Genomic DNA, 57,671 nt, shown 5'->3' with positions numbered 1-57,671 from the left:
CCTGTTATCTCACGCAGCGAACTGTTGCAGTTCCGTGCCATGGTGGGCAATGTTGTTGTAGACAAGTCATTGCTGCAATATATCGTACAGATTGTACGGCAGACGCGTACGTCGCGTGCCGTATTCCTCGGAGCGTCGCCGCGCGCATCCGTCTCAATGCTCCGCGCATCGAAGGCATACGCCCTTCTTCAGGGACGCGACTTCGTTACGCCCGAAGACATAAAGACTGTTGCGCCGCCGATATTAAGCCACCGCCTTTTACTTACGGCAGAGGCGGAGATGGAAGGATACTCTCCGGTGAAGGTCGTGCAAAGGCTGATGGACAAGGTTGAGGTTCCCAAATAACGTATACGAGGCTTTATAACATTATAATATAAGATGTATCTCACGCAAAGGTTCTATCTCATATCCGCTGTCATAATACTGATAATTGCCGGAGGATATTTCCTGCCGCCGCTTTATGCCGTCGGCAAGTGGCTTCTTGTGCTTTTCTGCATAGCCGTTGCCGTGGAGACCGCCATGCTGTGGAGCCGAAAGGGCATAGATGCGTGGCGCAGCTGTTCCGCAAGGTTTTCCAACGGCGATGACAATGAGGTGAGTCTGCGTGTGGAAAGCACGTATCCGTTCGGAATAAAACTGAGCATTACCGATGAGATACCTTTTGTTTTCCAGCGGCGCGACATAGATTTCCGCTTTACGTTGAAGGCGCGCGAGGGCAAGACCGTGTCGTATATGCTGCGCCCTACGCGGCGCGGCGTCTACGGCTTCGGGCATATACGCGTCTTTGCATCTACGTCTGTCGGGTGCGTCCGGCGTCGGTTCACATGCGGCAAGCCCGAAGATGTCAAGGTATATCCGTCGTTTCTCATGCTTCACCGCTATGAGCTGCTTGCCATAAGCAACCGTCTCAGCGACATGGGTGTGAAGAAGATACGCCGTGCGGGGCACAATACCGAGTTCGAACAGATACGCGACTATGTCGAGGGCGATGACTACCGCACGATAAACTGGCGTGCCACGGCACGCCGCAGCCACCTTATGGTAAACGTCTATCAGGATGAACGTTCGCAACAGGTGTTTTCCGTGATAGACAAGGGGCGTGTAATGCAGCATGCCTTTCGTGGAATGACGCTTCTCGACTATGCCATAAACGCGTCGCTTGTCCTCTCTTATGTGGCGATACGCAAGCAGGACAAGGCGGGACTGATTACTTTCAACGACAAGTTCGACACCTGCCTTCCCGCCTCGGCGCGCTCGGGACAGATGCAGAAGATACTTGACAGCCTCTATAACCAGGAGACAACCTTTGGAGAAACCGACTATTCGGCGCTTGTTGCAAACATCAACATGAACGTCAGCAAGCGTTCGCTGCTTATCCTTTACACAAATTTCAGCGGAAAGACATCCATGGAACGGCGGTTGCCTTATCTCAGACAGCTCAACAGCCGTCATCGCCTTCTCGTAGTGTTCTTCGAAGACAGGGATTTGAAGGACTATATCTCCTCAAAACCCTCGGATACCGAAGAGTATTACCGTCATGTCATTGCCGAAAAGTTTGCCGGTGAGCAACGCCTCATTGTCTCTTTGCTGAGGCAGAACGGCATATTGAGCCTGCTTACAACGCCCGAAAACCTGTCGGTGGATATAATAAACAAATATCTTGAGATGAAATCAAGACATGCGGTTTGGTAAATCCGTGTCTTTCTTGTCCGAAAATCGTAAGCAAACAGGTGTGATCCGCTTGCGATTTTTTATATATGTCCAAATTCTGAATAACAAACCGTTGTATTTTTAACCGTAAAACTTACGGATCAAAAAGCTATGCTTTAGCACTCTTAAAGATGCCCTTTTAGGGGCTTAAATGCCACCTTTTGGAGTGCGAAATGCCGTCTTTTGGAAACCGGAATGTCATCTTTTGCAATTCCGTGTATATGTTGGCACGTATTTTGTTTACAATGTATAAGGCGGAATATATCCGTTAACGGTGCGGCACTCATTCCGTATCGGCATGTTACATCAAGAAAAGAAAGGAAACGATATACAATGACAAGTCAATTTTCACCTAAAGTATCGCAGATACTTGCCTTCAGCAGGGAAGAGGCGGCGCGGCTTGCAAGCAAGTCCGTCGGTCCGGAGCATCTTCTGTTGGGCATCTTGCGCGACAAGGGAGGACCGGTTCATGACCTTTTGTTGCAGCTTGACATAGACTTCAGGACAATAAAGGGCGAGCTTGAGACAAGGGTGCGCGAGGATGAGGCGGAGCGTCCGTTCAACACACACGAGCTTGTGCTGAACGACAAGGCGAGCCGCATATTGAAGATGTCGGTGCTTGAGGCACGTGTACAGTCGCGGCAGATGGTGGACGAGAGCCACCTGCTGCTCGCCATATTGCATGACTCTACGAGCAACGGGGCAAAAGAAATATTGGAAATGAATAATATGAACTACGACGATACGCTGGCTTTTTTCCAGCAAAAGGCAAGCCACATACAGGACGGGCTTGACATTCCCGATGAGGAAGACGATGACAACGGAGGCTTTGAGTCGGCAGGCGGCAGCCGTAATACACAACGGCAGTCTACGGCAACGCGTCCGCAGGGCAAACAGGGAAGCACCCCGGTGCTCGACAAGTTCGGCACAGACCTTACCAAGGCTGCTGCCGAAGGCAAGCTCGACCCTATCGTGGGGCGTGATAAAGAGATGCTCCGTGTCACGGAGATACTGTGCCGCAGAAAGAAGAACAATCCCGTTCTCATTGGCGAACCGGGTGTGGGAAAGAGCGCCATTGTCGAGGGACTGGCACAGCTCATAGCCCAAAACCGTACATCGCCCATACTTTTCGGCAAGCGTGTCATAAGCCTTGACATGACAGCCATTGTGGCAGGCACGAAATACAGGGGGCAGTTTGAAGAGCGTGTAAGGGCGTTGATACAGGAAATAGAGAAAAATCCCAATGTCATAGTCTTCATCGACGAGATACACACTCTTATAGGTGCAGGTTCCACACCGGGCTCCATGGATGCCGCAAACATAATGAAACCGGCGCTTGCACGCGGTGTGATACAGTGTATCGGTGCCACAACGCTTGACGAGTATCGCAAGTCTATTGAAAAGGACGGCGCCCTTGAGCGGCGTTTCCAGAAGGTTATCGTGGAGCCGACAACGAAAGAAGAGACCCTCACGATACTTCATAACATAAAAGACCGCTACGAAAGTCATCATCATGTGACATATACGGAGGAGGCGTTGGCGGCATGTGTCAAATTGACAGACCGTTTTGTCACTGACAGGTTCTTCCCTGACAAGGCGATAGATGCCATGGACGAGACCGGTGCGCATGTGCATCTCAAACATGTACAGGTACCACCGGAGATAAGGGAAAAGGAAAAAGAGATTGCTTATGTAAAAGAACAGAAGCAGGCGGCCGTACACAATCAGAACTTCGAGCTTGCGGCAAGCTATCGTGACAAGCAGTGCGAGCTGGAGGCGGAGCTTGAAAAGCTGAAGGAAGACTATGCCAATGGCGACAATGACGTGCGTGAAAGCATAGGTGCGGACGATGTGGCGGATGTCGTGTCACGTATGACCGGCGTTCCTGCCCGGCAGATGGAAGAGACGGAAGGCATACGTTTCAAGGGCATGGGAGACGAGCTTCGCGGTGCGGTGATAGGGCAGGACGGTGCCATAGAAAAGATAGTAAAGGCAATACAGCGCAGCCGTCTGGGACTGCGTAATCCCAACCGCCCTATCGGAGCGTTCATGTTTCTCGGTCCTACCGGTACCGGAAAGACATATCTGGCAAAGAAACTGGCAGAGTTTATGTTCGGTTCGCCGGATGCCATCATACGTGTTGACATGAGCGAATACAGCGAGAGCTTCAACACATCGCGCCTTGTCGGCGCTCCTCCCGGATATGTGGGCTATGAGGAAGGCGGACAACTTACGGAGAAAGTGCGCCGTCATCCTTATTCCGTCGTGCTGCTCGATGAGATAGAGAAAGCCCATGGCAATGTGTTCAACATGCTGTTGCAGGTGCTTGACGAGGGACGTCTCACCGACGGATATGGCAGATTGGTCGACTTCCGTAACACAGTTGTCATCATGACAAGCAATGTCGGCACACGACAGTTGAAGGACTTCGGGCACGGAATAGGCTTCGGAACGGCATCTTCCGCCCTTTCCGGCGATGACATGCACAATGAGTATGCACGCTCGATAATACAGAAAAGCCTCAACAAACAGTTCAGTCCCGAGTTCCTGAACCGTCTGGACGAGATAATAACGTTCGACCAGTTGGGACAGGAGGCAATAAAGAAGATTATCGGCATAGAACTGTCCGAACTGTTCGGACGTATCTCCGAAATGGGATATGGCATAACAATCACGGACAAGGCGAAAGATTTTCTGGCAGAGAAAGGCTACGACAGGCAGTATGGTGCACGTCCGTTGAAAAGGGCAATACAGAACTATGTCGAAGACAGTGTATGCGATATCATGCTGAACGGTGACATAAAACAGGGCGATACTATAAGTATTGACAAGAAAACGGACAAGGATGAACTTGTCGTTGAATTGTCAGCCGTGTGATATAATGTGTTGATAGGTTGGGCGGAACATGAACCGATGAGAGTTACGGTTCACTGTTCCGCCCATGTTTTTTGTTATCTACCGATTAATATATATACGTTTAATTTTAACCATCTACTTATCTAAACCGGTAACATGTCCTTTCAGGGCATGAAAAAGTCATCTCCGGAATAATGTATCGTATGATAATAATCAATTTCTGACATCCACTTATTTTTATATGTCAAATTAAATACGTATTTTTGCATATTATAATATACAGTAAGCAGAAATATGATTTCTTTTATAATAAGCCTTATCGCATTGATAGCCGGATATTTTGTATACGGCAGGGTCGTGGAAAAAGTGTTCGGACCTGACAACCGTGTCACTCCTGCCGTTGGTAAGGCTGACGGTGTGGACTATATTGTGCTTCCGCGTTGGAAGGTTTTCATGATACAGTTCCTTAATATAGCCGGCACAGGACCAATCTTCGGTGCCATAATGGGTGCCAAATTCGGTCCCTCGGCGTATCTGTGGATTGTAATAGGATGCATCTTTGCCGGGGCGGTTCACGACTATTTCAGCGGAATGTTGTCCATGAGACACGGTGGGGCGGGGCTTCCCGAGGTCATAGGACACTATCTCGGACAGAACACAAAGAAAGTGATGCTTGTCTTTTCGGTATTCCTTCTTATTATGGTGGGGGCTGTCTTCGTTTACAGTCCTGCGCTTATACTGGGCAATCTCACTGGCAACTCGGTTACGTGGGTGTATGTATGGTGTCTTATTATATTTGTCTATTATATCATTGCAACCATGTTGCCGATAGACAAAATTATAGGAAAGATATATCCGCTCTTTGCCGTTTCTATGCTTTTTATGGCTGTTGCACTTATGATAGTGCTGTTTTCCAAGTGGCCCGAGCTGCCTGAACTGACCGATGGACTTGCCAATATGAGTCCGTCGCAGGGCACTATCTTTCCCTGTCTTTTCATAACCATAGCATGTGGAGCTATCAGCGGATTTCATGCAACGCAAAGCCCTCTCATGGCAAGATGTATCAAAAACGAGAAAGACGGGCGCCCGTTGTTCTATGGAACGATGATAACCGAGGGGCTGGTTGCGCTGGTGTGGGCAACGATATCCTCTTACTTTTTCTATGGCGGAGCGGCAGGTGAACTCGGAGTTTCCGATGCGTTACAGGCTCCGGAGGTTGTTGTCGCCGTATCCGGGGGCTGGCTTGGGACTGTTGGAGGGATACTTGCGTTGCTCGGTGTCGTTGCGGCTCCGATAACGAGCGGTGACACTGCCCTGAGAAGTGCACGTCTTATAATTGCCGAATTTCTGAACATGGAGCAGCGGACCATAAGAAACCGTATATATATATGTATACCTCTGTTTGCTGTAACCATGGTGATGCTCTGTTTCAACATTGCCGATAAGGACGGTTTCAATGTGGTGTGGAGCTATTTCGGTTGGGCAAACCAGACACTTGCAGTGTTCACGTTGTGGGCGATAACCGTTTATCTGGTACGCAGCCGTAAACCCTATATCATAACACTGCTGCCTGCTCTGTTCATGACGGTTGTATGTTCTACGTTCATTGTTGTGTCCGGAAATGCCTTTAATATGTCTGTTACGGTTGGCTATGGTGTAGGCGGAAGCGTGCTTGTGGTGGCTGTCGCATGGTTTGTAGCGTGGTACAGGCGTGTGCGTAAATGATGTTTGAATTTTATTCACTTTAATATTAAATTTGTAATTATGAAGAAATTAGTAATGCTGTTTGTTGCCTTGACAATGACATTGTCGGGATTTGCCCAGTTTGAGCAGGGCAAGAAGTATGTGGGAGCATCTCTTACAGGACTTGATTTGAGCTATAGCGGTGTCGAGGACCTTAACCTTGGAATAGAGGCAAAGGCAGGTTATCTGTTTGCCGACAACCTTATGCTTACGGCACAGGCTGCTTATCAGCATAATGGAAACGACGATGTGGCTGACTATATCTCGGTTGGCGTAGGCGGTCGTTATTATATTATACAGAACGGGTTATACCTTGGTGTTAATGCAAAACTTCTGCATGCCAATCATAACTATAACGATGTTATGCCCGGAATAGAAGTTGGATATGCTTTCTTTGTAAGCAAGACGGTTACAATAGAGCCTGCCATATATTACGATCAGTCGTTCAAGAACCATTCGGATTATTCAAAGATAGGTCTGCGCGTAGGCTTCGGCATATATCTTTAATACATATATGCTGTCTGACAGATGCAAAGGGTCGGCTGCCATAGCTATATGGCAGTGCGGCTCTTTCAGCGTGTCGGCAGACGATATTTCACATATAGACTTTAATATAAAATAAAACAATAACAATGCTTACAGTAAACGAACTTGAAAACTTGCTGATAGACTTGTCTTTCAAAGAAGATATTGGAGACGGAGACCATACAACTCTTTGCTGCATACCCGACGATGCCATGGGAAAATCGCAGCTCCTCATAAAGGAGGACGGTGTATTGGCAGGTGTGGAAGTAGCCAAAAAGGTATTCAACCGTTTTGACCCGACAATGGTTGTGGAGGTGCTTATCAACGACGGAGCAGCCGTGAAGAAAGGTGATGTGGCGATGATTGTGACAGGTAAGGTACGTTCGCTCTTGCAGACGGAAAGGCTTATGCTCAATATAATGCAGCGTATGAGCGGTATTGCCACCATGACAAACAAGTATGTAAAGAAGTTGGAAGGAACTGGAACGCATGTCCTCGACACGCGCAAGACCACTCCCGGAATGCGCATGCTTGAAAAGCAGGCTGTTAAGATAGGTGGCGGAATGAACCATAGGATAGGGCTTTTCGACATGATTTTGCTTAAAGACAACCATGTGGACTTTGCAGGAGGCATCGCAAATGCCATAAACCGCTGTCATGATTACCTCAACGAGAAAGGGCTTGACCTTAAGATTGAGATTGAAGTGCGTAACATGGACGAGTTGAAGCAGGTTCTTGACCGTGGCGGCATTGACCGTATCATGCTGGACAACTTTACTGTAGAAGAGACAAAGAAGGCGGTTGAGGTTATCGCCGGCAGGTATGAGACTGAGTCGAGCGGCGGTATAACGTTCGATACGATACGCGACTATGCCGAATGCGGCGTGGATTTTGTATCCGTAGGGGCACTGACCCATTCCGTAAAGGGGCTTGACATGAGCTTTAAGGCATGCTGAACATAAAATGATGTGACATCGTGTTGAGTATTTTATCTGCCATAGTCATGGCATCGGCATTGAGTTTCGGCTCGCCGGTGAATTATCCTCTGAGCCTTGCCGGCAACTACGGGGAACCCCGTCCCAACCATTTCCACGGCGGAATAGATGTCCGTACGGGCAATGCCGTGGGCAAACCGGTGTTTTCTATTGCAGACGGATATGTGAGCAGGATAACCGTTGGTTTGTCCGGTTTCGGTAATGCCGTGTATGTAACGCATCTAGGAGGATACACAAGTGTTTACTGTCATCTTGACAAATTTGTTCCTCAGCTGTCTGCAATGGTAAGAAAATGGCAGTATAAGAACGAAAACTACATTGCCGATGTGCGGTTGAAACCTACCGACTTCCCTGTATCGCAGGGGCAGTTTATTGCCGTTAGCGGAAATACGGGTGCCAGTACGGCTCCCCATCTGCATCTTGAACTTCATGACACGCGGACGGGCGACATGCTCGATCCGCTGGATGTGCTAAAGCAATACGTAAAGGACACGACGCCTCCCATAGCCCATTCGTTCATGGCATATCCGCTTGAGGGCGAGGGAGTGTTTATGGGAGCGTCGCATAAGCAGACATACGGCTTCTCGTCGGCAAACCTTACACGCGAATTTACAGCGTGGGGAAAGGTGGGATTTGGCATCTGGGCGAATGATTACATGGAGGACAGCTTTGGCAGACTGGGTATAAGGCGGACGACACTTACGGTGGACGGCAAGGTGGTTTTCAGCAGTGATGTAGATCGTATACCCGTAAGACTTAACCGCTATGTAAACTCTTGGGGCGATTATAAGCACTTCTGTCGTACGGGAGTGTGGTTCATGAAGTCGTTTGCGGAGCCTGGAAACATGCTTCCAGTAATACATACTGACGGAAACAGGGGGTATGTGGATTTTAATGAAGAGCGTGTTTACCGTCTTGTATATACAATATCCGACATCTTCGGCAATACAAGGCAATATACGTTCAGTGTGCATGGAAAGAAACAGCCGATACAGGCAAGGCGCAAATCCGCGTCTCCGTACATCATGAAATATGATAAGGTGAATATCCTGCGCATTGATGGCGCACGCCTGATTTTGCTGCAAGACATGCTGGCAGATGACATAGAGCTTGTTCCGAAGCGCACATCCCGTCCCGGCAAAGTTTCGGATTCATACACCTTTTTCGGTTCTTCTTATCCACTTTTCGGATGGGCTGAGATAAGTATAAATCTCAACCGCGCCGTTAAAGAACCGTCAAAGCTTTACATATCCGGCAGTTACGGTTCTGTCGGTTTCAAGAAGTGTGTTTACGAAAACGGATGGGTTACGGGCAAAATGCGTGAGTTGGGAGCGTCGTATACTGTTGAGTATGACGACACTCCGCCTGTAATAAGTCCCGGAACCGTATCAGGTTCGTTGCTCCGTTTCTCTATATACGACACCGGAAGCGGAATAAAGTCGTTCAAAGGTTATGTGGACGGCGGTTTTGTGCTGTTTGAAAAGCTTGAAAAAAGCAACGTGATACAGTGTCGTCTGAGTGATGTTCCTGTTAAAAAGACCGGCGGTGAACATCGCCTGAAACTCGTTGTGACGGACAATTGCGGCAACAGCGCTGCTTATAATACAAATTTTAAATATTAAAGAATAAACGATAGACAATGAAAAAACTATTTATTCTTTTATCCATCTTAGTGGCTGGTACTGTTTATGTAGAGGCATGTACAAACCTTATTGTGGGTAAAAAAGCAAGTAAGGACGGCTCGGTGATGTGTTCTTACAGTGCCGATGATTATGGCATGTTTATAGGTTTATGTCATTTTCCGGCAGGAAAGCATTCGAAAGGAGAGATGAGAAAGGTCTACGACTGGGATACAAACGAGTATCACGGTGAAATACCCGAGGCGGAAGAGACCTACAATGTAATAGGAAATATCAACGAATATCAGGTGTCTATCGGTGAGACTACGTTCGGAGGACGTGAGGAAATGGTTGACACAACGGGTATCTTGGACTATGGTTCGTTGATATATATTGCCCTGCAGCGTTCGAAGACGGCACGCGAAGCTATAAAAGTAATGACCGGACTTGTGGAGACTTACGGCTATTGTTCGGAAGGAGAGACGTTTACGATTTGCGATCCGAACGAAGCATGGATAATGGAGATGATGGGAAAGGGTCCCGGAAGCAAGGGTGTTGTATGGGTTGCGCTGCGCGTACCCGATGATGCCATTTGTGCACATGCCAACCAAAGCAGGATAAGGACTTTCAATATTAAGGACAAGAAGAACGTGATGGTGTCTGACGACTGTATCGGTTATGCCCGCAGAATGGGCTGGTTTGACGGTGCCGACAAGGACTTCAGTTTCTGTGATGCCTATGCCAAGCCCGATTTCTCGGGCAGACGTATATGCGATGCGCGTGTATGGAGCTTTTTCAACCATTTCTCGGACGATATGAACCGTTACATTCCTTATGTTGAAGGGAAGCAGGCGGATACGGAACCGCTGCCTCTTTGGATTGTTCCTAATCGTAAAGTCAGTCTGCAAGACATGGAGGCATGTATGCGCGACCATTACGAGGGCACGCCTTTCTCGCTCGACAATGACCCGGGACGGGGAGTATGGGATATGCCTTACCGCCCGACACCTCTTACATATACGGTAGATGGAAAGAAGTATTTCAATGAGCGACCTATCTCGACACAGCAGTCGGCGTTTTCGTATGTGGCGCAGTTACGCTCATGGTTACCACGGCAGATTGGCGGTATATTGTGGTTTGGCAATGATGACGGCAACATGGTTGCCTTTACACCTGTGTATTGTGGGAATACAGTTCGTCCCGAATGCTATAATACCAAAGGCGCCGATGCCGTTACATTCAGCAATAAGAATGCCTTTTGGGTATGCAACTGGGTGAGCAATATGGTTTATCCGCGTTATTCGCTTATGTTCCCGTCGTTGAAGGAAGTACGTGACTCGTTGGACAACAGCTATTTTGTCAATCAGCCAGCGGTGGAAAAGAAAGCATTGTCTTTGTATGAGAACAGTCGGGAGGAAGCCGTGAAGTATCTGAATGATTACAGCAACACGGTGGCACAGCAGATGCTCGACCGTTGGAACGAGCTTGCCATATATCTTATCGTAAAATACAACGACATGGCAGTAAAGCCGGAGAAAGACGGAAAGTTCATGAGAACGAAGACCGGACTTGGTGCTAAAGTGGAGCGTCCGGGCTATCCCGAAAGTGTGGCAAGAGACATTGTCAGACAGAGTGGCTGCAGATATGCTGTTCCTGAATAGATCTTATATACGAAAACAAGTCGATGAAAAGAGCCATAGCGATACTCGTGTTCAATATCATGCTGTATGGAATATCGTCAGCCGGTATTCCAATGAAGTCTGATGTAAGGGATTTCAGACGGTTGTATAGTCCCAAGCATGAGGTAAGGGCTGTATGGCTCACAACACTTGGCGGTCTTGACTGGCCCGGAACATACGCACGCACTCCCGAGGGAGTGAAACGTCAGAAAGAAGAGCTTGTCCGCATTCTAGACAAGTTGAAAGACGCAAACATAAATACGGTCCTTTTTCAGGCGAGAATAAGAGGAACGGTTGTTTATCCGTCAAAATATGAGCCTTGGGACGGATGTATGTCCGGCATACCGGGCAAGTCTCCCGGTTACGATCCTCTTCTTTTTGCCGTTGAAGAATGTCACAAGCGCGGTATGGAGATACAGGCATGGGTAGTCACGGTGCCGGTAGGAAAGTGGAACGGATACGGTTGCAAGGCTTTGCGTGCAACGCATCCGTCCATGTTGATGAGGGAAAATGCCGACGGTTATCTTAACCCTGCCGATGCCCGGGCTGCAGGATATATCGCAGGCATCTGCCGTGAGATAACGGAACGGTATGATATAGACGGCATACATCTGGACTATATACGGTATCCGGAGAACATGAAGCTCAATATATCGCGGAGCAAAGCGCGTGAAAACATAACCCGCATTGTGCGTAGTGTGCACGATGCGGTGAAGAGTATAAAGCCCTGGGTGAAGATAAGCAGCTCGCCGATAGGTAAACTCAATGATTTGAGCCGCTATTCCAGTCGTGGTTGGAACGCTTTTAACAAAGGATGTCAGGATGTTGAGCTATGGATGAAGGAAGGACTTATGGACCAGATATATCCGATGATGTATTTCCGCGATAACAACTTCTTTCCCTTTGCCGACGACTGGTCGATGCGTAGCAGCGGTAAGACCGTTGTTCCGGGACTTGGTATATATTTCCTTTCTCCCAAAGAAGCCGACTGGAAATTGAGCGACATAACAAGGCAGATGTATACTCTTCGCCGTATGGGAATGGGCAATGCCTTCTTTCGCAGCCGGTTCTTTACGGATAATACCAAGGGACTGTATGACTTTGTGTCACGTCATTTCAATTTCTATCCGGCTCTTGTGCCTCCTGTTACATGGCACGGCATGGAACCGCCTCTCCCGCCTACGGAGATAACGGTGAAAAACGTTTCGGAATATGATGTTATAGAATGGAATGCGGGAACGGATCGCAGCCGTTCGCCATATCTTACTTACAATGTCTATGCAAGCAGCGATTATCCTGTCGACACGGATGATGCCGCGAATATAGTGGCATGCAGGCTGTACGACCTTCGTATGGCAGTAAAAAATGAAAAGTCACGTCCCCGTTATTATGCTGTTACGGCTGTTGACAGATATGGAAATGAAAGCGCTGCTTTGCAGACAGTCGTATCGCGCCCGTCTTCCTCTTCTACCGGATTGATAAAGAATGAGGGAAACTATCTGAGACTTCCTTCAAAAGGCAAAGTTCTCGACGCACCTTATATTATATTAGAGACACTTGAAGGACAGGCAGTCGCCACCATACCGTATCGAGGCAGCCGTGCCGACATCCGTAATATAGCCGACGGAATGTATGTTCTGCGCTCCCTTAACAGCAAAGGTATAACACACAGGCTCGGATATGTTTTGATAAAAAGATGAATAAAGATAATGTCTCTATTCATGTTATGATGTTATTATAATAGTGAATTTATATGTTCTGATCGAGAAATCGTGCAAAAATATACATAAATATTTGCTTATATATGCAAAAGTGTATAATTTTGCAATCAATATAGTATAAATATACTTGTTATGGGGATAAAGAACAGTAGGCTGGAAGCACTTAAGATGATAATCTCGAGTATGGAGATGGGAAGTCAGGAAGAGGTGCTGAGAGCATTGGAGAGAGAAGGTTTCAAACTTACGCAGGCAACGTTGAGTCGTGACTTGAAACAGTTGAAAGTGGCAAAGGCGGCAAGCATGAACGGGAAATATGTATATGTACTGCCGAACGAGACCATGTATAAACGTGTTTCCACACCCCGTTCGGCGATGGAGATGTTGCAGGTGTCGGGCTTTCTGTCGATAAATTTCTCAGGCAACATGGGTGTTATAAAGACCCGTCCCGGGTATGCCAGCAGCATAGCCTATAACATAGACAACAGCGACAACCCCTATATACTCGGAACAATAGCTGGTGACGATACTATATTTATAGTGATAAAGCAGGGAGTGCGTGAGGAAGATGTGATAGATGCGCTGCGAAACGCAATTCCGAATATAGCTTAGGAAAAAAGAGAAAACAAAAGGCAATCGGCAGAGAACGCTGGTGCACGTATATGTGTCTGATGTCTTTACGCTTCTTTCCGATAGTTTTTCAGTGTATCATCTATTGTTTTTTGACGACAAAAATAAAAAGGTAAAGAATATTATATAATAAACGGAATGGAAGAAATAAAGGTGATGGTGGCTGACGCTTCACATGAAAAATACGTTGACACCATTCTTGAGACGATTACAGCCGCAGCCAAGGTGCGTGGTACCGGTATTGCAAAGCGTACACATGAGTATCTCGCCACAAAGATGAAAGAGACAAAGGCGGTTATTGCGTTGTGTGGCGACAGGCTGGCAGGGTTCAGCTATATAGAGACATGGGGAAACAAACATTATGTCACAACATCGGGACTTATAGTACATCCGGATTTCAGAGGGTTGGGCGTGTCAAAGCGTATAAAAGACATGACCTTCACTCTTGCCCGCACACGTTGGCCCAAGGCTAAGATATTCAGTCTTACAAGCGGTTCTGCAGTGATGCGTATGAATACACAGTTGGGTTACATACCGGTGACGTTTGCCGACCTTACAGATGATGAGGCTTTCTGGCGTGGATGCGACGGGTGTGTGAATGTAGATGTGTTGAAACGCACCGACAGACGTTACTGTATTTGTACGGGGATGTTGTATGATCCGGACGAACACCGGGGAGACACGTTGCCGATAGAGTTGCCGGACGATGTGAAAGAGAGAATTAAGAATACGGAAAATCAATAAAAACAAATAGTGATATGGCAAAGAAAAAAGTGGTTGTTGCTTTCAGCGGCGGTCTTGACACAAGTTATAATGTGATGTATCTCACCAAAGAAATGGGCTATGACGTTTATGCGGCTTGTGCGAACACCGGCGGTTTCAGTGATGAGCAGTTGAAGACCAATGAAGAGAATGCTTATAAGCTGGGAGCGGTGAAATACGTGACGCTTGACGTGACGCAGGAATATTATGAAAAATCGCTCAAATATATGATTTATGGCAATGTGTTGCGTAACAATTGCTATCCCATATCCGTATCGTCAGAGCGTATATTCCAGGCGATAGCCATTGCCCGGTATGCAAAAGAGATAGGAGCCGATGCTATAGCTCACGGCTCTACAGGAGCAGGTAATGACCAAATACGTTTCGACATGACGTTTCTTGTAATGGCTCCAGGTGTGGAAATAATCACTCTTACGCGTGATCGCAATCTTAGCCGTAAGGAAGAGGTGGATTATCTCAATGCCCATGGATTTAAAGCGGACTTTACAAAACTTAAATATTCATATAATGTAGGTATCTGGGGTACAAGTATCTGTGGCGGAGAACTGCTCGATTCTACTCAGGGACTGCCTGAAAGCGCATATCTCAAGCATCTTGTAAAGACAGAACCGGAGGTTGTAAGTCTCGGTTTCAAACATGGAGAACTGTGCTCGGTCAACGGAAAAGAGTATGAAGACAAGATAGCCGCCATACAGAAAGTTGAAGAAATCGGTGCGGCATACGCCATTGGACGTGACTGTCATGTAGGCGATACGATTATCGGAATAAAGGGACGTGTGGGCTTTGAGGCTGCTGCTCCGATGCTTATTATTGGCGCCCATAGGTTTTTGGAGAAATATACGCTGTCGAAGTGGCAGCAGTATTGGAAAGACCAGGTGTCTAACTGGTATGGAATGTTCTTGCACGAGAGCCAGTATCTTGAACCTGTGATGCCGGATATCGAAGCTATGTTGACAAGCAGTCAGCGTAATGTAAACGGTACGGTGACACTTGAATTGCGTCCTTATGGATTTCAGACGGTGGGAGTGGACACACCTGATGATCTCGTCAAGAACAAGTTCGGTGAATATGGCGAGACACAGAAAGGTTGGACCAGTGATGAGGCGAAGGGTTTCATAAAGGTTACATCCACGCCGTTGCGTGCCTACTATTCGCTCCATCCTGATGAAAGAAAATAGACAAAACTGATATGGGGTACGGGCATATATGATTGTTCAATTAATTGTGTCCGTATCTTACGTGTCATATATAAACAAATAATGATATAAATGAAAAAGTTTTATTTGTCAAGTACAGACAAGAAGATTGGCGGAGTTTGCGGAGGTATAGCCGAATACTTCAATATCGACTCCTTGCTTGTGCGTATCGTGACCTTTGCCTTGATATGGTGCGGCACGGTTGGAATATGGGTTTACCTGTTGGCATGGGGCTTGGCTCCGAGTGACAATAAGATATCAAAATAATTATGGTAAGAATCGGAATATTGGGAGGAGCCGGATATACTGCCGGTGAGCTTCTTCGCATATTGGTAAACCATCCTGATGCGGATATAGTGTTTGTAAACAGCAGCAGCAATGCCGGTAACATGATTACCGATGTGCACGAAGGACTGTTGGGCGAGACAAACATGTGCTTTACGGACAGTATGCCTTTTGAAGCTGTAGATGTTGTCTTTTTCTGCTTTGGACACGGGAAGAGCAAGCAGTTTATCGAAGAGAATAAAATACCGGATAACGTAAAGATCATAGATCTTGCGCAGGATTTCCGTCTTAAGGCTCCCGGTAATGACTATATATACGGTCTTCCCGAAATAAACAGGGCAGAGATAGCTAAGGCAGAACATGTTGCCAACCCCGGATGTTTCGCCACCTGTATACAGCTCGGTCTGCTTCCGGCTGCGAAAATGGGACTGATAACGGAAGATGTAACGGTAAATGCCATAACGGGCAGTACCGGTGCCGGACAGAAACCCGTAGGTACAACGCATTTCTCATGGCGTTCGGGCAACATGAGTATATACAAAGCCTTTGAGCACCAGCATGTTCCCGAGATAAAACAGGGTTTGCGACAGTTGCAGGGACATCTTGATGCGGAGATAGACTTTATCCCTTATCGCGGCGACTTTGCACGCGGCATCTTCGCAACGCTTGTCGTGAAGACTGATGTTCCGGTGGATGACATAGTGGCAGGATACAAGGAGTTTTATGCGGACGAGCCGTTTACACACTATAGTGACAAGCCTATAAATCTGAAACAGGTTGTAAACACCAACAAGGCATTGGTACATTGTGAGAAGCACGGCAACAAACTGCTTGTCACTTCTTGTATAGACAATCTGTTGAAAGGAGCTTCCGGACAGGCGGTACAGAATATGAACATAATGTTCGGGTTGGACGAGAAGAGCGGACTGAGGCTGAAAGGAAGCGGTTTCTGAGGTTTAACTGGCAACCATGAGGGTGTAAAAAGCGGAGTTAAAAGAAGTTATGGGAAGTTATGTGGCTAAAGCCACGGGAGATAAATGACAATAGTTGTATATGAAGCGACAAGGCATACGTTTCTTATCTTCATCTATCTTCTCATTATCTCCCCTTATCTTCCTCAATCTCTTATTGGCATGCTTTCAGTTAACATGATAAGCCCTATTATATAAAACAATAAACAAAAACGGTAATGGAATTATTTGACGTCTATCCTTTGTTGGATATAAACATAGTAAAAGGCAGCGGATGCAAGGTTTGGGATGATAAAGGTACGGAATATCTCGACCTTTATGGCGGTCACGCGGTGATAAGCATAGGGCATAGTCACCCCCACTATATAAATAAGGTGAATGAACAACTGAACAAACTGGGCTTTTACAGCAATTCGGTGATAAATACAATGCAGCAGAAGTTGGCTTCACGGCTCGGAAAGATATGTGGATATGATGACTATCAGCTGTTCTTGATAAACAGCGGAGCGGAGGCTAACGAGAACGCACTGAAACTTGCATCGTTCACAAACGGCAGGACACGGGTGCTTGCAGCATCAAAAGCATTTCATGGACGCACGTCTTTGGCTGTCGAAGCTACCGACAATCCTAAGATCATAGCTCCGATAAATGCCAACAACCACGTTACCTACTTGCCGTTGAACGATATCATGGCATGGAAGCGCGAGCTTGAGAAAGGTGACGTTTGTGCGTGTATAATAGAATGTATACAAGGCGTGGGCGGTATAAGACTGGCTGATGCCGGTTTTGCACAGAAGCTTCAAAAGGCATGTCGTGAACACGGTGCAGTGCTGATATGCGATGAGATACAGTGCGGATACGGCAGGAGCGGAAAGTTCTTTGCCCATCAATGGCTCGGCATACGTCCTGACATCATTACTGTGGCTAAAGGCATTGCCAACGGATTTCCAATGGGTGCCTTGCTGATATCGCCGCAGTTCAAGCCTCAGTATGGTCAATTGGGCACTACTTTTGGCGGCAATCATCTTGCATGCAGCGCCGCTCTGGCAGTACTTGATGTAATGGAAGATGAGAATTTGGTTGAGAATGCCCGTGAGACAGGCGATTATCTGATAGGCAGACTAAAGGAATTGCAGAAGGAGAACAGTCATATTACGGACGTGCGTGGACGTGGTCTGATGATTGGCATAGAATTGGATATCCCGCATAAGCATGTCCGTGAAAAACTTGTATACGAACTGCATTGCTTCACAGGATGTGCTTCAACAAATATTTTGCGCCTGTTGCCGCCTCTGTGCTTTACCAAGGAGATGGCAGATGAGTTTATCATACGGTTGAAAAAGGCGTTAGGTTGATATGGTAGGGCATACAGGTGATATATATCCGGCTATCATATTTATTGTATGAAATGGATATTGACAACAATAATTTATAAGAACAGATAATGAAAATATCAGTAATAGGTGTCGGCGCAATGGGCGGTGCAATGGTTCAGGGCTTTATGAAAGGCGACATGTTTGCCTGTTCCGACATCACCGCATCAAATCCTTCTCCCGATGCTCTCGACAAATTTTCCGGCACAGGAGTTAATGTCACTTCCGACAACAGGCAGGCCGCCGCATTGGCAGATATTGTATGCGTTGTCGTGAAACCATGGATAACGGAAAAGGTGCTTAAAGAAATAAAGCCGGTATTAGACTATCGCAGGCAGATGCTTGTTGTTGTGGCTGCCGGTTTGCGCTCGGAACAGATTACGGAATGGATGATAAAGGAAGACAATGAGATGCTTCCGCTGTTTCTTGTCATACCGAATACGGCAGTAGCCGAGCGCAGTTCGATGACATTTATTGTTCCTGTAGGAGCCGATGATATGCAGACAAAGGTGATGAAAGACGTCTTTGACGATGTCGGCTGTTCGCTCGTTATAGAGGAACGTCTGCTGTCGGCAGGAACAACGCTTGCATCTTGCGGAATAGCATACGCCATGCGCTATGTCCGTGCTGCCTCCGAAGGCGGCGTGGAACTTGGTTTCCGTGCGGATGATGCGAAACGTATAGTTCTACAGACTGTAAAAGGAGCGGTGGACTTGCTGATAGCCAACGGCAATCATCCTGAAGCGGAAATAGATAAGGTTACGACGCCGGGAGGGCTTACTATCCGTGGGCTTAACGAAATGGAACATGCCGGATTTACAAGTGCGGTGATACGCGGACTGAAGGCCGGTGTTAAATAGTGACAGATGCTTGTTTAAGCATATATATTAATAATCTGTAGATGTCAGAAACAAACAAAAGAGAAATGGACGATACAATAAGACAGATAGGAGAGAGGCTGAAAGGGCTTCGTGAAGTGCTGGATATACCGGCAGAAGATATGGCGGAACTTTGCGGAGTGTCTCTTGACACATATTATAATATGGAGGAGGGAAGTGGCGAACTGTCCATAAGCAATCTCCAGAAGATTTCAAAACGCTATGGGATAGCCCTAGATGTGCTGTTGTTTGGAGAAGAGCCGCACATGGGAAGTTATTTCCTTACACGCAAGGGGCAGGGCATGAGCGTGGAAAGGCAAGCCCAATACCGCTATCAGAGTCTTGCAAGTGGCTTCCGCGGACGTAAGGCAGAACCCTTTATAGTATTGGTGGAGCCTCGTGAAGATGAAACACCTCTTAAGAAAAACTCGCATGAAGGGCAGGAATTCAATGTCGTTGCAGAAGGTTGCATGGAACTTACTTTAGGAAAGAAAGTCCTTATCTTGAATGAAGGAGACAGCATCTATTTCGATGCCTCGCAGCCACACTGCATGAGAGCATTGAACGGCAAGCCGGTAAAGTTGTTGGCTGTGATAATTTAACCAATGCCTTTTTAGTATATATCCAATTTTTTTATTGTATAGACTGTGATGATAGAGAGATTTCTAAAGCAGACGACGTTCTCGTCTGTCGATGACTATAAGGAAAACCTACACTTTATAATCCCTGACAATTTCAATTTTGCATACGATGTTATGGATGTCTGGGCAGAAGAAGCACCGGATAAGGTAGCTCTGTTGTGGACAAACGATAATGATGAGCATATTGCCTTTACTTTCAAGGAACTGAAGATGCTTACCGATAAGGCGGCATCTTATTTCCTTACGCTTGGCATAGGCAAGGGAGATATGGTGATGCTCATACTGAAAAGGCGGTATGAGTTTTGGCTGTCCATGCTTGCCCTTCATAAGATAGGTGCCGTGGCAATACCCGCCACGCACATGCTGACAAGCCATGATATTGTTTACCGGAACAACAGAGCCGGCATTAAGGCTATTATATGTGCAGGTGAGGAATATGTTTTGGAGCAGGTAAGGATGTCGCAGGCGGAGAGTCCTACGTTGACAACGCTTGTAAGCATTGGTCCGGATGTGCCTGAAGGCTTTCATGACTGGCATGCGGAATGGGATAATGTGCCACCGTTCAAACGTCCGGAACATGTCAATATCAAAGAAGATACCATGCTTATGTATTTCACGAGCGGTACGAGCGGCAAGCCTAAAATGGTGGCACACGACTATTTGTATGCCCTCGGGCATCTTACGACCGGTGTCTTCTGGCATAATCTTTCTTCAGACAGCATTCATCTTACGGTGGCGGATACCGGTTGGGGAAAGGCCGTATGGGGTAAGTTGTACGGTCAGTGGTTTGCCGGAGCTACCGTTTTTGTTTTCGATCATGAGAAATTCTCGGCAGACAAGCTGTTGCATAAGATTGAAGAATACCGCATAACATCATTTTGTGCGCCGCCGACAGTCTATCGTTTTATGATACACGAAGATTTCTCAAAGTATGACTTGTCCTCGCTCCGTTACTGCTGTACAGCCGGTGAGGCATTGAATCCCGCCGTATACAACAAGTTCTTTGAACTTACCGGCATACGCCTTATGGAGGGTTTCGGACAGACCGAGACAACCATGACGCTTGGAACGATGCCTTGGATGGAACCCAAACCGGGAAGTATGGGCATGCCTAATCCGCAGTATCATATAGACCTTTTGCGTCAGGACGGCACATCGTGTGAAGACGGAGAGAAAGGAGAGATTGTAATATTGACCGGAGAAAGAACGGAAAAGAGCCTGAATACGGATAACGGTAGCGTGTCCGGGCATGTTTCCCAATCTTCTGTTGAATTCAAATCTTTGAAAAAGCCGGTCGGACTGTTCAAGGAATATTACCGTGATGATGCGCTCACGGACAAGGTATGGCACGATGGAGTTTATCATACCGGCGATGTCGCATGGAGAGACGAAGACGGTTACTATTGGTTTGTGGGACGTACCGACGATGTTATAAAAAGCAGCGGCTATCGTATAGGTCCGTTTGAGGTTGAAAGTGCGTTGATGACACATCCGGCAGTGGTGGAATGTGCCATAACGGGTGTGCCCGATGACATACGCGGCATGGTGGTAAAAGCCACCGTAGTGCTGCGTGATGACTGGAAGGACAAAGCCGGTGACTTGTTGATAAAGGAACTACAGGAACACGTAAAGCGCGAGACTGCCCCATATAAGTATCCGCGTATTATAGAGTTTGTCGATGAACTGCCTAAGACAATAAGCGGAAAAATACGGAGAGTGGAGATAAGGGAAAAGGATAAACGATAGCTCAAAACATGTGATTTCACAATGAGAATAGTAATTAAAGTAGGCAGTAACGTCCTAACACGCAAAGACGGCAAGCTCGACATCAGTCGTATGTCGGCGATAGTGGACCAGATAGCGTGGCTGCGCAATAAAGGATACGAGGTGATACTTGTGTCGAGCGGTGCCGTTGCAAGCGGGCGCGGAGAGCTGAAAGTGGAGCGTAAGCTCGGCAGTGTGGAACAGCGACAGCTGTTTTCCGCATTGGGACAGGTAAAGCTCATGAACCTTTATTATGATTTGTTTCGTGAGTATCATATTCCCGTCGGTCAGATTCTGACAATGAAAGAGAATTTTTCCTCACGCCGGGAGTATCTTAACCAGCGTGCATGTATGACGGTGATGCTCGAGAACGGCGTGATACCTATTGTAAATGAGAACGATACGGTGAGCATTACTGAACTTATGTTTACAGACAATGACGAATTGTCAGGTCTTATAGCATCGATGATGGATGCACAGATGCTTATAATCCTCAGTAACATTGACGGCATATACAACGGCTCTCCGTCCGATCCGGACTCGCAGGTGATAAGGATTGTCGGGCATGGAAGGGACATGAGTGAATATGTACAGGATGAGAAAAGCGGTTTCGGACGCGGTGGTATGATGACAAAGTGCAACATTGCGCGCAAGGTGGCAGACGAAGGCATACGCGTCATCATAGCCAACGGCAGGCGCGATGACATACTTGTAAATCTTGTCTCCTCACCTCAGAGCACGCTTCACACGGAGTTCGTACCAAATGAAGATGATGTATCCAATGTAAAGAAGTGGATTGCACACAGCGGCAGTTTTGCCAAAGGGACGGTACATATCAACTCAAGGGCCGCCGAAGCATTGCGCAGTGGGCGTGCCGTAAGCCTTCTCATGGTTGGTGTGACACTTGTAGATGGCGTTTTCGAAGAAGGTGATATCATTACCGTTATGGACGAGTGCGGCAGTGTCGTGGGTATCGGTCGCAGTAATTATGGCAGCGATGAAGCACGTCTGCTAATAGGCAAACATGATGTGAGACCTATAGTGCATTATGATTACCTATACATGGAGTAAAAAAGTCATTCTCAGACTGCATAAAGTACTGTATAATTGAAAACTACGGCTTTGTCATACAATGCTCTTGAAAAAAAACTTAATAATGAGATTATTTAATGAAATATTTTGTTTATTTCGGAAAAGTTTGTAACTTTGCACCCTGTTTGGAATAAGTATCAAAAAGAAAACAAAAAACGTAGATAGTAATGTCGAAGATTTGTCAAATTACCGGGAAAAAAGCCCAGATGGGCAATAATGTTTCTCACTCAAAACATCGTACAAAGCGTAGTTTTGATGTTAATTTGTTCAGCAAGAAATTCTATTATGTAGAAGAGCAGTGCTGGATTAGCCTTAAAGTCAGTGCAGCAGGTCTGCGCCTTATCAATAAAGTCGGACTTGATGCTGCCTTGAAGCAGGCTGTTTCTAAAGGCTTTTGTGACTGGAAAGACATTAAAGTGATAGGAGAATAAACACAATGGCAAAGAAAGCTAAAGGCAATAGAGTACAGGTTGTACTCGAATGTACAGAGATGAAGAGCAGTGGACTGCCCGGAACAAGCCGTTACGTAACAACCAAGAACCGTAAGAATACTCCGGAGAGAATGGAATTGAAGAAATACAATCCTATTCTTAAGAAGATGACTCTTCACAAGGAGATAAAATAATAACTTTTTAAGTATCTGAAGATATGGCAAAGAAAACGGTCGCAACCCTCCATGAAGGCTCAAAGGACGGTCGCGCTTATACAAAAGTAATCAAAATGGTGAAGAGTCCGAAGACCGGTGCTTACATTTTTGACGAGCAGATGGTTCCCAATGAGGATGTAAAGGATTTCTTCAAGAATTAATTCTTGCAAATATTATAGAATAAATAAAAGACTGCAAATATAATATTGCAGTCTTTTTTTTGTGCAACTGCATGAATTTTAGTATTTTTGCGTTCAAAAGATAATTGTAATATGGGATTGTTCGGACTTTTCAATAAGAAAAAGAAAGAGACTTTAGACCGTGGGCTTGAGAAAACAAAGCAGACGGTTGTTGGTAGGCTTGCGCATATAATTGCAGGCAAGTCTAAAGTAGATGATGATGTATTAGACAGTTTGGAGGAAATCCTTATTACATCGGATGTTGGGGTCGATACGACACTTAAGATAATAAGGCGTATAGAAGAGAGAGTAGCCCGTGACAAATACGTATCCACATCCGAACTTAACGGTATGTTGCGTGAAGAGATAGCGTCGTTGCTGTCGGAAAACAATACAAGTGACAATGACAACGGGAACTGGAACTTGCCCGATAATCATAAACCATATGTTATATTGGTTGTAGGTGTGAACGGTGTCGGTAAGACCACGACGATAGGTAAGCTTGCATATCAGTTCAAGTCTGCCGGCAAGAAAGTTTATCTCGGTGCTGCCGATACATTCCGTGCCGCCGCCGTAGAGCAGTTGTGTATATGGGGAGAACGTGTGGGAGTACCGGTCGTAAAGCAGCAGATGGGAGCCGATCCTGCAAGTGTGGCATTCGATACCCTTAGCTCTGCCAAGGCAAATGGGGCGGATGTGGTGCTTATAGATACTGCCGGGCGTCTTCACAATAAGGTGGGGCTTATGAATGAGCTTAAGAAAATAAAAGATGTGCTTAAGAAAATAACTCCTGATGCCCCGGATGAAGTGATGCTTGTGCTGGACGGCTCTACCGGACAGAATGCTTTCGAACAGGCGAAACAGTTCTCTGCCGTAACGCAGATAACGTCTTTGGCAATTACAAAACTTGACGGAACAGCCAAAGGTGGTGTTGTCATCGGCATTTCCGACCAGTTGCGTGTTCCTGTAAAGTATATTGGGCTTGGCGAAGGTATGGAAGATCTTCAGCTTTTCGACAGGACACAGTTTGTGGACTCGTTGTTTGGTGAAGAAAAATAACTTGTTTTCTTTATTATTGTCATTAGATTTACGGTTTTGAGAAACAATCATATAGATATAATAACATTAGGATGCTCAAAGAATCTTGTTGACAGCGAGACTCTTATGAAGCAACTTGAAGCAAACGGATATACATGCTCTCATGACAGCGATGACCCCGAAGGCGATATTGTCGTGATAAATACGTGCGGTTTTATTCAGGATGCCAAGGAAGAAAGCATAAATACCATTCTTTCCTTTGCACAGGAAAAAGACGAAGGACGTATAAAATCACTTTATGTAATGGGATGTCTGTCGCAGAGATATGTGCAGGAACTGGAAGAAGAGATACCACAGGTGGACAGGTTCTACGGCAAATTCGATTATATGAAACTGCTTGAAGACCTTGGAAAAGCACCCGTTCCGTCGTGCATAGGGTATAGACACCTTACCACACCCTCACATTATGCTTATATAAAGATAAGCGAAGGATGCGACAGACGTTGTGCCTATTGTGCCATTCCGCTGATAACGGGCAGGCATGTGAGCCGTCCGAAGGACGAGATACTGCATGAGGTGCGCAATCTTGTGGCAGAAGGCGTGAAAGAATTTCAGATTATAGCCCAGGAACTTACATATTACGGTGTGGATATAGACGGAAAGAGACACATCGCCGATTTGATTTCCGACATGGCAGATATCGAAGGCGTGGAGTGGATACGGCTTCACTATGGCTATCCGTCACAGTTTCCGTATGAACTGCTTGACGTAATACGTGAAAAAAGCAACGTCTGCAAGTATATAGACATCGCTTTGCAGCATATATCCGACAATATGCTTAAACGTATGCACCGTCATGTGTCCAAGGAAGACACTTATGAGCTTATCAGACGTATAAGGCGGGAAGTGCCCGGCATACATCTGCGCACCACACTTATGGTTGGATTTCCCGGAGAGACGGATGATGACTTCCGCGAACTTATAGAGTTTGTCAAATGGGCGCGCTTTGAGCGTATGGGAGCCTTCGCCTATTCAGAGGAAGACGGGACGTATAGCGGAGAAAACTATGACGATGATGTTCCGGAGGATGTCAAGTCCGCACGTCTGGACAAACTCATGGCTGTTCAGCAACGTATAAGTGCCGAGATAGAAGCCGAAAAGATCGGCACGACAATGAAAGTCATCATTGACAGAAAAGAAGGCGACTACTATATCGGGCGCACAGAGTTCTGTTCGCCGGAGGTAGACCCGGAAGTGCTTGTTCCGGTGTCATGCGGCATACTCGGCATAGGTTCGTTTTACGACGTGACCATTACAGGGGCGGAAGAATTTGATTTATACGGAGAGGTTAGATGAATAATAAAGACGTTATATCGGCAGTATCACAACGCCTTGGCTACACTCAGGAGGATACAAGGAAACTTGTAGACACCCTTATCGATGCCATGGGCGATGCGTTTCAAGACAACACATCCGTTTCCGTTCCAAACTTCGGCGTTTTTGAAGTAAAGAAAAGAATGGAGCGTATTGTGGTAAACCCCTCGACAAAGCAGCGTATGCTTGTACCGCCCAAACTGGTACTTAACTTCAGACCCAACTCTTCTGTAAAGGAAAAGCTAAAGAACGGAGGGCAGGCAGATGAATAAGATATCAGTGCAAGACCTCGTTTCCGTAATATCAAGGAAACATGGCATTACACAAAAAGATGCCATGGCATTTGTCACTGTGCTTTTTGATGTAGTTGCAACAGGGCTTGAAACCGACCGTCAGGTAAAGATAAAAGGACTTGGAACATTCAAGGTGATAGATGTTCGCGACCGTGAGAGTGTGAACGTAAATACGGGAGAGCGCATCATTATAGACGGGCGGAGCAAGATAACCTTCACTCCCGACGCAATAATGAGAGATCTCGTCAACCGTCCATTTGCCCAGTTCGAGACAGTGGTTATAAATGACGGCGTGGACATAGGGGATTTTGAGAGGGTTGACCGACAAACGGAAACTCTGTATAATGCCACATCGGTCCATACTGACGATGCCGATGTTAAAGAAGAAACAATACAGGCAGACGTGGAAGAACAGGTTGATGACGTTGTAGAAAACAGCGGATCACAGTCAACGGAAACTCCGCAAGATGTTGAATATACAACTTTTATAGGTGAGGACGTTGTGTCCGAGGAGAAAGAAAAGTTTGAGGGAACGTCTGAGGATACAGTTGCTGAAACGCCTGATAATATTATAGAAGAGGAAAAGAATATACCGGAAGAAGATACTGTTGTCACAGAACAGGTAATCGAACCGATAGAAGATTCGGAAACATCCGATGCAGAACCTATAGAGGAAGAATATACCGAAGAGATAGAAACGACACACGGCAGTGTCTTAAAAAAAGTGCTTCTATCTGTTTTTTTGCTCCTGCTCATATCCGGAGCCGCCGCTTACATGGGCTTCTACTTCGGTAAAAGGAGTGTAACAAATGATGTGGTTCCCGTGAAAGTGTCGGAAAAAACTGTCGGGAAAGCTGATGCAAAACAAGTCGTATTGCTGAAAGACACTTCAAAGTCTGACGATGCGCGGTCTAAACATGCCTCCGACACTGTTTCAGAGCGTAAGGACAAGGTTGCAAATATCGCATCTGAAACCGTAAAGAAACCGGCAGAAGAGATCGTTGCACCTAAAGAGAAAGTTAAAGAGGATAAAGACCTGTTTGCCGACAAATATGACAAAGCCAACGTTATGGTTCGTACCGGTGCCTACAGGATTGTGGGTGTTGAGCGTACCATGGTGCTTGGAAAGGGACAGACACTCTCATCCGTATCGAGGGCAATATTGGGTCCCGGCATGGAGTGTTATATCGAGGCTCTTAACGGAGTGAAGGAAGCAAAAGAGGGGCAAACATTAAAAATTCCCAAACTTGAACTTCGCAGGAAGAAAAAGAAATGACAGTTGTGTGTAACGTGTGCCACAGCTATATTCAAAGCGTAGCCGGTCACGTGTAAACAGGTGCCTGATTTTAAACCAAATGATATGGAACATCTGTTTTAAGGCACATCTTTAAGTCTCAAAAAGGTAAGGTTTAGCATCCTTAAAGCTAAGGTTTAGGATGTCTAAAGCTTATCTTTTCTATTTGAAACTTTATATGTTTGAAATGTATTGATATGAATTCTTTTTTCTTGTTTGATTGCTTGTTGTAAGTAAAATATGTGGTTTTACTTACGGTTTTTTGTGCATTTTTTGATATTCTTTTGTCAGTCCGGGATAATGAAAAAGATTTTATTGTCAAGTTAGTTCGGTATGATTTTAGGCTATGGTAGTTTTCTTCCGGGGCATAACCGGACTCTTGTGTGCATTTAATATATTGTATGTCACTAAGTTGCAAAACTTTTTGACATGACAAAGCCCGGACTTTCGCAAGTCCGGGCTTTGTTTTATGCTTTTCAGTATGTTATATAAAAGGCTGTGCCTATTTGACACAGCCTTTTCGATTATGAGAGGTACCTAGCAGAGTCGAACTGCTCTACACGGTTTTGCAGACCGTTACCTAACCGATCGGCCAAGGTACCATTTCTTAATTGCGAGTGCAAAGGTAAACATTTTCTTTGTTATTGCCAAATAAATTTTAATATTTCTCCCTGCATTTTCCCTGATTAGTTGTGAATTAATCGTAAGGATAAGTAGATGTTTGAAATTAATTATTATTATATTGTACGTTATTTTGGTGATGTTTTTTCATGTCCGAAGAGTGAGTGTAGCGGGCTACACGACCGATGAGACATGGGAAAACAGCCCGAAAGAACGTGCAAGATAATGATAAAGTAAATGCTGCACCAACTGATTATAATATATACGTTTAATTTTTAACATCTACTTATATTATATCAGTTGTTTGTATCTTTATTATACATCACGCTCATAACCTGTATTCTGTAAACAGCAGATTATTGCAACCTCACTTGCTTTTTCTTTCCTGTAACAAAAGTAATCAGAGCCGTACCGTTTTCCTTTATGTCTATTTCCGTGTATTGTGGTTCTATTACAACCTTACCGTCCAAAGCAATTATTCCCCATTGACTGTAATACTTCTCTACTGCACAATACTTGCCGACAGGAGGCAGCATATTACGATAAACAGGAGGTACAATAACACGGTTGCCGACCTTCAGTCCCCATTTGTCTCCCGATTTGAAAGGCACGGCATCATGTATACCATTCAAGAACTTCTGTCTCCTTCTTTTTTCTTCCGCCTTTAGATTGCGTGCACTCCTCTCCGCCTTTTTCGACAGACGGTTTATTTCGTCAAGACATCCGCCGGCATTATTACAACCGATAAATCTTTTTTCTTGTCCTTCCTCAACATGATAATATCTTCCACAGTCATCTCTCACTATTATGCTTTCGTCTTCCAACACACGGTACATCCAATAAAAGCTGTCGTAATCTCCGGCTAACAGGCAAGCATATCCTGTCTTGCCGTCCTCTTGTAAGATTTCACCATCCATACATCCGGACGGCACATTGATGTCAAAAAGTGTAAGATAGAAGTTGCGGTGCGGAATACGGAAACTGTCTATATTCAATCCGGTGATATATACTTTTTTTGTACGACTGTAATACAAACTCCCCACTTTCAGAAGCTCGATGCTGCCATATCGTTTTATTTCAGGCTTCGTGTCGTATGTTCTCAGACTATGCAAATCAACATAAATCCTATTGCCACGCTGCAAATCGGCAACGAGAAAACAATCTTTTATAAACTTCATTGACCGGCAGTTCTTTTTCTTCCATATCACATTGCCTGCGAGATCGACAAGTCCGCATTTTCCATTTGGCATGCTTACGGCAGCCATATCATATCCTATATCCGAAACAGACAGAAATACAGCATCCGTAATCTTTTCATTGCCATTCTTCACTCCCCACAAACCGCTGTCCTTGTCCTGCCATGCCTTGAGTAAGACGGTTGGCTCAGATTGTGCAGCATCTGTCAACTGCGCCTGCAAACGTTCATGTGAAATAACCATTCCGACACCAATATCGGGATCAATGGTATCCATTTGATGTTTTGAAAGACCGGAAATATTCTTTATACGCGAAAAATGCGCTCCTTTACCTGCAATATCTCCACGGAACATGGCATTCCAGTTCCATGCTGATGTCGGTAGCCCGAATATACGATAAAGCCCCACATTATCTATTATCATGCACGACTCTTTACCTTTCACCTTGCGAAGACCGCGTCCTACCTGCTGCAGATATTTGGCAAGCGAAAGAGTAGGACGTGCCATCTGCACAAACTCCACATCAGGACAATCAAACCCCTCGCTGAAAATATCGACGTTTACAAGAACGTTTACATTACCGTTTCTGAAGTCTTCTACAAGACGTTTGCGCTCCGCCACAGGTGTCTTGCTGTCAATTGCCACTGCGCTGATATCATGTTCACTGTAATAACTTGCAATATGTCGTGCATGAGCGATGCTTATTGCATATACGATACCTTTCTTGCCACGGGCATATTTATCAAGACTCATATACAGACGCTCTATGCTCTGCCGCCGGTTCAATACGGTATTCATCTCCTTCACCTGGTAATCGCCGTCGGCACCGCGCTTTTCAAGACTGTCAATAAGTCTCTGTTCCTCGCTGTCCGAATAAATAGATACATAGTCGAACAACGAAAGTTGTCCCTTAACGATAAACTCCGAGATGCTCCACGATGTTATCAGTAACTCAAAAAGGTCGGTAAATCCACGTCTGTTCATGCGACAGGGAGTTGCCGTCATACCCAGTTTCTTTGTCTCAGGATACCGTCTCCATAACTCCATGTAAGTATCAGCCAACGCATGATGCGCCTCATCGATGATTATCATACCGGGAATTGTCTGTATGTCATCCCAATGTCGTGAGAGCCACTGTATGGACAGGACATTTACATCAGAACTCTCCGTGCTTATACCATACTTTGCAACAGTATCCTTTATTTGAGAAACCAGTTCTCTGCGATGCGCTACAATCCATACCGTTCCTTTATCGCAGGAGATGCACTCTCTTACCACAGATGCCAGAACATGCGTCTTGCCCGTGCCTGTAGGCATCTGAACCATTACGCTTTTATGACTCCTCCATGCCTCAGAAACACGTTTTATAACATCTTTCTGATAATCACGCAAAGAAAAGCCGACACTCTTCATTAAATCAAGAATCTGTTCTTTGTTTTTTAGGGTATGTCAAAGAAATACTAATCAGTAGAGTAGGGGATAATATTGATTTTTGGCACATCCTTACATGGCGTATAACCGCTTATTCTTTCGATATATTCCACAGAAACAAAACGTTTCCTATCAGATAACGCCTCCACATACGTCTCGGCTCACTTATCAGCCTGTAAAGCCATTCAAGTCCGTGACGCTGCCACCACTCCGGAGCACGCTTAACCGTACCGGCAAAGAAATCGAACACGGCACCTATCGTCCCTACATGACAACGTATATCCAGTTCATCCCAATGCTCATACACCCATTTCTCCTGCTTTGGAGCCGTCATGCCTATCCACAACAAATCCGGATCCGCCTTGTTTATCGCATCAATCATCGCCCTATTGTCCTCATCTGAGAACACTGCTTTATAAGGAGGCGAGTAAGTGACAACCTCAAGATTATGATAGACATAATACACCTCACGGCGTATCTTCTCAAGCACCTCTTCCGAAGAACCGAGAAACATTACTTTCTTCTTAAATGAAGAACGCTTTTTAAATGAAGAATTAAGAATTAAGAATGAAGAATTATTACAATTGTTGGAACCACAACATTCTTTATTGTATTCTCTATCGGGTGTCAAATGTCGTTTCGTCATTTTTAATTCTTCATCAGCTTGCCCCACAATCATCGAACCAGGTTGCTCTAATTCTTCATTCTTAATTCTTAATTCTTCATTTACCTTGTTCATCTCATGAACAAACAAGTCCCACCCCGCTATCCTTTCTTTTGGTTGTGACTTGGCATTAAGCCATCGGCATGCTATCACGATACTTGCACCGTCCGGAATAAGATAATCCCCGTTTTTCAACGCCTCTGCAAATAAAGCGTCTTTCTGTGCCGTGTTATAAGAATGAGCGTTTATTGTGTTTATAAGTATCTTGCCGGCAGGAATTCCTGCAAGTTCATCTTTTGACTCAACAATCTTTAAGTTCTTTATCCTGAGCATACAGTTTATCTTTTCTTTGCGGTGAAAAATCTCTTTATATCAAAATATGGCATCCATACAACCTCACCGGGATAATGCCTCAGCATACGCATGTAAAAACATTGCCGTTGCAGGAAACGTCCGATATGCGAATTAGCCTTATGTCCTTGTATTCTTGTATCTTCATGTCCGAAATTACCGGTTTGCATAACCTCTTGTAACAAGAATTTGCCTTCTTTCTCATTCATCGGAACAATCATACGTTCCGGTTCCAGCCTGAATATGTGATGAAGCACGTACATCAACGCTCCGGCAAACTTATACATACCGAGTCGCTTCAACAGCTGTTGTTCTTCCACACCGACCTTACTTTTCGAATTATTCAGCAGATAATAATAGTCCGTTATCTGTCGTAAGCCGACACCCTCGCTGAGGAAATGTCCGAAAGTGTGGCGGAGAAGGAATATTCTGTTCAACCGTTCTGTTGGAATGGCTATTTCCCCGACCTTGCCGGGAAGGTTGATATGATTATCAAAAGATGCCTCTTCCGTAAAGAAACGTTGCAGACATCTGTCTGTAAATGGATTAATGCAAAAGGACGGGATAAAATGTACTTCGATCTCAACATCGGCAATTACAGGAAACTGTATATGATGATATAAAGCCTCTACATCAGGAGTGAACCTTCGGACGTATGCAATGACATCCTTACGGTTGCCTTCCAACAATATATCTATATCACCGCTTTGCCTGCGCAACGGCTGAGGGTAAAATGCAGCTACACCCTGTCCCTTCAGAATAACATTACGAAATCCGTCCCTGCACAAACGTCTTGACACATTCACCGCAACCTCATTGACACGTCTGTTGCGTGCTTCAATCCTGCTTACCAACGAAAACCATTTCAGAATGATTTCCCGTGGAGGTCTTTGTTGTTCCGACAAACGTTCTACTCCCGAAAACATCACACCGGCAATGGTCTGTTTTAAGGACATCTCATAAATATCCGACCATTCTTCAATAGTAAGAGTACGGCTTAAAGAAACCCTGTGTCCGATAGCGACTTGCAGCAGTTCAAAGAACATTTTCATTAGTTTGCCCCTTTCTATATTTTCCTTGCAAAACCCGGCTTTTGGATACATTCGCAAAATCTTTCCTCAAAACGCTGCAACGTAAACTCCTGCTTGTATCGTTTCAGTCCCTCTTGCCCCATGGTTCTGCATCTGTCCATATCATTCAGAAGTTTTTCAATAGCATCTGACAGTTCTTGTGGATTGGGTTTATAATCTAATGTCAAGATACTTTCTGTACCTCCGATTAAATATCCGGTCAAACCGTCAGACACTTGTCCGCTAATACCGCCAACGTTTGACGCTACGACAGCCAATCCGTATTGCATAGCTTCCAACACTGTAAGCGGAAAAGCTTCCGTATATGATGGAAGGACAAATATATCCGCTCTTTTGAAAAACTCTTCCTTATCCATTCCATATTTGGCACCATGCGCATATACACAATCAGACAGTCCGTATTCACTCACACGTGCACAAAACTCTTCCTCATGTATATCTTTCCAGCCACCGACAAAGTCGCATACGAAATTCCGTCCTTTCCGTTTAAGGATATATAATGCATCGAGCAACTCCCACACACCTTTTGTTGTCATCATATTACTCAGGAAAAGCAAATGTGGCAAGTTCTTTTCATCTGATTTCTTATGGGCTACAATATCTTCTGCCGAATAATCCGGAATTCCATTACCGCAAATAGCGACATTCTCCCGTTCCACATATTTGGAAATATCCCCATAAAGAGATTCAGCCAACAACATAACATTTACACCTTTGAAAAATCTTGTGTAAAGTTTGTCGTCAAGCCATCGTTCTTGCCTTGTACTGACACCCTTATTATGAAAATGCAAAACGATATTCCCATCTTTACGTCCGCACTTCCTCATTGCCCGTTTTACGATTTCCACCACCACGAAGTCCTTATAAAAAGCACCTCCCGCCGAATTGGGGGTGATATAGACTGTATCAGGGCACAACCGCTTTATCTCCTTTTCAATGCTATTCAGCAGTTTAACAAACGACTTTACTTTTCTCAGTCCTATCTTGCCTATATCTGCAAGAGTATCCGCCGTTGTAAGATTTATATAATGACAATTAAAAGTCTCATTAACGAGTTTTGAGTCATGTATATATTTTCCCACCATGGAAGCACCGTGCACAGGCGGAGGCATGTGCATGATGAAAAGAATTGTAGAAGAAATTTTATTTTTCATTGCTTGGTGTTGATAGTCAGATTTTTATCTTTATTTTGTTGGCGCAAAGTTAGAGTAGGGACATATTTTTCACTACGTTCAACAACACGTCTTGTATTTGTCCGGTCTTTAGCCATTGATTGTCAGGCTGTTAAAAGAGAACAAATACAAGATATACTTATGCGAAATAAATATTTAATTTTGACCTCCTTTAATGAAAACTATCCAGAATGCCGCACCCTAATTGTAAGCTTGGATCTATTCAACAGGCACATCGGAAATATCGAGTGCATTTACATTCTCGACTTCTTCAAAATGTTATGGAAAGAAGGACTATAAATAAGTAGATCTGTCTATTTCCGGTGATATTCCCTATATCGCAGGAACTTGGCAAGCAGCCACCAGGTTACAGGAGTATACTTGGCGATATTCATCAACCGACCTATCGGATCTTTGATGAAGTATGCCCCATATTTCAGAGCCTCCTGTCGACTGAGCGACAGCCGTCCCGAAAGTAATTGGCAGTAAGTCAGATTACGGGAAACTCTTCCTTGCACCGTCCGGTATGATGCCGGCATCAGCTTATCAAACCGCTTAACGATACGGCTTTCCCACACCGAAAGTGCTGGCGCATTTTCCCAACGTCTTTTCATCTTATTCAGCCATCCCAGACTCCATGTTAGATCACCGCCATCACTGACATAAAGAGCTTTCGGAATCAATCCCCATTGACCGAAAGTTGAAAGATAGTTCCAATACTCATAATCCTCTGATACACGGAGGTCAGTTCTCATCCCACCGCTCTTCACTACCACCTCCTTTCGTATGGTCGTAGAACAGGTTCCCACGAAGCAATTTCGCGCCCATTCATCAAAAAAATCTTTTATCACATAAGGTTCCTTTACTACCTGTTCCGAAAGCCAGACCGGATTATACGACAGACGTCTGCCCAAGGAACTGATATTCTTACATCCCACAGTTACAGCCACACATTCCGGATGTTCATCCAAGAATCCGACAGTTTCCTTGATATACCCGTCTTCCCAATAGTCATCCGCATCAAGAAAAGCCACATACTTTCCCTGTGCCAATTCCACGCCTTTATTCCGTGCGGCGGCAGGACCCGCATTCTGCTGCTTATACAGGATGATGTTTTTCTCATTCCTCGCCTTGATCAACTCTACGGAATTGTCCGTGCTACCGTCATCCACCAAGATCACCTCATATGTATACCGGGTCTTTTGGTTAAAGACGGAGTCGAGACATCTGTCCAACAACGCGGCCGCATTGTAGACAGGAATTATTACTGATAAATCCATTGATATTTATTATATGTATAATACAATTACAAACAGGAAAATGCAATCAATTGCAAAAACCACCCATACGGGATATAAAAATGCAGTCTGTTGCACTTTTCTCAAGAAAACACAGCATCTTTGCAGTAAGATGCAAATTTAATAAACAGACAAATGAAATATAAATTACGGTTATATTCCCTATATCCATGTTTTCGATGATATATTCTATTGTCTTGTACCGACTTGTAAAGCAGTCATAAAATCCTCACAACGGGGCGGAGCCTGCCCTCCGCCGCGGTGTTGTGAGGCTCTTTCAGATTGAACAGGGTGTGGATCATTGCCATTTTCGGGGTAATGTACCGGTGCCTACCGTCCGTTGTTTTAATTCGTGACGGTATGGTACGGCATATCGCGTTTTTCAGCCACCATTCAGGAGGTCTGTCCCACAGCAGTTAACTGCTTCACCTTGCAGAACGTCGTTCCCGGCACTGCCGTATGTCCCACATTGTTGGTGTCACACCGGTGCAATGGCTGCCTGCATCGTTGCCTTTCCCGACGGTCAGGATGGGAACTGACAGACGGCAGACCGGGCATTCCGTCATACGTCGGAATACCAACCACAACCCGTAAATTCCATGTCGCATCATGTTAGGATGCATCGGACACCTTGTGCACGGCATCAATAACGCGGCACGAAAGGTCCGAATAAAGCACTCGAAATCTCGTTTCTCGCTTCTGACATCATACTGTCAATCTCTTGTCTGCTGTGCAGTTGTTCGTACCTGAGCGTAGCCTCTATGCGAAATAGAATTTTGTCCAAGGTCTCCAACTTCAGACCATGCCCCGGATGGTCTGGATTTAATTTGGCGATGGTACGCGCGTTCACCCTGAGACGTCTGGCCGCAAGCCGGCAAGAATTCAGCCCAAGCTCCTTCAGGAGTTCGGCGACAACGCGAGCGGCAATGGCTATCCACTCGCGTTCCTTTTCGGGTGATAACTTGCCGGCCATACTGTCTCGCATTTAAAAGCACACAACTCTTCAATTTCACATCGAGTGTGCTCTATGCGGACATGCAGCGAAATTCCTAATCTCTGCGTAGCAGACCTGCCTTATGGCGTTAAATCAAGTTAAAAGTCATCCTGTCTCCTGTCTCTGTGCTGTACTCCATGGAGTGCAGCACCCTGTGGCGGAACTGTGCTATTTTTGTGATGTCATCTTATGGAATATACTGAAAGATAAATTGTTTTACTATAAATATTTATGTGTATGAAAAATATCGTATCCAAATTCGAGAACCTGCGAAGCCGGGTTCCTGTGGTGTCTGACTTCGACGAGGTTATGTGTATGCTCACCGGAGGCAGTCTGAAGACTGCCACCATGCAATACCGCCGCACGATGGCGGAAGCGGAAACAGCCGGGATGCGCGGTGATGCCGAGACAGCGCGCATGCTGAAAGACAGGCTAAGCCGAATGAAAGCTGGAATGCCAGCGTTCGTGGCATGGGTGACGCTTGACGGTGGGCGCACCGAGAGCAACATCACCGGATATACGGGCTACGTGATGGTGGACTTGGATCACCTTGCAGACGGCACGTTTGCCGACGCACTCCGGAAGGTGAAAACCGACCCGCACACGCGGCTTGCCTACACCACCGTTTCGGGACGCGGCATCCGCGTGATATGCCGCATGAAGGGCACGGTGGACAAAGCCAACTTCCGCGATGCGTGGACCACCGCCAACGAATATTACGCACGACTGTGCGGCTGTCCCTTCGACCGCCAGTGCTCCAACGCCACGCGCATGTCTGTTGTCTGCCACGACCCCGATGCACTGTTCCGTCCCGACGCGCAGTCGCTGGAGATTGTTATCGGCAGCCCAAAACCGGTAAGGCGCAAAGGACGCCCGGCGGATATCTCTGCCGCTGTGGAAGCAGGCAGGAAGGTTCTTGACGGTGAAGGATTATGTTATGTGCCGGGGCATCACAACGAATATGTCAGTCGCCTGATTTATCATCTCAACCGCTACGGTGTGGCGGAGAGCGATGCCCTCGACCGGCTGCTCCGGGAATATGCCGACTACAACTCTTCAAACGGAAATCCATTGCCCGGCATGGTGCACAGCGTATATGCCAATCACAGAGACGAGCATGGCTCGGTAAAGCTGAAAGGCGAGGGGAGCGGCAGAAACTCCGGAACGCCGATTGTGATGCTGGAACAGTTCATCACGGGAAAGTACGTGCTGCGTGTAAATGTTGTCAGCGGTGTGACGGAATGGGCGCACGCCGCAAAAGACGGCAGTCCTCTCGGAGAGTTCAGGGATATGGACGACACGTTCGAGAACTCGCTCTGGTGCGAGATGCGCCGTGAGGGCATCAACACCGACCTGATGTCGCTTGCCACGCTGCTCAGGAGCGACTTCGTGCCCACGTTTCATCCCATGACAGGATATCTTGACAGTCTGCCACCGTGGGACGGACGCACAGACCACATCGGGCGTCTGCTTTCCCTTGTACACTGCCGTAACGTGCCCCACAAAGTCTTCGACCATTGTGCCCGTCGCTGGCTTGTGGCGCTTGTGGCAGCCGCGATGTTTGACAATGTGGTTAACCATGAGATATTGGTCTTGCTGGGGCGTCAGGGCACGTTCAAGTCGTCGTTCATGAACAACATACTGCCGCCATGCCTGCGCAAGTATTATAGCGTCAAGACCAACAGCCACCGCATGGACAAGGATGACGCCTTTGCACTGACCGAGAATTTTCTTATCAACTTCGAGGAGATAGACTCCATGAGCAGGACAGAGGTGAACCAACTGAAGGCACTCACCACCGTGCCCTATATCAAAGACCGTCCCGCATACGGGCGGCGCAAGGTGAGGCTGCCCCACAGGGCTTCGTTCTGCGCCACGGGAAACAACCTGCAGTTTCTTACCGACGACACGGGCAACCGCCGCTGGCTGGTGTTCGAGGTGGAACATATCGACAACCCGTGGACGGCAAATATCGACCACAACGGTGTGTATGCACAGGCGAAGGCACTCATAGACGGAGGCTTCAAATATTGGTTCGACGGTGACGAGATAGACGACATCAACAGGCAGAACCGCGAGTTCGAGACACCTGACAGCGCACGCGAGCTTGTCGTGACACATTACCGCCACCCCGAACCATACGAAAAGTGTACCTATCTCACGTCCACACAGATTGCTGCACGCTTCGCACCGCAACTGAAAGTGTCACCTGTAGCAATAGGCAGGGTGATGCGCGAATTGGAATACGGACAGGTAAAGAAACACTACGGCAGATTTTGGGAAGTCATTGAAATTCAGGTCGCTGACATAGGCAAGCATGTGCCGGGAGACAGCTCTTCCAAGAATGATATACCTTTCTGAAAGGCTGCCTGTGGGCGTGACACGTGACAGATGTGACACTTTTTTCTATATAGATATTTGAAATGACAATAAATACATATACTTTAAAGGACACGTATTTTATACGGTTACATATAGTTCCAACAAATGCCTGTCACATCTGTCACCTGTCGCACACAGCAAGTCGCGGCATGACAAGATTGTCCGGGATTATGCCGGTATTGCAGGTCGGCACCGGGAAGCAACCGTTTTACGGAACAAAAACAACCGTTTCCTGTCATGGAAACCGCCTTTTTACGATGCGCAAACCACCGCTCTGTATCAGCCTCGCAACCTCATAACCTCACAACCCTAAAACCTCATAACCTTACCAACCTTACAAATCTCACAAACATGAAAGTATATAGCAAAAGAGAACTTGCAATGCTCTATTTCCCCGGGGTAACCCCGAAAGCGGCGACAAACCGGCTCGCCGGCTGGATTAAACGTTCGGAAGAGCTTAGCCGACAGCTTGCGGAAGCAGGCTACAAACCCGCCAACAAGCTGTTCACCGTGCGCCAGCTGAAAATAATATTTGCCTATCTCGGTGAACCGTAACCCGAAAAGCGTCAAGGCACCGTAAGGCATCATAAGGCATACCCACGATATCGCCTAATATTATCTTTGCATTACCGGAGCGGAAGAAACGCAGTAGCGCGCACTGCCAGTACCAAGTTCGGCAAACATCATGTCAAACTTTAAAAAATCAATCATCATGATCAAATTCATTCTCAAAAAGAACACCATGTCCAGCAGTACGGCATTTGGCAGATATTACGCCTGGCCCGTCATAGACGAGACAATGAACCTCAGGGCTCTTGCCAAACACATGTCCGAGCACAACTCCGGATTTTCGGAAGCAATGTGTCTGGGAGTAATAACAGCCATGATCCGTTGTATCAAGGAGATGATACTCCAGGGCAAGAACGTGAAAATAGACGACCTCGCCATTTTCTCATGCGGCATACGCAACGCTTCCGGAGGGGCAAAGTCCGAGGAGGATTTCAACGTAAACCGCAACATACGTGGTGTCAAGCTACGCGCCCGTGCCACCGGCATGCTGTCAAACGTGTCGCTCAACCTCGACGCCACACTGCGCAAGGCATCGGCAGTGACCGGCAGCACGCCTACTGCCACAACTCCTGAGACCGGAGTGTAAGATAGGCGGCAACAGCATAGTGTATAACCAAATCCGTTAATTAAAAAATCATACAACATGAAGATCTCAAAAGAAAACTGGCGTGTAATCATCAACGCCATCTGCACCCTCATCACATCCATCGTGGGCGCACTGTCGGTAACATCATGCGTTACGGGTGTCACGCTCTGACAGTGTGTTTCAAGAGGGAGATATGTGGAGATAAAGGAAGATAAGAGACGTATGTCTTGTCGCTTCATATGCGGCTATTGTCCTTTATCTCCCGTGGCTCAGCCACATAACTTCTATTATCTCCCTTTATCTCCTTGTTTATACTACAAACCTTTAAAAAAATCACAGTCATGATAACAGAAACATTTCCATTTATCACCGGCGAGGAAGAGGTGACAAGCGAGCGTCTGCTCACGAAAGGCGTCGAGCAAGGTCTGCTGATGAACGGCACGGAGAGCGTGCGTTACCTTATTATCCACTGCTCCGCCACACGCTGCAACCGTGACTACACCGTGGAACAGTTGCTGCGCGACCACAAGACCCGCGGCTTCCGCACCATCGGTTACCATTTCTACATCCGCCGCGACGGCACCGTCACCCGTCACCGCCGCCTGCTGGAAGTTGGTGCCCACTGTCGCCCTTACAATCGTTGCAGCATCGGCATATGCTACGAGGGTGGTCTGGACGAACGCGGAAAGCCTGCGGACACGCGCACGCCTGAGCAGCGTGCCTCGCTCTTATATCTCCTTGCAAAACTCCGCAAGCTATTCCCCAAGGCAATGATATGCGGTCATTGCGACATGCCGGGTGCCGTGCCAAAGGCTTGCCCCTGTTTCGATGCAAGGGCGGAGTATCTGTATCTCTGAAACCTGTTTTTATATTTATGCTGAGAGGTTGTGTCAAAATGAGACACTGCCTCTCATGAAAACGTCAAGACCATATAATGGAATATTCTCCATCCATGACTGGTCTATATATCCACGCATCGATATTCGCAGCCCTTTCAGTCCCTCATTATCTTTAATGAATTGTGCTAATGATTTTGAACGAACATTTTCTTCAGCCTTTACTTCAATCGGCAAGATTCGATCTTCATACTGAATGACAAAATCTATTTCAGCCGGAGTTCTGTCATTGCTCCAATAGTAAGGCAGCTTGTTATAGGCTTTCATCTGCTGCAAAACATATTGTTCTGTGAAAGCTCCCTTGAATTCAACAAAAACATTGTCGCCAACTAATATTTGTGAAACAGGGACATCAACCATACATGACAGCAGTCCGCAATCTATAAAAAACAATTTAAAAGCATTTTGGTCCTCATAAAACTTCAATGGCATTCTAGCTTCTTTAATACGAGTCACTTTGTGGACGATACCGGCGTCTATCAACCATTGTATTGCCAACTCGAAGTCCGCTGCCCTCGCACCTTTCTTTACCGCGCCGAAAATGAATTTCTTGTTCTCTTTTGCCAACTGTGATGGTATCGAATCAAGTACTTGCCCAATTCTTATCGTTTCCCTTGCAGTGGTATGCTTTGATATATCTTTTCGATAAGCCTGCAATATCTTCTGTTGTAATGTCCTTACCTCCGCCAAATCCTTACGGGTTATATATGCAGACACGACCTCCGGCATACCACCTACGTAATAATATTGTCTGAGCAGATCTATTAGCTTCGTCCTCATGGTCTCAATAATGAACCAATCACGTGAACTTATTATTTTGTTATATTCCGCGTCTCCCATAGCATCGACAAATTCCTCAAATGTCATAGGATACATCTGTAACATATCGACCTTGCCCACGGGAAAAGATTCTCCTTTTCCTATTGTGACACCGAGCAGAGAACCTGCCACCATAACATGGTAGCCTGGCGCTTTCTCACAGAAATATTTCAAGCTATGCAAACCACGTGCAATCTCTTGTATCTCATCCAATATTATCAAGGTGTTTCCTTCTTCGATTTTAACACCGGTAATAGCCTGCAGAGCAAGTAAAATCCTTTCGATATCATAATCAGACTCAAACAAATGTTTCATCCGTACCTCATCATCGCAGTTCACATAAGCAACATTCTTATACTCTTGTTTGCCAAAATGACGCATTATCCATGTCTTCCCCACTTGGCGCGCTCCTAATAACAGTAAAGGTTTCCTATTTGCACTGCTTTTCCATACAAGCAAATCATTATAAATGTTACGTCTCATAAAGCTTATGTTTTTACATCCAACTGCAAAATTACATTTTTTCGATGATACAAAAGCCTAAAAACACATTTTTTCGATGATACAAAAGTCTGAAGACTACATTTTTTCGATGATAGCATCTATCGTTAGGTCAATACCACATATAACAATCTTTTTATATGGATAAGCGGCATTTACAAGAGATACAAAAAATACCTGATATTTAGTATTAGGATAAACTCAATACTTCTCCACCCATTCGATATTCTTCCGCTTTCTCAGGAAATACCAGTTAAGCCACTTTCTCGGTGCATTATTCTTGATAAACTGGATAGGAGCCTTGGTGCAACGCCATCTAAGTTTCCTCAACCAATAAAAAGTTTTTTTATCCAGTCCCAAGATTCGATCTCCCTCTATCGCTATCAAGTAAGGATTGTTCTCGCTGCCCCCCTCTCGTGCATCATATATAGAGACGATATATGGTTCATAATGGAAAGTATATTTGTTTATTCGCAACCAATAAAAAAGTTCCCTGTCCCCTAATATTTTATAACTCAAATCAAAAGGATGTTTCAACAACAAATTCCTTTTCACAATAACCGATTGATGGATAAATGGCATGATAGGATCCCCGTATTCCTCATTTTCATTATAAATACCACGTCCCTCATAGAAAATCATCATTGTTCTACCGTATATAACATCTGCTCCAACCTTATTAATTGTTTCTTCAAGTTTATCTATTACGTTTTCATCATAAAAACTATCACCACCATTAAGGAACAACACATAATCTCCTTTGCTACGGCTTACCCCCTTATTCATGGCATCAACCATACCTTTATCTCGTTCCGAAACAATAACAATATTTTCTTTTGGAAAGTTACCCTCATGGAGTAAACTCTTAACCCTATTAACTGTATTATCTTTAGAAGCTCCATCGATTAACAAGAATTCGAAATTCCTATTTTTTTGCTTACATACAGAAACTATTGTATCACTGATAAAATTTTCAGCATTCCACGTAACAGTTACTACACTTATCATTTTTCTTATACCTATTCTTTGTTCAATTTTTCACAGAGACTTATAGCTGACGCCATACATACATCTGTATTATAATACTCCCATTCTGCAAAGCGTCCACACAAATAGAACCCTTTGTTTTCTAATCTGTTCCGCAGCTCCTGAATAGACTTTCGTGTCTCCTTGCCTTGTATTGGATAAGTATATTTCTCATAGTGATGAGCCAAATACTTGGGATTCCATGGAATACGGGTTAAGTTGTCAAGAATTTCCTCTTTTGAAATATAATCCGTAAATTCGATAGTTGCCGACATCTTATCCTGAGCCCGATTGGATGGAGAAAAATTTCCGGTACATATGATACGGTGGCTAGTATGTTTCTTACTGGGCATATAAATCCAGCTATAAGGATTATCATCTATTTCACAAAGCACGGTTGTGGTGCCATGACTTTCCAATTCGTCAATCATATATATTTCCGCATCCGACAAATTACCCAACATACTCGGGAGTTGTTTGATATTTCCACAGAAAACGACTTTATCAAACTCCTCTCCATCTATATTCCATACGTTAAAATTACATTTAATCTGTTCGATCTTTTTTCCATAACGAATATCCAATCTTTCTGCAAATCGGTCTGCAATAAATTGAGAGCCATTATGTTTTGCATAAAAGAATGTACTATGCACAAATTTCTTCTCTTCTATCTTTTTGATATTATTAAATACCATTTCTTCAACAGATGGCATTGGCAACTTTCCTTCAAGCCATGAAAGCGGCACCTTTTTTAAATCCCTACGCCAAATCTTCTCATTATAAGGACAAAAATACATTTCATAGAGTGTTATACCGAAACGTTTTATCAAGAATTCCTCAAAATTCTTCGGTTCATCATCCTTTTCACTCGTTTTAATTTTCATCCAATCCGTTATAATACGATTAACCACATTGTCATCAAATACTGAAATATGATTCTCGATAGGATAAGAAACAAAAAAGTTTCCGTCCATGGACACTCCCGATTTACGGTCTGCCTTTATAAACTCATTATCCCGAGAAAAAAATGACCAAAAGAAATCAATAACCTCTTGACGTCGTGTATTGAAAACATGGCCACCAGTGCGGTGAAACAAATGCCCGTTTACACGATCGCATTTTATCATTCCTCCAGGTCTGTTTTCACTCTCAAATAATGTAACCTCGTGCCTCTCTCTCAGCAATTGTCCTACACTTAGACCCGAAATACCGGCTCCGATAATAGCTATTCTCATAATAATCTTTTTTATCAAGTTCACTTGAAAATATTGAACATTCTTTTTGCACAATGCTCCGTATTAAATTCTCGTTCCAATTCTACGGACATTCTTCCCATCGCCTTCAAATCCTGATGATGGAAATAGTCTAAAGCAAATATGATACTCTCCTGATTGTACGTGTCGAAAGTCACGCCGTTCTCGTCTTTCTTCACCAATTCAGGATGACAACCGTTGTATATGGACGTAGAAACCGGCAACCCACATGCCATAGCCTCAGGGATTACCAGGCTCCAGTTGTCTTCTATGGTCGGTAGAACAAAGACATCAGCTATGGCATAATATCTATAAACATCACCATAGTTCACCTTACCCTCCATATAAATGGATTCTTCATCACCATATTTCAGCTTCAACGCATCGTACATATCACCGTAGCCAATTAATACAAGCTTATCGTTGGGATGGTTTATAACATGCTTTTTCCACGCCTTCAACAAGAAATTTACTCCCTTACGCTTAACTATTTGTCCAGAAAACAAGAACAATAGTCCATCACCATCACCCATATATTTTTCTCGGAAAACACTTTGCTCTGCCTCCGTCATATTCTTGATGGCAGACATTAGTCCCTTACTATCGGCACTAATACCAATACGGTGTATCTTTTCCTGTTTAATGCCAATAGACATCAAATACTTCTCTGTTTCAATGCCATTGACCAAATATCCCTTGATGAATTTATCTGATATTTTCCGATGCCACGTCTTCAGTTTTCCGGTATTCCGCTCCGTATGGCAAGTCCTTTCATACCCGATATAAAGAGGAATGCGAAACAGCATGCTGTATAATATCCCCCACGGTGTCCACTGGAAGAAAGCTTCAGTTATAAGCACATCTGGTTTCACTTTGCGGATAGCGCGCAAAAAACCATACATAAAGGGAATCTTTTGCCCATACTCTCCTTCAACCCTATTAAACGACATCGTTGCCGTATCAAACAAATAATCATGTTTAAAGGCTATCGCATTTACTCCCAACTCATGTTTTATGCGCTCCGCCAAATCATCACGCTTCATCAAATGATAACGATTAGGCGAATACATCACATAAAAATCACTGTTAAACAGTCTTATAAGCTCTTTATAAAAAGGCACCCTGTAGTCCAGAAACACCTGGTTGGCATAAAGTATCTTCATTGTATTCAATATGATTTTAGGCTCTTCCGCCTGTTACTATTCCAAAAGTTTTAGACGAATATTTTTTCCACACAGCACCAACACCAAGGGCTATAAACACCGTAACAAAAGGTAATACAAAAAATGCAGACAAAGCAACAGCTTCGTTAAAAGAAAAAGACCGAGCCAGTGAGACTTTCATTATACCCAGTATGTTTGCATGCACCACATATACAAAAAAAGACAACGGACACACCTTCAACAACGGACTGCGCCATTTCTGGGGAAAATAATCAAGTAATTGCCAACCGATTAAAACACCCAACAATGTATTATATCTATGAATAGGCCAGTAAAACGGGAAACCGAAACACGAAATCATCCATGCCACCAACATAACCACCAACAAATATTTAGGCATCTTCAACGTGAGTACACTTGAATATTTCTGCAATACGCCGCCTAAAAAGAAAAACAACATGCCTTCTCTGGACACCCAGCCACAATCCACCGGCAGCCAATTATAAAATAAGTACAAACCGACAGCAGCATATAGCCACTTGCTGTTAACTGCAAAAATCCATCCGTAAAGCGGCACCAGTAACATCATGGTCATAATGTCCCTAACATACCACAATATCCCACTCCAATCGCTATGCAGCAGTTGCACCCCGTATCTCCACCACTCTTCCTCATAAACAAACTTATGAGTAGTTAACAAAGGAACAATGCCTACGACATTCCAAAACAGAAAAGGTACGAACAGCGTATGCCACTTCTTACTAATCATCCGGAAATATTCGTTTTTCCCATAATACGTATATCGGAAGAAGAAAAAGCCCGAAACGAGAAAAAAGAAAGGAACGGCAATTTCTGTCTGCTTTGAAATGCCATGTTCTATAAAAAAAGCCAACGACCCATTGTCGCTTGTCAAATCAAAAGCCCTAAGGTTCATTGCATGACGCCACACTACAAGCACCGTACACACGAAAGTCCCAATCCTTATTTTATCACTTAATTCTTTAGTCATTATCACACACGAACCTTGGAATATATATATGTCATCATTAATACGGCAAGATAGACCACTGTAATAATAGCGGTTTTACCTGCTATAAAGCCATAAGAGTAACCATTTAATGCTGCGCAACATATTGCACTTAGCAATCCTACATAACCGGGCTTTGAATGCCGGATCCATAAATACACTATGCTTGATATATGATGTACCATCAATAAAACAAGGCCTACAATTCCCAAGCCCCCAAAAGTTCCATAATAATTACTATGTAAATCCGTTAAGGGCATAGGACCTTTATCTGTTATATATCGCTCCATAGCAGCATATCCCCAACCAAGCATCGGTTTCTGAGTTCCCAAAATTTCAACGACCTCCCAAATTGCAGTTCTTCCGGTAGCACTACTTATATCTCCTTTAGACTTTCCCTGCATCAATAATTCAAACATGTTCTCAAATAAGTCTTCATACACGTAAAACGAAGCACCAATAAGCAATAAGAAGAAAGCGTATCCTTTTTTCCCACTTGCAAATAAAGCTATTCCAAATCCGAATGCCGCCGAAGCATTGGCCCCGCCACTGGTCGATAATCCCAAGAACAATACCGATATAAGTATAGCCGCCCACAACATTTGGTATCTTTCCTTGTTTTTTAATTTACCCGCCATGATTTCCCCCACACAATAAGAAAAACACATTGCAGCACATGAGCCTTGCTGTAAATCATGTCCAATCAACGTCTGATAACCCATTAATCTCGTAGCAACACCATTAAAAACCAGAATACCAACCATCAAGAGAACAAAAAAGGCTTCCGCATAATAAAAGGATCTGAACTCACTGACGACCGCATACAGCACAATTATAAAGATCAGTTTCTCCACTGCCATAAATAAAGACATTGCCGGCACATACGACCATAATGCACTTACTGCAGCCAATATCATATACAAAGTCATTGTTGAGATGGGGACATTCAGGAATAATGCATTGACAATCCGTTTTTTTGCAAATCTCAACGCATAATAAAGCAATCCGAAAGCAGTAAATACCTGAAGCCCTTGAGCCAAGCCTCCAACGCCGGCAGCCATACAACTAACTCGATAAACCCATATTATAAAGAATATAAGCATCCATCTGTATTTGGTATGAAGTATAGTCCTACAATACCTCCATATTTTTTTTAAAACAAGTATAATACCTTTCATTTGTTATCTAATTAATCTAAATATTGATTTCCATTCGTATCCCTCCTCACTGCTAAAAGTCTGCTGTATGAATCTTCCCAGAGATCTACACACATATCCCACAAAAACAATGGCAACAGATAATATCACTATATTCAATGGAAAAAGGTGATTCAAATCAGTAGTTCTTAAATATGGTTGTACCAAATAAATCTCCAAACAAAGTCCGCCGATAATCATTACAGCCGATCCTATATATTTTTTATTCAAAAGATTTCGGATAAAATCAGTTTGGCAAAGCTTATAAAAATACAAAACCACATAGACCAAAGGAATCAAACTGAGAATCAAAACATATTTAGTGTCCGGATATAAATCACAAATTATAGGAATCGCATAAAAACAAATTATGGATAGTAAAAGCAATAAAAAAGTATGTAAAAACTTGGGGGAATCTTGTGTCTTTCTCTTAGATTCCCGCAATCCTAAATCTGCGCCTATTAACATATAAAGGAAAAAGAATCCGAATTTAAAATAATTCCATTGGAATATCCACACCTTATCCATTGGTTGACAGAAAATCATCCAATCAAGACATTTGAAATTTTCTACAAATATGGAAGATATCGGTTCAAAAAACAAGCTATTCCATAGCAATATTAAAAGAACAACACCCACATACACATATCGAAGATTATGAACAAGATATCTCCTGACAAAATATAATGCTACATAATATATCATTATGCACATCACAAACCATCCTGCGCCATCTGATAACAACCGACCAATACCAATGTCTTTTTGAAATAAAAAAACAGAAATTAGTCCTAAGGATAACACACTTGGATATATGCGCCTGATCCTCCTCTTATACCATTCATCAAATCGGCCAAAACGTCCAAGGAACAACGTATATCCGGAACAAAAGAAGAACAAGGCATCACCAATAGCCCCCCCCGTTGCCAATTCCTTGCAATAAACGTATTGCTCGTCAAAATGGCTATTCGTTATTAATAAAACCGCAAAGAATTTTAATATATCAATTGAAATATTCCTATTTTGTTTCATTTATTATCTATTATTGGTGCGATAAAAATCCATACATCATCGTTAAAGTATTAATATACGACCATATACAATGCTAATTTGATTTTTTTGAATTTGATTTATTAGTCTTGTTGTTCAGAAACATCAAGATTATGAATCAGGGTTAATATGTATTCTCAAGCAATCATTTTATCTTAGCACCTTTCTTTTTTTACCATTTAGTTTTATATATCTGAACATAACATTATAAATCCGTGTATATGTCCAAAACATTAAAGGTGCCTGTACGAACCTAAGAAATTTGGCATCTGTCATATTTGAAACAACATTCAGATTTTGGTTATTTTTTAAGAATATGCGCATTCTCTTATAAACATTCCAATCGAAAGGCAATTCGGGAAAGAAGAAACATCTGTTTAATTCCTTCATCCTGTCGCATTGAATTAAAAGTTGTATCGTTGGAGAAAAAGATTTCATCATTACATGAAAAACATCTCCTATCTTCATCACATAACTATAATCAGTGATATAACTTTGCATGATAGAAGCATCGTTTATCATATACGCCTGTATGACATCCTCTATATAAAATACTTTGTTGACTCTTGATGATATGCCAATCTGTGTCACCCAGTCCTCCTGACGCGATACAAACAAGAACTTCCGGAATATCTCTTCGGAAAACAAAGAACGTTTATATATAGCCCCCCACAGATAAGGAGCTACTTCTCCCATGATATACGCATGGGTATACTCCTCTCCTTCAAGTTCACCTTGATGAATCTTATATTCTTCTATTCCGTAAATCTCATGCGTTGGAGATACCTGATTGTTCCTGCCTCTTACAATATCATATCCCTCTATGATCTTATTATACAGTACCGACAAAGCATGAGGATATAAGTAATCATCAGAATCAAGAAATACCAAATATTCCCCTTTAGATTCTTTAAACCCCACCAATCGTGCCGACACCAGCCCCCCGTTCTCCTTATGCACTACTTTTATCTTGTCCGGATGCATGACGGCATTCCTATCGCATATCTCCGGACAGCGGTCTGGACTGCCATCATCTACAAGGATAAGTTCCCAGTCGGTGAAGCTTTGGGCAAGCACGGAATCGATGCAACGCTGGAGGTAAGGTTCAACCTTATATACAGGCACTAATATAGAAATCTTCGGAGTATTCATTTCACTCTATTTACAACAAACTTGACAATTATGAAATTTACAATTACACTTATCAAAAGCGTTGGAATATATGAAATACGATCATTTATCAAAAACAATTGTACAAAAAAATACATCAGCCCCATTCTCACAAAAAAAAGATTGAAAAGATGGGCTGCAACTATTCCTACAGCATTTCTTATTGAGACTTTGACTTTGAATGTCCAATATACTGTGAGAAAATAATTCACGACAAGCGATAGTAAATACCCACTCATCAATGCTACCGGATAAGACGCAAAACCTCGTACAATATAATATATTGCGGCATCTATCCCAGTACACAATCCTCCAACTATACAGAAACGAATAAATTCTATCGGCCTGTTGTCTTGGAATATCCTAATTTTTATCATGCGCTTCATCCGTCTCTCCCACCATATAGGGGGGACGATTCTTTGTTTCATTGAATATACGTCCTATATACTCACCCAATATGCCGAGGCATATCAATTGTATGCTTCCTAAGAATAAGATAATCACCACTAAAGTGGTGAATCCCTGCACAGGGTCACCATAAAACAAGGTCTTGACCAGATAATACAACAGGAAGCAGAATGAAATGAAAGCAATAACGAAACCGAAAATACTGGCAAAACGAAGTGGCGCGGTAGTGAACGACGTAATACCTTCTATGGCAAGATTGAACAGAGAAAAGAAATTCCAGTTACTGTTTCCGGCCACACGGTCGCCACGATTGAATACAATTTCCTTTTTCTTGTATCCAATCCAGCAGAACATTCCTTTCGTATACCGTTCGCATTCGCGCAATTCCTTCAGGGCGTCAATGCACCTTCTGTCCAACAGACGGAAGTCACCGACATTCTGTAACACCTCAAATCTTGTTGTCGCATCCAATATACGATAGAACAACAAGGAGAACCATTTGCGAAGCCAACTTTCCTTTCCGCGGTCTGCCCTTTTGGCATAGACATCCTGATATCCCTGCTCCCAATACTCCAGCATCTGTGGAATCATCGACGGAGGATCCTGCAAATCCGCATCCATAATCACCATGCAGTCACCTGTCACATAGTCGAAACCGGCAAGCATGGCATTCTCCTTGCCGAAATTTCGCGAAAGGCTCACATACCTTATCCGCTTGTCATCAGCATGCAAAGCCCTCACCATTTCAAGTGTACGGTCACGGCTACCGTCATCGACAAAAACAACCTCCCACTCATACTTGTTATACGAGTTCATTAGTCCTGTCAATTCCGGATACAACAGCGGAAGAGACCTTTCCTCATTATAAGCGGGAATAAGTATTGAAACTTTTTTCATTGGGCTGAATATTTAATAATTACCACTCTGCCATATTCCTTTTGGTCAGTATGTCCATAGGAGTCACATGGAAACCTCCCGGAACCGGCGGAATTTTCTTTTTGGAATAAATCCAAAACCCTTCGTACTCATCCATAACACTGTATCCTTTGGATAAAAGTACGGGATCATATTTCTCGAAATTAGACTTGATAAGACAAACGAAATCGGCCTTTGCTTCCCTCAGAGCCTTGTCTTGTGCTGTGAACATAGCTTCTGTCTGCCCCATCTGGGTAATCCAATAGCGGCAATAAGGACGTGTGTATCCCATTGCAAAACCGGGATATTGCCCCATCACCAGGATGGTAGGGTCTTTAATCCTCGACATCCTCCAATTGATACGCTCGAACTCCTCTACGTCCTTGGCTTTCGTAAAAAAGTTGTCATTATAATGTATCTTTCCCCATACAAGGTATGCAAAGGCCAACATGAATGCGACAAAGTAATATCGCAACGAGATTCCTCGCGACCGGAATGCTTTTATTAGGCAAACAACGGCAAAGATGGCAAAGGGGGCGACAACGGTTATATAGTGTCCGAAATTGTCATGGCGTATGGCCAAAGCGATGAAGAACATGGCCGACAACCAAGGCAATGCGGTTGCAAACCATTCACGACGTCTCCACAACAGCAACAAAGGCAACGTGTACATTATGTACAGAATCCGTTTCGTGAAAAACAGATTCCCCCATTCACGGGAATAACTCACAATTGTAGCCTGTAAAGGTTCGCTCACGGACGACAATGTGTTTTGGAAATATTCAGACCACATAACGTCCAAACTGTCCGTAGCTACAAAATAGACAAGAAACGGCAGGCTGAATACCATCGCCCCAACGACAAAACTGACGATGTAGCTTGTTAATTCCCGGCGTTTCCATGCCCACACACCGATGCTCACAATTAAACTCACCATCATCAGACCAACGCTCCATTTCATCATTATCACAGCGACAAGCCCCCCCCCGACACCAATCCATTCCCACGATAATCCTTTCATCGAACATGGCTGGTGCATGATTTTCAGCAACTGGTATAACACATAGGCAATAAATGGAATACAGAAATATTCCGCCCGACCCTCTGTATAGAAATTCCAATACCAATACGGGATAGCCATACTGAGCGAAGCCAACAAGGCATCAGGCTTGTCAAGATAAAGCCGCGCCGTCTTATAGCCAATCCAGAAGGTGCCCCAAAAGAAAAGGCACGCTATCCAGAATACACCGATATAGGAATAGTTATGTATTAGAAATCCAATACCATATATAATCCACAGCAATAATCCTTTACTATCCGTGTAGTCTACGTATGGAACATACCCGTTCATCAACGACTTGCCACAAAAGAAGAATATGGCAGAATCGTAATGTCCGTTGTTGGCATACAGATACGAGTCTATATTAAAAACCATCTGTGAAAGCACCACAAATATCAACAACAGCACGAGGATGCCATATTTCTTTCCACAGAGCCAAGTAAGTGTATTTCTCATTATCTTCATTTCTCTTTTATTACAAGTCTGACCAATCTTATAGCCAAAAACGAAATCGTTAATATCACCAATGGACCTGTTATGCGATACAGCTCAAGCCAAAAGCCTGATGCGTTTGCCATCAGCAAAGTCATGACTTTAATCCAAAACAGATGAGTGATATATATATGTAAAGCGTCCCGTCTGCCGATTCTGCTTATCAGCCCTTCATGTTCCACACGGCAAGAGAGAGTCAGCAGGAATATGCAGATTGACAGGAAAACCGTGCAAATGTATACATCACCAAACACCTTATCTACCCACAAGCCTTCGGCAACGGCAAGAACGGTTAAAGGCAATACAGACATAGCATATATCATTTTCTTATGACATAACAGTCTCTCTTTATTTTCGGCAATGAGATGCCCGATGAGATAGAACGGCAGTCCCACACAAAGGAAATTACGACTGAGAAATGCGTAAAAATCCCTATGGAACAGCAGGTTGCTATATTTACCAAGCACAATCCCCACAGCCAACAGAAGCGGCACTATCATGTATGCCAATTGCCACATATTGTATTTTTTTATCAAAGGTATGAGCAACAAGACATAGAGATAAGCCGACAAATACCAAAGATGGAAAGCCGATGGATTTTCGTTGAAAAAAACTATGGCAATCTGTGTTTTCCACCAAGGCAAGCCCTCTTTTATTTCGCCTATAGGGGGGGTAAAATATTTACAAATAAATACACTAACGTACTCAGGACAATTATTTTAAGCAACCTGTATATCTTTGCTTTCCCAAAGAAACCGGACATCATAAAGAACAGAGGCACGGCACAACGGGCTATAGGCTCGGTGTAAGCGGAATATGGCGTGTGTATGTGCAACGTGATGACAAGGTATGCACACAAGAAACGCAAAATATCAACAGAGTAATTTCTTTGCATCCTTACAGGCTCTCTATCAGTTCGACCCATTGTTTCACAATCTTATCTATGGCAAATCGCTTGCTACTCTCGTAGGCCAGCCGCCCCATTTCGGCTCTCAGGGCATCGTCTTTCATCAACGTGAGAAGCCTCTCGGCAAATTGTTCCGTATTTTCGGGCTCTACAAGCAATCCATCCACACCGTCCGAAATGATTTCACCGGGACCGAAAGGACAATCGTAACTCACGGCCGGCACACTGCAGGCGTTCGCCTCGGTCAACACCAAACCGAATCCCTCGAAACGGCTGCTCAGGGCAAAAAGGGCTGCCGAAGACATCTTTCCTTCCACATCGCGTATCGGACTGGAACAGGTGACCCGCCGGCATCCCATGGCTCTCGCCTCTGCTTCCAACGCCTGATAGTCGCCATATCCGCATACAATCTCCAGCGACCAGTCTTCCACTTCTTTCTCCACCAAAAGCCACGATTTCAATAATAAATCGAAACCTTTTTGAGGAGCAATGCGTCCCATCGCCACAACCTTCTTTTGTCCACTATGGTCTACCGAATGGTCAAGTTCAAAAGAAAGCGGATTGTATATCTGATGCAGGAACGCCGGAGCGAAGTCGGTTTTCCGGAGATACATATCGCGGTTGAACTTTGAAATAATCACCAGTGCATCGGCTTCGTCTTTAATCAGTTGCAAAGCCAGCTGGCGTTGGTCGCTCACATTGTAGTTATAGTCAAAATGATCCCACGATATCCACTTGATTCCAAGTCCACGCACCGCCGGAGCAGTCCAAAGGGCATTGAAGATGTCAATGTCTATCACCACGTCTATCTTGTTCTTCTTCAGGAAGCGGCGGAACTTCCACGCCCCGTACCTGAAATGCCAGCGCATCTTCCGTTCGAAGCCTCCGTGACTGAGTATTGTCCAAAGATGCAACCGTGGATGACACTCAAAAAAGGGCTTGTGTTGTTTGGAGTCATAATCTACCATAAACACATTGTACCCCTGCCCTATCAGCGCATTGGCAAGCCGGATGCCGACACGCTCCGTGCCACCTCCACAATCGATATTGCGGACGGTAAAACAAATATTCTTCATTGATTTTACAATCTGACTAAACTCATAGGTTCTCTACGTATACCACACGCATTGAGCCAATATTTTATATAGTATTTCACTAATGCCAAGCCACGATAAGTGCCGGACATCGGATATTTATAGTCTTTCCACGGAGTCATCTCCAGATACTTTCTGTAGAGATTTCGATAAGGATGCAAACAATCCTTGAACCAAGGTTTTACCGGCTCACAAAAATGTATGATGTAAGGATTGCGCCTGACTTTGTCCACCTCCGCCAAATATTTATCCAATATACGAGGTTCTTGTTCAAAGAAAAACGTTGTGGCATTCCATTTATTGGTAGGAAGTAAGGCTATCTCCCCCTTAAAATACAGAGCAAAACCATCTTGGTCGTTATTCAGTCTGTCGGCATACTGCTTTAGGCATTCTATTGTCGGGAATTGCTTGTCTTTTTCCCTCCATGCCTTCAAATCCACCATCATCACACCGCTATTGATATACAGGTCTTCTTCTCGCAATCCCAGCCTGTATTTATGCGCTTGCAGATATTTGTAGTCCTCGCAAGCATATACAATATTTCCGGAGAAAGGAATCTCATATAGTGGCTCTATGTCCGCATTGACAACCATATCCACATCAAGAAACAGGAAACGGTCGACATCCTGCGGCAGAAACTGTGGAATCAATAATTTTAGATACATTATCGGGTTCCACGCTTTGGTGCTCGTCTCGCTTTTTAGCGTTTGTATGCCCGTGCCTTCGTAATCATTTTCGATGAATGTAATACTGCCATACTCATTGACCATGTCTTCCAACTTCTTTTTTGTCTCTTTCTGCATGACAAATGTCATTAGAAAAACACGGAACTGTTTAGACGGATTGGTGGCAAAGAGCGATGCTAGCATGACCGCCGCATGTTGGGCGTATGTCTCATCGGCTATGCAAACAAGGTTATACGATTCCACTTTTTAGGATTATTTAGTTATATCGGCAATTATCTGGTTCTGATATACGGGATCTTCGCACGATCCGACATCCGAGCCTCCAACTTCTTTCAATTCATTAACATGTTTACCTTTAATCAATGCACGGTCTGTTGCACCCATTTTCATCCATTCGTATTCAATGTCGAGATGGCCTATGTCCATTGCCCAATAGCCTAACTTTGCCAAATCATACGCCAAGACTGTAGCTGTCATACCATAACAAAGCAAAATAAGTTGCTCTTTACTGACATTTTTCACTATTGTATCCAACATTTCATCATAATGATAAAAAGCATTCTCCGAATATCCCAAGATACGCCGGACACTCTTGGCATTATCATAAAGGTCATTTCCAACACCGGAACGCGTCATAGTTCCTTCTACCACAACAATGTCCTTGTCGTTCCAAAGATTCTTTAGCTTCTGAAAATGCTCCTCACATAGGGATTTATCCGCACGTTCAAAATAAAACCTTGTCACTTGGGTGTTTAAATAAATCTTCTTCGGGTTTATATATTTACGAAGCTGTTTAATATGCCTACTTGTATACTCCGGCCAAAAAAACCGTCCATTTCTCAAGTCCTTAAAATACTTCAAAGGATACGGAACACCAATCATGAAATTGGGAGCATCATTAGATCCAAGAACTTTAAATAGCCTGTTAGAAAGCTCATTATCAGCTATTTGAAAGCCATTTCCTACCCCCCCCCATTATACCAAATTCACCATCGCCATAACGAGCCATAGAGCAACGGTGACTGCTAAGATATTCAAGAGTCTCCCAGTTATCTAATATATGCCATTTATCAGTCTCACGATAAACAAACCAAGCCTTTATGTAAGCATAATAAATCTTACGAAGCCTTCTATAAATTCTTTTTAGATTCTCCATTTTATTGTTGGATAATATTTTTTAATGACTTAAGATAATTGATTGAACTTTCCCGTAGAGATGAAAGTCTGTCATCAAAATGGGTATAATCACATTCCTCCGGTTCCGGAGTCCAACTCGTCTCTTTTAGCATATACTCCATTCCGGTTGACTTCAACAAGTCTATACAACGACTGTCATGTCCGTCATTCAATTTATATACAGCCATTGGCTGGTGGAAAATCAATCCGAAAACGGTTCCGTGAAATGAAGATGTAATGACATAGCGGGCATGCTTGATAATGGAGACAAATTCTTGTGGTGTATAATTATAAGTGGAAAGGTCTATTATATTGGTAGTTCCTATTTTAGAAGCTAAAACACATGCTTGTTCATAAAGAAAAGACTCCTTACTAGGAAGGTGACGAGCTTGGTAGGTCACAATATAATCTCCCCTCTTACCCCATGATTCATCTGTCAATTCACTCCAACTTTGTGAGGACAAAAGCAATGTGGGATCCAAATCTACTCTAATAGGTTTTTGGCTGTATTCGCTTAACATGTCCTTAATCGTTTGTTCGCGGACAGACAGAATGGAAAATTGACTAATACTTTTACGCAAAAGCGTTTTATCTATCGCTTCTATGGAAGCTACATTTGAACTTATGGCATATCCGCAAACCTTTGAGTTTGGAAAACGATCAAACATTCCCCATAATACAGGGTCATATCCCCCGGTGTGAACTATAGTCCAAACCTGATCACTTCCTATTAAATACAAATCAATATTTTTAGAAATAGATACCCCTGTACATTTGGGAGTAAAACGAAGATACTGTTTGCCAAAAACTTGGAAATTTACACATATTCTTTTCCTATATGGATATTTTTTTAGATAACGATATATATTCCCCCAATGTAAGCGATTGTTCCAGATATGTTTCCAACGTAAGTTATGTCGGTTCTCTTCAATGACAGGCTGCCGATAGTCTATAACATCCACATCATATCCCAATTGTTTCAATGCGGTATACAATGCATAACATTGAAGAATCGCTCCATAATTGACCGCCCGATGAAACGTTAATATTCCAATTTTCATTTATTAACCCGTTGGCGGAATTAATTTAAGTTGATAAATATGAGTAAAAAGTTGTACATGTCGCTGATTTTTAGTAACTTAGTGGTGATTAAAACATTAAGTTCAAACCATCGTATGTACAACCTTTATGCAA

54 protein-coding genes, 1 tRNA gene and 1 pseudogene (1 of these 56 running past the window's edge) are annotated in these 57,671 nt (G+C 44.2%); 31 read left to right on the top strand and 25 right to left on the bottom strand.

What is annotated here, in order from left to right; genetic code table 11:
• The 26 genes from HPS54_RS06160 to HPS54_RS06035 all read left to right on the top strand — a co-directional run.
• Positions 1-345, top strand: partial view of an AAA family ATPase gene (locus tag HPS54_RS06160; protein WP_172344589.1) — the final stretch only. 618 nt of this gene lie to the left of the window's left edge; 345 of the gene's 963 nt are visible here — the last part of the coding sequence; its start codon lies beyond the left edge, outside the window; its stop codon occupies positions 343-345.
• A gap of 33 nt (positions 346-378) precedes the next feature.
• Positions 379-1,692: a DUF58 domain-containing protein gene (locus tag HPS54_RS06155; RefSeq protein ID WP_172344588.1), complete on the top strand. Its 1,314-nt coding sequence runs from the start codon at positions 379-381 to the stop codon at positions 1,690-1,692.
• Positions 1,693-2,043: 351 nt separating this feature from the next.
• Positions 2,044-4,587, top strand: coding sequence for an ATP-dependent Clp protease ATP-binding subunit (locus tag HPS54_RS06150; protein WP_172344587.1), 2,544 nt, complete (start codon positions 2,044-2,046; stop codon positions 4,585-4,587).
• Positions 4,588-4,860: 273 nt separating this feature from the next.
• Complete coding sequence (locus HPS54_RS06145; RefSeq protein ID WP_172344586.1) at positions 4,861-6,291, top strand: carbon starvation CstA family protein; 1,431 nt, start codon at positions 4,861-4,863, stop codon at positions 6,289-6,291.
• Between the two features lie 39 nt (positions 6,292-6,330).
• Positions 6,331-6,816, top strand: coding sequence for a hypothetical protein (locus HPS54_RS06140; protein ID WP_253951950.1), 486 nt, complete (start codon positions 6,331-6,333; stop codon positions 6,814-6,816).
• A 125-nt stretch (positions 6,817-6,941) separates the two neighbouring features.
• Entirely contained in the window at positions 6,942-7,790 is an 849-nt protein-coding gene (gene nadC, locus HPS54_RS06135) for a carboxylating nicotinate-nucleotide diphosphorylase (protein ID WP_172344585.1), read from the top strand.
• Between the two features lie 20 nt (positions 7,791-7,810).
• Complete coding sequence (locus HPS54_RS06130) at positions 7,811-9,451, top strand: M23 family metallopeptidase (protein ID WP_338142809.1); 1,641 nt, start codon at positions 7,811-7,813, stop codon at positions 9,449-9,451.
• Positions 9,452-9,468: 17 nt separating this feature from the next.
• Positions 9,469-11,109: a dipeptidase gene (locus tag HPS54_RS06125; protein ID WP_172344584.1), complete on the top strand. Its 1,641-nt coding sequence runs from the start codon at positions 9,469-9,471 to the stop codon at positions 11,107-11,109.
• Positions 11,110-11,132: 23 nt separating this feature from the next.
• Positions 11,133-12,827 (top strand): family 10 glycosylhydrolase, encoded by a 1,695-nt coding sequence (locus HPS54_RS06120; RefSeq protein WP_172344583.1) that lies wholly within the window; start codon positions 11,133-11,135, stop codon positions 12,825-12,827.
• A gap of 153 nt (positions 12,828-12,980) precedes the next feature.
• Positions 12,981-13,457 carry an arginine repressor gene (locus HPS54_RS06115; RefSeq protein ID WP_172344582.1) on the top strand — a complete coding sequence of 159 codons (477 nt, stop codon included), beginning with the start codon at positions 12,981-12,983 and terminating at the stop codon, positions 13,455-13,457.
• A 156-nt stretch (positions 13,458-13,613) separates the two neighbouring features.
• Entirely contained in the window at positions 13,614-14,219 is a 606-nt protein-coding gene (locus tag HPS54_RS06110) for a GNAT family N-acetyltransferase (RefSeq protein ID WP_172344581.1), read from the top strand.
• Positions 14,220-14,233: 14 nt separating this feature from the next.
• Positions 14,234-15,436, top strand: a complete 1,203-nt coding sequence (locus HPS54_RS06105) for an argininosuccinate synthase (protein WP_172344580.1) — start codon at positions 14,234-14,236, stop codon at positions 15,434-15,436.
• Positions 15,437-15,526: 90 nt separating this feature from the next.
• Positions 15,527-15,721: a PspC domain-containing protein gene (locus tag HPS54_RS06100; protein ID WP_172344579.1), complete on the top strand. Its 195-nt coding sequence runs from the start codon at positions 15,527-15,529 to the stop codon at positions 15,719-15,721.
• Positions 15,722-15,723: 2 nt separating this feature from the next.
• Complete coding sequence (argC, locus tag HPS54_RS06095) at positions 15,724-16,692, top strand: N-acetyl-gamma-glutamyl-phosphate reductase (protein ID WP_172344578.1); 969 nt, start codon at positions 15,724-15,726, stop codon at positions 16,690-16,692.
• 236 nt (positions 16,693-16,928) lie between these two features.
• Positions 16,929-18,065, top strand: coding sequence for an aspartate aminotransferase family protein (locus HPS54_RS06090; protein ID WP_172344577.1), 1,137 nt, complete (start codon positions 16,929-16,931; stop codon positions 18,063-18,065).
• Positions 18,066-18,154: 89 nt separating this feature from the next.
• Positions 18,155-18,943 carry a pyrroline-5-carboxylate reductase family protein gene (locus tag HPS54_RS06085; RefSeq protein WP_172344576.1) on the top strand — a complete coding sequence of 263 codons (789 nt, stop codon included), beginning with the start codon at positions 18,155-18,157 and terminating at the stop codon, positions 18,941-18,943.
• Positions 18,944-19,008: 65 nt separating this feature from the next.
• Positions 19,009-19,563: a helix-turn-helix domain-containing protein gene (locus HPS54_RS06080; RefSeq protein ID WP_172344575.1), complete on the top strand. Its 555-nt coding sequence runs from the start codon at positions 19,009-19,011 to the stop codon at positions 19,561-19,563.
• A 48-nt stretch (positions 19,564-19,611) separates the two neighbouring features.
• The gene (locus HPS54_RS06075; RefSeq protein WP_172344574.1) at positions 19,612-21,348 is read left to right on the top strand and encodes an AMP-binding protein; all 1,737 of its coding nucleotides are present in this window, start codon (positions 19,612-19,614) and stop codon (positions 21,346-21,348) included.
• A gap of 21 nt (positions 21,349-21,369) precedes the next feature.
• Complete coding sequence (gene proB, locus HPS54_RS06070) at positions 21,370-22,437, top strand: glutamate 5-kinase (protein WP_172344573.1); 1,068 nt, start codon at positions 21,370-21,372, stop codon at positions 22,435-22,437.
• Positions 22,438-22,625: 188 nt separating this feature from the next.
• Positions 22,626-22,889, top strand: a complete 264-nt coding sequence (gene rpmB / locus HPS54_RS06065; protein ID WP_172344572.1) for a 50S ribosomal protein L28 — start codon at positions 22,626-22,628, stop codon at positions 22,887-22,889.
• Between the two features lie 5 nt (positions 22,890-22,894).
• Positions 22,895-23,083 carry a 50S ribosomal protein L33 gene (gene rpmG / locus HPS54_RS06060; RefSeq protein WP_172344571.1) on the top strand — a complete coding sequence of 63 codons (189 nt, stop codon included), beginning with the start codon at positions 22,895-22,897 and terminating at the stop codon, positions 23,081-23,083.
• 23 nt (positions 23,084-23,106) lie between these two features.
• Positions 23,107-23,265 (top strand): DUF4295 domain-containing protein, encoded by a 159-nt coding sequence (locus HPS54_RS06055; protein ID WP_091840136.1) that lies wholly within the window; start codon positions 23,107-23,109, stop codon positions 23,263-23,265.
• 111 nt (positions 23,266-23,376) lie between these two features.
• Positions 23,377-24,342: a signal recognition particle-docking protein FtsY gene (ftsY, locus tag HPS54_RS06050; RefSeq protein ID WP_172344570.1), complete on the top strand. Its 966-nt coding sequence runs from the start codon at positions 23,377-23,379 to the stop codon at positions 24,340-24,342.
• Between the two features lie 36 nt (positions 24,343-24,378).
• A complete protein-coding gene (rimO, locus tag HPS54_RS06045; protein ID WP_172344569.1) occupies positions 24,379-25,677 on the top strand; it encodes a 30S ribosomal protein S12 methylthiotransferase RimO in 1,299 nt (432 codons plus the stop codon).
• A complete protein-coding gene (locus HPS54_RS06040) occupies positions 25,674-25,967 on the top strand; it encodes an HU family DNA-binding protein (protein ID WP_172344568.1) in 294 nt (97 codons plus the stop codon). Before rimO ends, HPS54_RS06040 begins: the two co-directional genes overlap by 4 nt.
• Positions 25,960-27,264, top strand: coding sequence for an HU family DNA-binding protein (locus tag HPS54_RS06035; protein WP_172344567.1), 1,305 nt, complete (start codon positions 25,960-25,962; stop codon positions 27,262-27,264). Before HPS54_RS06040 ends, HPS54_RS06035 begins: the two co-directional genes overlap by 8 nt.
• Positions 27,265-27,813: 549 nt before the next feature.
• On the opposite strand, the gene HPS54_RS06030 is transcribed toward HPS54_RS06035, so the two are convergent.
• From HPS54_RS06030 to HPS54_RS12840, 8 genes are all read right to left on the bottom strand, one after another.
• Positions 27,814-27,884: transfer RNA gene (locus HPS54_RS06030), tRNA-Cys, on the bottom strand.
• 375 nt (positions 27,885-28,259) lie between these two features.
• On the bottom strand, positions 28,260-30,512 hold the full coding sequence (locus tag HPS54_RS06025) for a DEAD/DEAH box helicase (RefSeq protein ID WP_172344566.1): 2,253 nt from the start codon (positions 30,510-30,512) through the stop codon (positions 28,260-28,262).
• A gap of 109 nt (positions 30,513-30,621) precedes the next feature.
• Positions 30,622-31,527, bottom strand: coding sequence for a WecB/TagA/CpsF family glycosyltransferase (locus HPS54_RS06020; RefSeq protein ID WP_253951949.1), 906 nt, complete (start codon positions 31,525-31,527; stop codon positions 30,622-30,624).
• A gap of 5 nt (positions 31,528-31,532) precedes the next feature.
• The gene (locus tag HPS54_RS06015) at positions 31,533-32,597 is read right to left on the bottom strand and encodes a nucleotidyltransferase family protein (RefSeq protein ID WP_172344565.1); all 1,065 of its coding nucleotides are present in this window, start codon (positions 32,595-32,597) and stop codon (positions 31,533-31,535) included.
• 14 nt (positions 32,598-32,611) lie between these two features.
• Positions 32,612-33,790 carry a glycosyltransferase family 4 protein gene (locus HPS54_RS06010; protein ID WP_253951948.1) on the bottom strand — a complete coding sequence of 393 codons (1,179 nt, stop codon included), beginning with the start codon at positions 33,788-33,790 and terminating at the stop codon, positions 32,612-32,614.
• A gap of 332 nt (positions 33,791-34,122) precedes the next feature.
• Positions 34,123-35,088, bottom strand: a complete 966-nt coding sequence (locus HPS54_RS06005; RefSeq protein WP_172344564.1) for a glycosyltransferase family 2 protein — start codon at positions 35,086-35,088, stop codon at positions 34,123-34,125.
• A gap of 411 nt (positions 35,089-35,499) precedes the next feature.
• Positions 35,500-35,691, bottom strand: a complete 192-nt coding sequence (locus HPS54_RS06000; protein ID WP_172344563.1) for a hypothetical protein — start codon at positions 35,689-35,691, stop codon at positions 35,500-35,502.
• Positions 35,692-35,749: 58 nt separating this feature from the next.
• The gene (locus tag HPS54_RS12840) at positions 35,750-36,079 is read right to left on the bottom strand and encodes a hypothetical protein (RefSeq protein ID WP_216653048.1); all 330 of its coding nucleotides are present in this window, start codon (positions 36,077-36,079) and stop codon (positions 35,750-35,752) included.
• A gap of 258 nt (positions 36,080-36,337) precedes the next feature.
• On the opposite strand from HPS54_RS12840, the gene HPS54_RS05995 reads away from it, so the two are divergent.
• The 5 genes from HPS54_RS05995 to HPS54_RS05975 all read left to right on the top strand — a co-directional run bounded on the left by HPS54_RS05995 (position 36,338) and on the right by HPS54_RS05975 (position 40,495).
• Complete coding sequence (locus HPS54_RS05995) at positions 36,338-38,461, top strand: VapE domain-containing protein (RefSeq protein WP_172344562.1); 2,124 nt, start codon at positions 36,338-36,340, stop codon at positions 38,459-38,461.
• Positions 38,462-38,833: 372 nt separating this feature from the next.
• A complete protein-coding gene (locus HPS54_RS05990; protein ID WP_172344561.1) occupies positions 38,834-39,037 on the top strand; it encodes a DUF4248 domain-containing protein in 204 nt (67 codons plus the stop codon).
• A gap of 157 nt (positions 39,038-39,194) precedes the next feature.
• The gene (locus HPS54_RS05985) at positions 39,195-39,638 is read left to right on the top strand and encodes an HU family DNA-binding protein (RefSeq protein ID WP_172344560.1); all 444 of its coding nucleotides are present in this window, start codon (positions 39,195-39,197) and stop codon (positions 39,636-39,638) included.
• Between the two features lie 57 nt (positions 39,639-39,695).
• Positions 39,696-39,809: a smalltalk protein gene (locus HPS54_RS05980; protein ID WP_172344559.1), complete on the top strand. Its 114-nt coding sequence runs from the start codon at positions 39,696-39,698 to the stop codon at positions 39,807-39,809.
• 170 nt (positions 39,810-39,979) lie between these two features.
• Positions 39,980-40,495: an N-acetylmuramoyl-L-alanine amidase gene (locus HPS54_RS05975; RefSeq protein WP_172344558.1), complete on the top strand. Its 516-nt coding sequence runs from the start codon at positions 39,980-39,982 to the stop codon at positions 40,493-40,495.
• Between the two features lie 33 nt (positions 40,496-40,528).
• Here HPS54_RS05975 and HPS54_RS05970 read toward each other — a convergent pair whose 3' ends face one another.
• From HPS54_RS05970 to HPS54_RS05895, 17 genes and pseudogenes are all read right to left on the bottom strand, one after another.
• A complete protein-coding gene (locus tag HPS54_RS05970; protein ID WP_172344557.1) occupies positions 40,529-41,836 on the bottom strand; it encodes an ATP-binding protein in 1,308 nt (435 codons plus the stop codon).
• Between the two features lie 219 nt (positions 41,837-42,055).
• Complete coding sequence (locus tag HPS54_RS05965; protein WP_172344556.1) at positions 42,056-42,862, bottom strand: glycosyltransferase; 807 nt, start codon at positions 42,860-42,862, stop codon at positions 42,056-42,058.
• A gap of 11 nt (positions 42,863-42,873) precedes the next feature.
• On the bottom strand, positions 42,874-44,115 hold the full coding sequence (locus HPS54_RS05960) for a protoporphyrinogen/coproporphyrinogen oxidase (RefSeq protein ID WP_172344555.1): 1,242 nt from the start codon (positions 44,113-44,115) through the stop codon (positions 42,874-42,876).
• A 20-nt stretch (positions 44,116-44,135) separates the two neighbouring features.
• Positions 44,136-45,296 carry a glycosyltransferase family 4 protein gene (locus HPS54_RS05955; RefSeq protein ID WP_172344554.1) on the bottom strand — a complete coding sequence of 387 codons (1,161 nt, stop codon included), beginning with the start codon at positions 45,294-45,296 and terminating at the stop codon, positions 44,136-44,138.
• Positions 45,297-45,312: 16 nt separating this feature from the next.
• The gene (locus HPS54_RS05950) at positions 45,313-46,305 is read right to left on the bottom strand and encodes an acyltransferase family protein (protein ID WP_172344553.1); all 993 of its coding nucleotides are present in this window, start codon (positions 46,303-46,305) and stop codon (positions 45,313-45,315) included.
• Between the two features lie 2 nt (positions 46,306-46,307).
• Positions 46,308-47,384: an O-antigen ligase family protein gene (locus tag HPS54_RS05945; RefSeq protein ID WP_172344552.1), complete on the bottom strand. Its 1,077-nt coding sequence runs from the start codon at positions 47,382-47,384 to the stop codon at positions 46,308-46,310.
• Between the two features lie 120 nt (positions 47,385-47,504).
• The gene (locus tag HPS54_RS05940; RefSeq protein WP_172344551.1) at positions 47,505-48,551 is read right to left on the bottom strand and encodes an acyltransferase family protein; all 1,047 of its coding nucleotides are present in this window, start codon (positions 48,549-48,551) and stop codon (positions 47,505-47,507) included.
• A gap of 168 nt (positions 48,552-48,719) precedes the next feature.
• Positions 48,720-49,721, bottom strand: a complete 1,002-nt coding sequence (locus HPS54_RS05935; RefSeq protein ID WP_172344550.1) for a glycosyltransferase family 2 protein — start codon at positions 49,719-49,721, stop codon at positions 48,720-48,722.
• Entirely contained in the window at positions 49,718-50,116 is a 399-nt protein-coding gene (locus HPS54_RS13075) for a GtrA family protein (protein ID WP_172344549.1), read from the bottom strand. Before HPS54_RS13075 ends, HPS54_RS05935 begins: the two co-directional genes overlap by 4 nt.
• Positions 50,103-51,044, bottom strand: coding sequence for a glycosyltransferase family 2 protein (locus HPS54_RS05925; protein WP_172344548.1), 942 nt, complete (start codon positions 51,042-51,044; stop codon positions 50,103-50,105). The genes HPS54_RS13075 and HPS54_RS05925 overlap by 14 nt, the downstream gene beginning before the upstream one ends.
• 19 nt (positions 51,045-51,063) lie before the next feature.
• On the bottom strand, positions 51,064-52,578 hold the full coding sequence (locus HPS54_RS05920) for a glycosyltransferase family protein (protein ID WP_172344547.1): 1,515 nt from the start codon (positions 52,576-52,578) through the stop codon (positions 51,064-51,066).
• 5 nt (positions 52,579-52,583) lie between these two features.
• Positions 52,584-53,258 carry an acyltransferase family protein gene (locus tag HPS54_RS05915; RefSeq protein ID WP_338142808.1) on the bottom strand — a complete coding sequence of 225 codons (675 nt, stop codon included), beginning with the start codon at positions 53,256-53,258 and terminating at the stop codon, positions 52,584-52,586.
• Positions 53,259-53,275: 17 nt separating this feature from the next.
• Positions 53,276-53,509 (bottom strand): acyltransferase family protein, encoded by a 234-nt coding sequence (locus HPS54_RS13070; RefSeq protein WP_353477659.1) that lies wholly within the window; start codon positions 53,507-53,509, stop codon positions 53,276-53,278.
• 2 nt (positions 53,510-53,511) lie between these two features.
• Positions 53,512-54,597, bottom strand: a complete 1,086-nt coding sequence (locus HPS54_RS05910; RefSeq protein WP_172344545.1) for a glycosyltransferase family 4 protein — start codon at positions 54,595-54,597, stop codon at positions 53,512-53,514.
• Between the two features lie 5 nt (positions 54,598-54,602).
• On the bottom strand, positions 54,603-55,544 hold the full coding sequence (locus HPS54_RS05905; protein WP_172344544.1) for a glycosyltransferase family 8 protein: 942 nt from the start codon (positions 55,542-55,544) through the stop codon (positions 54,603-54,605).
• A gap of 9 nt (positions 55,545-55,553) precedes the next feature.
• Positions 55,554-56,252, bottom strand: a pseudogene (locus HPS54_RS05900) (GT-D fold domain-containing glycosyltransferase); the annotation flags it as partial.
• A 206-nt stretch (positions 56,253-56,458) separates the two neighbouring features.
• Positions 56,459-57,538, bottom strand: a complete 1,080-nt coding sequence (locus HPS54_RS05895; RefSeq protein WP_172344543.1) for a polysaccharide pyruvyl transferase family protein — start codon at positions 57,536-57,538, stop codon at positions 56,459-56,461.
• Positions 57,539-57,671 lie beyond the last annotated feature (133 nt).

The organism is Xylanibacter caecicola, assembly GCF_013166515.1.
Lineage (GTDB): Bacteria > Bacteroidota > Bacteroidia > Bacteroidales > Bacteroidaceae > Prevotella > Prevotella caecicola.
Note: the sequence above shows the minus strand (reverse complement) of the source record. Positions and strands in the feature narration are given on the sequence as shown.

Coding starts and splice junctions, on each gene's coding strand:
- HPS54_RS06125 (WP_172344584.1), top strand. CDS start 9,469: ATGAAAAAACTATTTATTCTTTTATCCATCTTAGTGGCTGGTACTGTT.
- HPS54_RS06155 (WP_172344588.1), top strand. CDS start 379: ATGTATCTCACGCAAAGGTTCTATCTCATATCCGCTGTCATAATACTG.
- HPS54_RS06100 (WP_172344579.1), top strand. CDS start 15,527: ATGAAAAAGTTTTATTTGTCAAGTACAGACAAGAAGATTGGCGGAGTT.
- HPS54_RS05960 (WP_172344555.1), bottom strand. CDS start 44,115: ATGAGAATAGCTATTATCGGAGCCGGTATTTCGGGTCTAAGTGTAGGA.
- HPS54_RS06040 (WP_172344568.1), top strand. CDS start 25,674: ATGAATAATAAAGACGTTATATCGGCAGTATCACAACGCCTTGGCTAC.
- rpmB (WP_172344572.1), top strand. CDS start 22,626: ATGTCGAAGATTTGTCAAATTACCGGGAAAAAAGCCCAGATGGGCAAT.
- HPS54_RS06115 (WP_172344582.1), top strand. CDS start 12,981: ATGGGGATAAAGAACAGTAGGCTGGAAGCACTTAAGATGATAATCTCG.
- HPS54_RS06140 (WP_253951950.1), top strand. CDS start 6,331: ATGAAGAAATTAGTAATGCTGTTTGTTGCCTTGACAATGACATTGTCG.
- HPS54_RS05895 (WP_172344543.1), bottom strand. CDS start 57,538: ATGAAAATTGGAATATTAACGTTTCATCGGGCGGTCAATTATGGAGCG.
- HPS54_RS05940 (WP_172344551.1), bottom strand. CDS start 48,551: ATGAAACAAAATAGGAATATTTCAATTGATATATTAAAATTCTTTGCG.
- HPS54_RS06090 (WP_172344577.1), top strand. CDS start 16,929: ATGGAATTATTTGACGTCTATCCTTTGTTGGATATAAACATAGTAAAA.
- HPS54_RS05945 (WP_172344552.1), bottom strand. CDS start 47,384: ATGGCTGCCGGCGTTGGAGGCTTGGCTCAAGGGCTTCAGGTATTTACT.
- ftsY (WP_172344570.1), top strand. CDS start 23,377: ATGGGATTGTTCGGACTTTTCAATAAGAAAAAGAAAGAGACTTTAGAC.
- HPS54_RS05965 (WP_172344556.1), bottom strand. CDS start 42,862: ATGATAAGTGTAGTAACTGTTACGTGGAATGCTGAAAATTTTATCAGT.
- HPS54_RS06150 (WP_172344587.1), top strand. CDS start 2,044: ATGACAAGTCAATTTTCACCTAAAGTATCGCAGATACTTGCCTTCAGC.
- HPS54_RS13070 (WP_353477659.1), bottom strand. CDS start 53,509: ATGCAAAGAAATTACTCTGTTGATATTTTGCGTTTCTTGTGTGCATAC.
- HPS54_RS06145 (WP_172344586.1), top strand. CDS start 4,861: ATGATTTCTTTTATAATAAGCCTTATCGCATTGATAGCCGGATATTTT.
- HPS54_RS05955 (WP_172344554.1), bottom strand. CDS start 45,296: ATGAAGATACTTTATGCCAACCAGGTGTTTCTGGACTACAGGGTGCCT.
- HPS54_RS05985 (WP_172344560.1), top strand. CDS start 39,195: ATGATCAAATTCATTCTCAAAAAGAACACCATGTCCAGCAGTACGGCA.
- HPS54_RS06015 (WP_172344565.1), bottom strand. CDS start 32,597: ATGAAAATGTTCTTTGAACTGCTGCAAGTCGCTATCGGACACAGGGTT.
- HPS54_RS05920 (WP_172344547.1), bottom strand. CDS start 52,578: ATGAGAAATACACTTACTTGGCTCTGTGGAAAGAAATATGGCATCCTC.
- HPS54_RS06010 (WP_253951948.1), bottom strand. CDS start 33,790: ATGAAAAATAAAATTTCTTCTACAATTCTTTTCATCATGCACATGCCT.
- HPS54_RS05935 (WP_172344550.1), bottom strand. CDS start 49,721: ATGAATACTCCGAAGATTTCTATATTAGTGCCTGTATATAAGGTTGAA.
- HPS54_RS06020 (WP_253951949.1), bottom strand. CDS start 31,527: ATGCTCAGGATAAAGAACTTAAAGATTGTTGAGTCAAAAGATGAACTT.
- HPS54_RS06075 (WP_172344574.1), top strand. CDS start 19,612: ATGATAGAGAGATTTCTAAAGCAGACGACGTTCTCGTCTGTCGATGAC.
- HPS54_RS05995 (WP_172344562.1), top strand. CDS start 36,338: ATGAAAAATATCGTATCCAAATTCGAGAACCTGCGAAGCCGGGTTCCT.
- HPS54_RS05990 (WP_172344561.1), top strand. CDS start 38,834: ATGAAAGTATATAGCAAAAGAGAACTTGCAATGCTCTATTTCCCCGGG.
- HPS54_RS05970 (WP_172344557.1), bottom strand. CDS start 41,836: ATGAGACGTAACATTTATAATGATTTGCTTGTATGGAAAAGCAGTGCA.
- HPS54_RS06105 (WP_172344580.1), top strand. CDS start 14,234: ATGGCAAAGAAAAAAGTGGTTGTTGCTTTCAGCGGCGGTCTTGACACA.
- HPS54_RS12840 (WP_216653048.1), bottom strand. CDS start 36,079: ATGGCCGGCAAGTTATCACCCGAAAAGGAACGCGAGTGGATAGCCATT.
- proB (WP_172344573.1), top strand. CDS start 21,370: ATGAGAATAGTAATTAAAGTAGGCAGTAACGTCCTAACACGCAAAGAC.
- HPS54_RS06120 (WP_172344583.1), top strand. CDS start 11,133: ATGAAAAGAGCCATAGCGATACTCGTGTTCAATATCATGCTGTATGGA.
- HPS54_RS06025 (WP_172344566.1), bottom strand. CDS start 30,512: ATGAAGAGTGTCGGCTTTTCTTTGCGTGATTATCAGAAAGATGTTATA.
- nadC (WP_172344585.1), top strand. CDS start 6,942: ATGCTTACAGTAAACGAACTTGAAAACTTGCTGATAGACTTGTCTTTC.
- HPS54_RS05980 (WP_172344559.1), top strand. CDS start 39,696: ATGAAGATCTCAAAAGAAAACTGGCGTGTAATCATCAACGCCATCTGC.
- HPS54_RS05950 (WP_172344553.1), bottom strand. CDS start 46,305: ATGACTAAAGAATTAAGTGATAAAATAAGGATTGGGACTTTCGTGTGT.
- HPS54_RS06005 (WP_172344564.1), bottom strand. CDS start 35,088: ATGGATTTATCAGTAATAATTCCTGTCTACAATGCGGCCGCGTTGTTG.
- HPS54_RS06035 (WP_172344567.1), top strand. CDS start 25,960: ATGAATAAGATATCAGTGCAAGACCTCGTTTCCGTAATATCAAGGAAA.
- HPS54_RS06085 (WP_172344576.1), top strand. CDS start 18,155: ATGAAAATATCAGTAATAGGTGTCGGCGCAATGGGCGGTGCAATGGTT.
- HPS54_RS05925 (WP_172344548.1), bottom strand. CDS start 51,044: ATGAAAAAAGTTTCAATACTTATTCCCGCTTATAATGAGGAAAGGTCT.
- HPS54_RS05975 (WP_172344558.1), top strand. CDS start 39,980: ATGATAACAGAAACATTTCCATTTATCACCGGCGAGGAAGAGGTGACA.
- HPS54_RS06080 (WP_172344575.1), top strand. CDS start 19,009: ATGGACGATACAATAAGACAGATAGGAGAGAGGCTGAAAGGGCTTCGT.
- HPS54_RS13075 (WP_172344549.1), bottom strand. CDS start 50,116: ATGATAAAAATTAGGATATTCCAAGACAACAGGCCGATAGAATTTATT.
- rpmG (WP_172344571.1), top strand. CDS start 22,895: ATGGCAAAGAAAGCTAAAGGCAATAGAGTACAGGTTGTACTCGAATGT.
- argC (WP_172344578.1), top strand. CDS start 15,724: ATGGTAAGAATCGGAATATTGGGAGGAGCCGGATATACTGCCGGTGAG.
- HPS54_RS06110 (WP_172344581.1), top strand. CDS start 13,614: ATGGAAGAAATAAAGGTGATGGTGGCTGACGCTTCACATGAAAAATAC.
- HPS54_RS05910 (WP_172344545.1), bottom strand. CDS start 54,597: ATGAAGAATATTTGTTTTACCGTCCGCAATATCGATTGTGGAGGTGGC.
- HPS54_RS06055 (WP_091840136.1), top strand. CDS start 23,107: ATGGCAAAGAAAACGGTCGCAACCCTCCATGAAGGCTCAAAGGACGGT.